Source organism: Nocardia carnea NBRC 14403, from assembly GCF_000308515.1.
GTDB classification, from domain to species: domain Bacteria; phylum Actinomycetota; class Actinomycetes; order Mycobacteriales; family Mycobacteriaceae; genus Nocardia; species Nocardia carnea.
The window spans coordinates 57,672-113,548 of sequence record NZ_BAFV01000057.1 but is presented as its reverse complement, the minus strand read 5'-3'; the positions used below and the strand labels follow the sequence as shown (position 1 = coordinate 113,548).

Below are 55,877 nucleotides of genomic sequence, written 5' to 3'. Positions count from 1 at the left end.
CCGAGGTCTACTGGCCCGAATTCCGGCGCGTGGACTTCCTGCGCGCCCTCCGCGACTACGCGGCCCGCCACCGCCGCTACGGAACATGACGTGAGCTAGAGCTTCCGGAGGCGCAGGCGGTTGATGCTGTGGTCGGAATCCTTGCGCAGGACCAGGGTGGCGCGCGGGCGGGTCGGGAGGATGTTGTCCACGAGGTTCGGGCGGTTGGTCGAATTCCAGATGTCTTTGGCGGCCGCGGTCGCCTCGGAATCGGTGAATTTCGCGTAATGGTGGAAATGGGCCTTGGGATCGGCGAATCCGGTGGCGCGCAAGCTCAGGAATCGGCGTACGTACCAGTTCTCGATATCCTCGATCCGGGCGTCCACGTAGATCGAGAAATCGAACAGATCCGAAACCATGAGGCGCGGACCGGTTTGCAGGACGTTCAAGCCCTCGACGATCAGGATGTCGGGTTGCCGGACACAATGGAATTCGCCGGGAACGATATCGTAGGAAATATGTGAATACACCGGCGCGCACACCTCTTCGGCGCCCGATTTCACCTCGGTGACGAAACGCAGCAGTTTGCGCCGGTCATAGCTTTCCGGGAAACCCTTGCGGTGCATGACGCCGCGGCGGGTGAGTTCGGCCGTGGGGTAGAGGAACCCGTCGGTGGTCACCAGATCGACCCGCGGATGGTGATCCCAGCGGGACAGCAGTGCCTGCAGAACACGAGCGGTGGTGGATTTACCGACGGCGACACTACCGGCGACCCCGATCACGAACGGCACCTGTTTATCGGGATGTGCTTCGCCGAGGAAGGTGGCGGTGGCGGCGAACAGTCGTTGTTTCGCGGCAACCTGCAGGTGGATGAGTCGCGCGAGCGGCAGATAGACCTCCGCGACCTCTTCCAGATCGATCTGCTCGCCCAGGCCCCGCAGCCCGATCAATTCTTCTTCGGTGAGTACCAGCGGAGTCGATTTGCGCAGTTCGCGCCATTGCTTCCGGTCGAATTCCACATAGGGACTGGGCTCGCTCGCCTTGGCCATCTACTCAGCGCTCCACTCTGCCGGACACTCGTATTCACGGTGCCGTACCTGTGAGATGCCGTGCTCTCGGTGACCTCTGGTGCGGTCGGTCCGGCGCTCTGGCTGTGCCCTCATGGCTGAATTCTGCCCCTCGGGTACGAGTGGACCGACGAGGGGGTCCATTACAAGTCGGTATAACTACAGCGCACCCGGGTCATTCGAACAGGTGAGGAGGTATGCGCCGGGCCGGACCGCGCGAGACCGCGTTCGCGGCTATCGTCGGATGGATGCAAGCCCATCCTGTGGTAACGGAATACCTGCGGCTCGGATTGGCATTCGACCGGCTCGAGGAGGGATTCGTCGACGCCTACACCGGCGCTCCGCAGCTGCGGCGCGATGTCGAGAACGCGCCCCGGCCCGAACCCCGTAAGCTGGCCACTACCGCCACGCGGTTGCGCGCCGAACTGCTGGCCGCCGGGCTGGGTCCGCAGCGCACCGCGTTCCTCGACGCGCATCTGCGGGCGCTGGAGTGTTCCGCGCGCAAGTTCGCGGGCGAGGAGATCGGCTTCGTGGACGAGGTCGCCAGGTACTTCGATGTGGATATCGCTCCCGGCGATCCCGCCGAATACCGGGAGGCGCACCAGAAGATCGACGAGGTGCTGGGCGGCGAGGGGCCGCTCGCCGAACGGATGGCCGCGCACCGCAAGGCCGACGAGATCCCACCGGACCGGCTCGAAGACTGTGTGCATGCGTTCTCCGGCGCATTGCGCGAGCTCGTCCGTGCGCGGTACCCGCTGCCCGACCACGAACACGTCACCTATGAGGTGGTGGGGGACAAGCCGTGGTCCGGGTTCAACTACTACCTGGGTAACTACCGTTCGACGGTCGCGATCAACTCCGATCTGCGCCAGCAGATGGCGGTACTGCCCAAGCTCATCGCGCACGAGGCGTACCCGGGGCATCACACCGAGCACTGCCGCAAGGAAGCCGGGCTGGTGGCCGCCGGGCACGGCGAACAGACCATCTTCCTGGTGAACACGCCACAGTGCTTGATGGCCGAGGGGCTCGCCGATCTGGCGCTGCGCTCGATCATCGGTCCCGGCTGGGGGAAGTGGGCGCAGGAGATCTACGCGGATCTGGGCCTGCGGTTCGACGGTGAGCGCGCCGAACGCCTGTCCGAGGCCTCGGCGCAGCTGCTCGGTGTCCGCCAGGACGCGGCACTCATGCTGCACGATCAGGGCAAGGACGCCGACGAAGTGGCCGGCTTTCTGGAACGCTGGTCGTTGACGACACCCGACCGCGCCCGCCAATCGCTGCGCTTCCTGTCGTCCCCGCTGTGGCGCGCCTACATCAGCACGTACGTGGAGGGCTACAAACTGCTCGGCGGCTGGCTGGACCGCGCCACGGACGCCGACGACCGCGCCGACCGGTTCCGCCGCCTACTGGACGAACCCCTCATCCCGTCGTCCTTGCGCTGATCCGGTCTGCGGACAGCATCGCCCGAGAACAGCGCCGACGGCCCCTGGACCCCGCGCCTCCCGAGGCGCCGCCGTGAACATAGACTGGCGCCGTGACGCAGACGACCGCCTCTGTCAATACCCAGTCTCTCGGTGAGCTCGATCCGGAGCTCGCCGCCGCGATGGCGGGTGAACTCGCCCGTGAGCGCGACACCCTGGAGATGATCGCGTCGGAGAATTTCGTGCCGCGCGCGGTGCTGCAGGCGCAGGGAAGTGTGCTCACCAACAAGTACGCCGAGGGGTACCCCGGCCGCCGCTACTACGGCGGTTGTGAGCACGTAGATGTCGTGGAGAACATGGCCCGCGAACGCGCGAAGGCACTGTTCGGTGCGGATTTCGCGAATGTGCAGCCGCATTCGGGCGCGCAGGCCAATGCCGCGGTGCTGATGTCGCTGATGGATCCGGGCGACCGGCTGCTCGGCCTGGACCTCGCGCACGGCGGCCATCTCACCCACGGTATGCGACTGAACTTCTCCGGCAAGCTGTACGAGGTCCACTCCTACGGTGTGTCCAAAGAGGACCACCGCGTGGATATGGACAACGTTGCGGCGATCGCCCGGGAATCGCGGCCGAAGGTGATCGTGGCCGGCTGGTCGGCGTATCCGCGGCATCAGGATTTCGCGGCGTTCCGGGAGATCGCCGACGAGGTCGGCGCCTACCTGTGGGTGGATATGGCGCATTTCGCCGGGCTGGTCGCGGCCGGGCTGCATCCGTCGCCGGTGCCCTACGCCGATGTCGTCTCCTCGACCGTGCACAAGACGCTCGGTGGCCCGCGGTCCGGTCTGATCCTGGCCAAGCAGGATTACGCCAAGAAGCTGAACAGCTCGGTGTTCCCGGGCCAGCAGGGCGGCCCGCTCATGCATGTCATCGCCGCCAAGGCCGTGGCCTTCAAGATCGCGGGCACGCCGGAGTTCGCGGAACGCCAGCAGCGCACGATCTCCGGCGCCAAGATCCTCGCCGAACGCCTCACCGCGGCCGATGTCGCGAAGAACGGGGTCAGCGTGCTGACCGGCGGTACGGATGTGCATCTGGTCCTGGTGGATCTGCGCAATTCCGATATCGACGGCCAGCAGGGTGAGGATCTGCTGCACGAGGTCGGTATCACGGTGAACCGCAACGCGGTCCCGTTCGACCCGCGCCCCCCGATGGTGACCTCCGGTCTGCGTATCGGCACCGCCGCCCTGGCCACCCGCGGTTTCGGCGATACCGAGTTCACCGAGGTCGCCGATATCATCGGCACCGCCCTCGCCGGTGGCGCCGATCTGGACGCACTGCGCGCCCGGGTGACGAAACTGGCCCAGGACTTCCCGCTGTACCAGGACCTGGAGGACTGGAACCTCCTCGGCTGATACCCATGCGACGGAACCGGCTCGGGCGCAACACGTCCGATCCGGCTGTCCGGGCCCTGCTGCCGGTTGTCCGCAGCCGGTCCTCGGGTGCGGCGGTCGGCGACAGGGCCGCACGGAAACCGTTCGCGCGGTAGGTGTGACGGCTACTGTGCTCGTGTGGGGATTACCGAGTACGCACCGGGCGACGTCGTCTACTTTCCCAGCGGGCCGTTCTGGGATGTCTGTGGCGTCGTGCGGGAGGTCGACACCCGTCGCGGCGAATTGCGTGTCGACTTCGACGAAGGGCTGGTCCATCGCGAAGGTGGTGTACTGCGGTCCCGGCGGCACAGTATGACCGTCCGGTTCGACGAGGTCGAGCTGCTCTAGCTCCCCGGACCCGGCACCGGACTTCCGGCGTCGAGCACCGGCGCGCAGCGTGGACCTGCTCTAGGCTCGTGAAATGGAAACCGAGTTGAACCAGGACGCGGTCACCACCGTCCGCGAATTCTTCACCGCGCTGGAGATCGGCGCGATCGGCGAAGCGCTGGAACTGGTGCATCCCGATATCGTCTGGAAGAACACCTCGCTACCGGATGTGCGCGGGGCGCGGCGGGTCGGCAAACTGCTGCGCGGGCTGGACCGGGAGCAGTTCGGGTTCTCCGCGCGAATGCACCATATCGCCGCCGACGGCGCGGTCGTGCTCACCGATCGCACCGATATTCTCCGCTTCGGGCCCGTCGGTATCGAGTTCTGGGTGATGGGCACTTTCGAACTGGTGGACGGCCGGATCATCCTCTGGCACGACCACTTCAGCTGGGAAAACTTCCTCCGCGGTACCGCAGTGGGTCTCGTCAAGGCCGTTCTCGGTCGCTGAGCACCACGTCGTCCTGATCGGCCGACCCGTTGAAAGCGGCCGTTCGAGGGCGCCGTGGCGGCCCTCGAACGGCCTCGCCGGTCGGTTCGAATGCGGCCGGCGCCGTATATCGCGAACCTGTGCGGTCCCGCTATACGGCGCCGACCGGCTATGCGCGCATCAGGCGCTCGGCGCGTACTCCTCCAGCATCTCGGTGACCAGTGCGGCGATGGGCGACCGCTCGCTGCGGGTCAGGGTGATATGCGCGAACAAGGGGTGACCCTTGAGCTTTTCGATCACGGCCGCGACACCGTCGTGCCGGCCCACCCGCAGATTGTCGCGCTGCGCCACATCGTGGGTGAGTACCACGCGGGACCCGCTGCCCAACCGGCTCAGAACGGTGAGCAGCACATTACGTTCCAGCGATTGGGCTTCGTCCACGATCACGAACGAATCGTGCAGTGACCTACCGCGAATATGGGTCAGCGGAAGTACTTCGAGCATATCCCGGCTGAGAACCTCCTCCATCACCTCGCGGCTCGCCAGCCCGTCGAGGGTATCGAAAACGGCCTGCGCCCACGGGCCCATTTTCTCGCTCTCGCTACCGGGGAGATAGCCGAGTTCCTGTCCGCCTACCGCATACAACGGCCGGAACACCACGACCTTGCGCTGCGCGCGCCGCTCCAGTACCGCCTCCAGGCCTGCGGTGAGTGCCAGCGCCGATTTACCGGTACCGGCCCGGCCGCCCAGCGAGACGATCCCGACGCTTTCGTCCAGCAGCAGATCCAGCGCGATCCGCTGTTCCGCGGAGCGGCCGTGCAGGCCGAACGCCTCCCGTTCCCGCACCAGCTGTACGCGTTTGTCCGCGGTGACCCGGCCGAGTGCACTGGAGTTGTTACCCAGCAGCCGGATCCCGGTGTGGCAGGGCAGTTCACGCGCCTCGTCGAGATCGACGACCGATTCGCTGTAGAGCTGGTCGACGATTTCGGAGGCGGTGTCGATTTCGGCCATGCCCGTCCAACCGGAGGTCACCACGTCCTGGGCGTGATATCCCTCCGCGCGCAGACCTACCGCGCTGGCCTTCACCCGCATCGGGATGTCCTTGGACACCAGCACCACCTGGCGGCCGTCCGCGGCGAGATTCAACGCGCAGGCCAGGATGCGCGAATCATTGCTCTCGGTGCGGAAACCGACCGGTAGCACCGTGGGATCGGTGTGGTTCAGTTCCACCTGCAATGTGCCGCCTTCGGTGCCGATCGGCAACGGCTCGTCCAGCCGGTCGTGGGTCACCCGCAGATCGTCGAGCATGCGCAGGGCTTCCCGGGCGAACCAGCCGAGTTCGTGGTGGTGCCGTTTACCTTCGAGTTCACTGATCACGACCAGCGGTAACACCACCTGATGTTCACCGAACCGGGTCACCGCCCAGGGGTCGGACAGCAGCACGGAGGTGTCGATGACGAAGGTCTTCAAACCTTTCTCAATGAAGCGAGAATTCGCCGAGGGGGCGGATACGGAGCGATTATCAGTCACGGTAGGCTCCTAGGTCTGCGCGGCACCCACACAGACAGTCTCGCTGGGCCGGTCGGTCCGGATGGCTGCTGACGGGGTGCGTCAGCGGCCACGAGGGCCGGGTGCCGGCCCCCTCGTACTGAGTTGCTCAGTCACGGTCAGGACCTCCCGAGCGAGCCACAACGCGTGACCCGCCACTCCGAAGCTACCCCGTACCAGCCCCTGTGCGCTCGCAGAAATGCGGGAGGGTTTGATGAATTCGGTGTGAACGGGGCCCCGAATCGGAATATTCGGGCAGGTCAGGCAGGCTATTCGCGACTTCGTCGGGATCTCGTCAGGGTATGGCCGCCACTGGCGGTCCGAGGGCCGGGTTCGCCCCGTATTCGCCCCGGCCGATCCGTCCGGCGCTGTCGCCGGCTATTCGCCCAGGGACTGCATCAGTACGGGAATATGGCTGTTACCCGGATCTTTGACCGCGGTGACGAGAGTGACGGGCGGGTTGGTCCGCGCCAGGCCGCGCAACCGGACGAGAACCTCCCGGGCCGTCCGGTCCGCGAGTTCTTCGCGATACCGGTCCGCGAAATCGTCGCGGCGGCTCTCCGGGTCTTCGTGGAACCAGCGGCGCAGCTCTGTCGAAGGTGTGAGGTCCTTGGCCCATTCGTCGATCCGGGCCGCGGATTTGGTCACCCCGCGCGGCCACAGCCGATCGACCAGCACCCGGTAACCGTCGTCCGGTTCCGGTGCCTCGTAGGCCCGTTTGACCTGGAAGCCGCTGGGGACGGGGTAGGTCTCGTCGGTCATCGTGCCATCGCATCACGCGCGTCGTCCGCTCCGGGAGCGCCACGCGGGTCGAAGCTCGCGGCCGGAAACGCGACCGGACACGACGGGCGGGATTAGAGTCGGCGGTATGGGCACGAACGAGGAGTTGGAAGGCCTGTCGTCGAAGGAACTGCACGATCGGGCGGTCAAGCTCGCGGTGCGGCACGGCGATATCCGTTTCCTCTGGCAGCTGCTCACCCGCATACCTGCCGCGGAAGCCACGGCGGGGCGCGTCGGGGAGAGCGAGGCCGATATCAAATGGGTGGTCCCCATGCTCGACGATTACGTCCATGCCGGTGACGGCGATCTCGCGGAGGCGCTGCGTGGCTTCTACCTGGATTACCTGCGCGAACATTCCTGACCGCGGAATCGGTCGCCGGATCTGCCCGCGTAGGCGTCCTGCATCGCGCGTACATCGATCTCCTTCATCGAGGACATCGCCTTCAGCGACCGCTCGACCGGCGGTCGGGTCGCTTCCGCGCCGAACAGGGCGTCCCACAGCCGGACGACTCATCGCAGTCCGCCGGTGCCTCTCGGACCGTCCGGAACCCGGATTATTTCCGGGCCCGGACGGTCGTAGGGCACGACCCGGGTCAATCGGGGATATCTGCTCCCGTCCGCGGTGGTGGCGCGGATTCCAGTTGGAGGAATTCGTCGTCGGTGAGCAGCCGGGAACGGATCAGGAAGCGCACACCCTCCGGCGCCTCGAGCGAGAACCCGCTGCCGCGGCCGGGCACCACGTCCACTGTCAGATGGGTGTGTTTCCAGTATTCGTACTGGTCGGCGCTCATCCAGAACGGCGTATCCGCGTCGATCTCCCCGAGCAGCACATCCTGCCCGCCGACCCGGAACTCGCCCCGCGGGTAACACATGGGCGAACTGCCGTCGCAGCAGCCGCCGGACTGATGGAACATCACCGGGCCGTGCCGCTCGATCAACTCGTGCAGCAGGCGGGCCGCGGCCGCGGTGAGTTCCACCCGGTTCGGCTCCGGCATCAGAAGAATCCGAGCTTCTGCGGTGCGTAGCTCACCAGCAGGTTCTTGGTCTGCTGGTAGTGATCCAGCATCCGGGCGTGGTTCTCCCGGCCGATCCCGGACTTCTTGTACCCGCCGAACGCCGCGTGCGCCGGATAGGCGTGGTAGCAGTTCGTCCACACCCGGCCCGCCTTGATCCCGCGGCCGAGACGGTAGGCGGTGTTGGCGTCGCGGGTCCACACCCCGGCACCCAGTCCGTACAGGGTGTCGTTGGCCAGTTTCAGGGCTTCCTCGGTGGAATCGAAGGTGGTGACCGAGACGACCGGCCCGAAGATCTCCTCCTGGAAGATCCGCATATCGTTACTGCCCTTGAAGATGGTCGGTTCCACGTAGAAGCCGTTCGGGTAGCCGTCGACCGTGCGCGCGTTCCCGCCGGTCAGAACCTCGGCGCCTTCCTTCCGGCCGATATCGATATAGGACATGATCTTCTCGAACTGATCGTTACTGGCCTGCGCGCCGATCATGGTGGCGTCGTCGAGCGGGTCGCCGCCCACGATGGCCTTCGTCCGTTCCACACACCGGGCCATGAATTCGTCGTAGATCGACGAATGGATGAGCGCACGCGACGGGCAGGTGCACACCTCACCCTGGTTCAGCGCGAACATCACGAACCCCTCGACCGCCTTGTCCAGGAAATCGTCGTCGGCGGCCATCACATCCGGCAGGAAGATATTCGGGCTCTTACCGCCCAGCTCCAGCGTCACCGGGATGATGTTCTCGCTGGCGTACTGCATGATCAACCGCCCGGTGGTGGTCTCCCCGGTGAACGCCACCTTCGCCACCCGCGGGCTCGACGCCAGCGGTTTACCGGTCTCCACCCCGAACCCGTTCACCACGTTCAGCACACCCGGCGGCAGCAGATCGGCGATCAGTTCGACAACCTTCAGAATCGACGCCGGCGTCTGCTCCGCCGGTTTCAGCACCACCGCATTCCCCGCCGCCAACGCGGGCGCCAGCTTCCAGGTGGCCATCAGAATCGGGAAATTCCACGGAATGATCTGCCCGACCACTCCGAGCGGCTCCTGGAAGTGATACGCCACCGTATCGGCATCGATCTCGCTGATCCCGCCCTCCTGGGCCCGGATCACCCCGGCGAAATAGCGGAAATGATCGACCGCCAGCGGCAGATCGGCCGCCTTGGTCTCACGGACCGGTTTCCCGTTCTCCCAGGTCTCCGCGACGGCGAGGGCCTCCAGATTCTCCTCGATCCGATCGGCGATCTTGTTCAGCATATTCGCGCGCTCGGTCGTGGAGGTCGCCCCCCAGCCGTCGGCGGCGGCATGCGCGGCATCCAGCGCCAACTCGACATCGGGCGCGGTGGAACGCGCTACCTCACAAAAGGTTTCACCGTCGACCGGCGACGGATTGTCGAAATACTTCCCTTCGACAGGCGCGGTCCATTCACCACCGATGAAATTGTCGTATCGATTCGCATAGCTGACGATGCTGCCGTCGGCACCGGGCTTGGCGTAGGTCATGAGGAGCTCCTCGTTCGACTCGGACGCAGTGATACGCGCCGGGTTGATGTGGTGATGTAACTCACTATGCCGCGCTTGGGGTCGGGGTGCACGGGGTTCCTGAGGAATGGGAGGTCGGGGGTTCGGGGTTGCGAGTGGCCGCCGGTGGGTGGTCGCATATCGAGACCTCCGGGTACGGCGCACGCAGCCGGATAGGCGCTCTTTGCCGTGCTGTCGGACGCCCGCGGATATCTACTTCGGGATGCGGACGTCGAGATCACCGGTACTACGCTGCGGCGTGGAGGGTGGAAAGATCCAGTGCCGCGGGGCCGGTCGAGTCCTGTAGGGCAAACAGGGGAACCGGTTGAAGTTGGGGTGCGTCCATTAGGGTGAGTGAAGTTTTACGAAGGGTGGGCCGAGCCTATGGATGTCGGGCAGGGGACGGCGAACGCGCTGTACCAGCAGGCGGTGTCCGGGACGTTCCGGATGGAGCGGGGAGTCGCGGAGCGGTGTGCGGCGGTGTACACGCGGCTGGTCGACACCTGCGTGGACCAACAGATCACGAACTCCAAACGCTTGCAGGAGGTATCGGGGTTCGGAGGGTTCAACTCGGCCCAGGAGCTCCAAGGAAAATTCGCGGATAAGGGCGGCTCGACGACAGACGCGCTGAAGGGCATCAAGGAGGCTGCATTGCGTATGGCTGCGGCCTACCTGCACGCCGGAGGAGCTTTCGAGGAGGCAGATGCGATGAATAGTCGGGCACTGACTGTCGCAGGAGAGGCTGTGGAATGAATTCACGGAAGCTACTGGCGATCATTGCCACAGCCGGATCGCTCGCAGGCCTCGTGGCTTGTGCTGGTGTGGATGAACCGGCCGAGACGGTGTCGGGCACGCCCGAGCCCTCTACGAGTTCCTCGGCCGGACCGTCCAGGCCGACCTTGACGGCCTCGCGATTGCAGCCGCCTCCGCTGGACAACGAGTACACGGCAGACGATCGGCCTGAAGTGGTTTTTGATCCGTGTACATGGATGAGTGATGCCGCTGTCAGGAAGGCTGGCCTCGACCCGGCTTCGCGTCGTCGGGGCCAAGATATCGTGGCGGAGTATTCATTTCTTACCTGCGATTTCGATGGTGAACTTCGTGGTCTTTCAGTCAATTCGGGCAACGTGTCCTGGGAAGAAGATCTACAGAAGAATGGTGCACATAGTGAGCCTTTGACCGTGAACGGGCGCGAGGCCCTCTTGGTGAAGTATCCAGATATGGATGATGTTTGCAGTGTTCATGTACGGTCCAAGGCCGGAATCGTCATGTTCAGCTCCACTCGTACCTTCGAAGGTGTTGAGGCAGGACTGCAACTTTGCGATGGCGTTGTGGAGATCGCTACTGCTCTGGAGCCTGAAATAGGTGCGGAGAACTGACCTATGAGCGATGAGAACACCGGTTCGCCACTCGGGCAGTTCGGTCCCGCACTGGGTATCAATCCTGAATCCGTGCAGGAGCGACTATCGGGACAGCAACGCCTGGACGGTGCGCAACATTTCGGTTCCCAGGTCTCTCATGGGGGGCAAGATCCCGCATATATAACGCGGATGGAGTTGTTCGAGGGCCTCTCACATGAAGAGATTCATGCGAAGGTCGAGGAGATGAAGCCCGGCTTGATGCATGCTGTGGCAGAGAATTATCAGTCTATTGCGAACTCACTGGGGGGTGCCCTGTTCGGTTCCCTCCTCTCCATTCAGCGCGAGCTCTCCGACGGTATGGCCGGCGAATTCGCGGATGCGGCGAATCAAGCCTCGCGGACATTCTTCGACCAGGCGACCGACGTCCAAGAGGTCATCAACGCTGTCGGTATGCGAATCGACGCGGCCGCCTACGGTGCAGAAGTGGTGAAGAAATCCGTACCGCCGCCGCCTACCCAGGCGACGCCGGGCGGCACCGCCGTGACCACATCTGTGAACGACCCCTTCGTGGTTGCACAAACCGTGGTCGGCGCGGCTGATCCGGCGGCCCAAGCCGCGTTCGACACTTACAAGGAAGAGCAGCGACTGGCCGCCGTCGAAGTGATGAACATGGCCTACAAGCCCACCTACCAGCCCGCGGGCGAGGGTGTGCCGACCTTCGTCCCGGTGCAGATGCCGGGCGATCAGCCCGGTCCGATAGGACCGAACGGGACATCTACCGGCGGAACCGATGGCACCACCTCCGGACCCGGTTCGCAGGCGCCGAACGGTGAGAATCCGGGGCAGAACGAAACCGGCGAGCAGCCGCAGGAAACTCCCGGTTCGGCGGAAGACCCCCAGGCGACCACGGCGAGCAGCACCGAGAATCCCACCACCACGACGCAACAACCGGGGACCACTCCGGGCACTCCGACCGGTGATCCGCAGCGGACCACGTCCTCGACCACCACGCCCGGTTCGCCCGGCGCACCTACCGGAACTCCCGGTTCGCCCGGGATGCCCGGCGGTGCACCGCCGCAGAATCAGGCACCGGGTAAAACCGTCCCGGGAGCTCCCGGCGGTACGCCGAACGGCCCGGCCGGCGGGCCCGCGGCCGCGGCTGCCGCTGCGGGTGCCAGTCGCGGCATGTCGGGTATGCCCGGGATGATGGGCGGCGGCGCGGGGGCCAGGCGAGGTGAGGACGACGAGGAGCACAAGGTGCCCGACTATCTCGTTCATGATCGCGAGGAAGAGTTGTTCGGTGCCCGGCCCCAACTGCTGGACGGTGTGCTGGGCGGCGACGCCCCTGCCGCGCAACCGGCCGATGATCGTGGAGACCGTCGGTGAAATGGGAATTCACACCGGACGAGTTCATGCACGTCTGGAAGGAGACGGGTAAGGATCGCTACCCGTATCCGCTGGAGTTGCGTTCGTCGGTGCAGTGGGAGGACGAATACCAGCGGCTGGCGGCCCGGATCGAAACCGAGTACCCGCGTGGTGCCGATCCCGATCTCACGGCCGCGTTGCGGGCGGCGGCGGATCCCGAATCCACGCTCACGCTGTCGGGCAGCCGGCGCCGCCGAATCCGCGCCTACGGTGCCTTCGCGGGAACGGCCGGAGTCACCGTGGTGCAGTTCCCGGGCACCGAAACCGATTTCGACGGAAAATTCGTGGTGCAGATCGGGACCACGGCGATCGTCCCGCGAATCTTCCTGCAGATCCTCGGCGAACTGCCCAAAGGTACCCGTCCACCGCTGGTGGAGAGTATCGATCGGCTGCGCGACACCTACGAGATCTGGAACGGTGGAAAACCGCAACCCGCGGACCATATGCGCCGGATGCTGAAAGCGCCCCGGGCGGGATCGGGCTTCCTGCAGGCACGCCACCGGCTCCGCGATCCCGAGCCGCCGGAACCGCGCTACCTCAGCTGGTTCGATATCGCCGACGACGGCCGCTACGTCTACCGGCACCGCTACCGGGACTTCCATATCGACCCGGTCTCGCATGACGAACTGAAACGCGCACTCACACAACTGATCGCCCCGTTCTGAACGATATCCCCCGGCCCCCGCTGTTCCCACGGCAGCGGGCGCCGGCGGGTATGAGCCGCCGCTGGTAGCGGTCAGTGGCGCAGAAGCGCAATCGTCCACCATCTTTCACTCCTCGGGTTAGTCTTGGCCTACGCCCGGCGCAGGATCCGGCGGGGGCACATGGACAGTGCCGGACCCTCCCACAAACTTTCGGTGTTGCAGTGGGGACGTTTCGTGAAGGTAAGTCACGGAACGCCTTGCGTGGGGCGTATCTCCAGTAGATAGGACAGCCACGCAGTTGCGCTGCCTCTGCACTGGGGAAATGTCGTGGTAGAGCGGGATTTCCACCGCGGCGCCTTCCATATCGAGACAATCCAGTTAGCGAGGGTAATCATTGTGGGTAGTGGGTCCATGCTTCCCCGCCGTGCCTTGGGCCGGCAGCTTCGCAAAATGCGCCTGCGGGAAGGGATGACACAGTCCGGCGCCGCACGGGTTGCGGAAGTGTCACCGCAGTCCTACGGACGATTGGAGGATGGCCGGCCGACCAAGGTCACCGATCTGGCCATGAACGCACTGTGTAACGCATTCTCGAGTACGGACGAGGAGCGGCTCATCGTGCTCGACCTCGCGCAGGCTATCAGGAAGTCTGCCGGTTTCGATGGTGCTTGGTGGCTGTCGTACGGGGATGCGGTTCCGGGAAACTTCAGCGATTTCATCAGCTTGGAAGAATCTGCGATACAGATATTTTCGTGGCAAACCTGCCTCGTTCCAGGATTGCTGCAAACCAGGGAGTACCGTCGCGCACTGCTGTGGGCAGAGTTTCCGGATATGCCGTCGAATGAGATCGAGGAGAGTCTCGATGTCGTTCTTCGGCGTCAAGAGCTGTTGGACAAGCAGGATTTTCGATTCGAGGGACTGATTGCTGAGTCGGTCTTGGAAACGGTCATCGGTGGGCCGACCGTACTCGCAGACCAGTTGTCGTACCTGTTGGAGGCCTCTCATCGGCCAAATGTTCACGTGCAGATCGTCGGCAGTAGTGCCAAAGATCCGATCGGTGCGGTCACGGGGCCATTCGTTCTGTTCGATCTCCCACCATTACCGACATCAAGGCTGCGGCAGGCCCCGGTAGCCTATGTGGAAGGACGTTTCGGCAGGATCTACATCGACCACGAGCCAGAGGTTGCCGAGTATGCGCGCGTGAGGGAAAGGCTGCGGCGGACAGCTCACTCGGAACAGGATTCCGGTGAGCTCATGCTAGCGGCATCGAAGGAGTTGAAGCAATGAGGGACCTATCCGCCGCCCAGTGGTTCAAAAGTAGTGCTAGTAGTGGGCAGGGCGATTGTGTAGAGGTTGCGTTTCTGGATGCCGGAACGGTGGCAGTGCGCGACTCCAAGTATCCCACCGGCCCAGCCCTGATCTTCGGTGCGGAGGACTGGGTCGGTTTCCTTACCGGTCTAGCGCGTGCCGGGCACAGTGCAGAATCTGATACCGGCTCGGTCGGATAGTTGCTTCCGTGTGAACTTCGCCGTTGGGCATATCCGGCGACCGTGCGATTCCGGCGATCTGAGCCGGGCATCCCGGGTGACGCCATATGGTAGCGACGGATAAAGAAAATGACCGATTCCCCGACGTGGAATGGCGCGAGCACTGGCCGGTAGACCGCTCTGTCGGCGCTGTTGTAGTCCCGCTGGTCTTCGCGCTGTTGTTTCTTGCGCTGGCGGCACTTCCCTTGGCCATGGTCCCACTCGATGCCGGGTGGATACCGGTTACCGGTGCGTGCGGCGGAGCGCTGATGATGCTCGGTGCAGCATCCGCGTCAATCGGGAAGCTGTCCTGGTTGTTCCCTCGGCGCAATTCGGGCGTCAGGCATCACATCGATAACACGCGCGGGCCCGGAATCCGGCTGGTCATAGGGCATTCCAATCAAATCCTCGGTTTGTGTGCCCTGGCGGGTTGTGCGCTGTACGGGGTATGCGCCTGGCTGGATTGGAAAAACGGCGGCAGCCATTTATTGCCCTTGTCCAAGGCCGATCGGGCCGGTGCCACCTGGATCCTGGTCCTCGGGTCGACGGCGGCAGTAATCGGTATATTTCTGGCCATCGCGTTCAGATGGATGATTACGGTGGAAATCTATCCTGGCGGAGTGGCCAGAAAAACCGCCCTACCGTTCGGGAGGGTCCGCGAGGAGTTCATTCCTTGGGGTAAAATCACCGCGCTCAGAGCGGCATCGATTGCTACGTACAACTCATCGCACCCGATGATCGAAATAGAGTACTCGGGCACCGCGGTAGAGCCGCGGAACAAGCTGTTCGACAAGCCGGGTGTGCTGGGCCTGCCGATTCATCTGGTCCGATGCGACCTCAATTCTTTGTTGTCGATCATGCAATATCTGAAAGAGTATAGTCCGGCGCGTTCGCTTTTGGCCGCGCCGGATCTGCCCCGATGGTTTCTGCAAGTGGAGAAGCGGAACGATCTGCGCCGGTCGTCGCGGCAGCAAGAGAAAGACGAGGCGTTGTGATTCTCGCCGAGTGGCAGCGCGGCAGCCCGGACGGCAAATTTCCCCAGGTGGACTGGATCGAGGGCTGGCCGAGAGATCGATCGAGGTCCGCTGTGATCGTACCGGTTGTTCTTGCGGGCTTCTTTTCGGCGCTGGCTGTCACGCCGGTTCTGGGGGTGTCATGGGATTCCGGACCCGTTGTTGTTCTGGGTTCAAGTGGTGGAGTTCTGGCATTTCTTGGCCTGGCGTACTTCTTCGCTTCTCTGTTGTTCGAATATCTTCCCCGTAGGAATCCGGGAATCACACCGTACAACGATGATGCGTACGGTTCGGGTATTCGATTGGACGTTGACCGCATCGAGTCGACCCGTCTACTTCCGGCCCTGACGGGAATGTCGGTGTACGGGTTCTGTGGATGGTTGGATTGGCGGGTGGGCGGAAGTGCCCTTCTCCCGATATCCAAATCTAATACGGGTGGCGCGACGGTGTCCCTGGTTTTCTCGGTGACTCTGGGGTGTGCGGTACTGTTCTTCGTCGCACTCAGTAAGTGGGGAGTCCAAGTCTGCATCCATCCTTCGGGGATTGTTCGACGCCTTTCGGTACCGTTCGGTAAAGGGAAAGAGGAGTTCGTCTCCTGGCAGGATGTGTCCACACTCGGTGCGGGGATGTTCTCTTCTGGGAAAGCCAAGAATTTGCCATTGCTGGAGTTTCATCTCTCGGATTCGTCTGTACCTGCTCGGGATAAAATGTTCGACCGGCCGGGAATATTCGGAGTTCCCCTGCATGGCCGCAAATGTGATCCGAACTCATTGCTTTCGATAATGGAGTTCCTGCATGAACACCTGGCGAGGAGAGATTTGCTGACCTGTCCTGAAGTTCCGCACTGGTTTCTTCAGGTCGAGCGGTGCGGCAAATAGTTCGGATGAAATGCCCAACTCTGGGGGCGGACCGGCCCCTGCGATGACCTAGACCAGTTGCAGAAGTGGCTGCGGAGGGCTCTCGAAGTTGTCGAGGCAGAGGAACTGCTCGTCTGACGGGCGTGACCCTCCTGAATCTCCCGGTGACCGGACCGCACGCGTGGCGCGCCAACCTCGTGCTGGTCCGGCATAGGGTCGAGCGCGCCTCACTGGAATCGGAGGGGTCGGGGACTGCCTTCCGGGATCACGGTATCGCCCGCTCCGGCCATCGGAACTGCGGTACGAGCAATCGTCACAGCGTCGTTGTAGTTGTGCGAGTCATGTCGGAAACCTCTGTCGCTCAAGAGTTGTCGGTGGCGTCGGCTACGTTGCGTGCTATGCCTTCGACCCCGCACGAAGTGGTGATCGATATGTTCACGGAGCGGCCACAACTGGTCGCTTCGCTGTTGTCCGCGCTCGGTTACGAGCTACCCGACTACGAGACGGTGGAACCCCGCTCCGAACGAGCGGCTGTCGTGGCGCCCACCGAGTACTACGCCGATGCGGTACTGGCGTTCCGCCGTGGCGGCGAAACGGTCCTGGCGGTCGTGGTCGAAATCCAGCTACGCCCGGACCCGGATAAACCATGGGCGTGGCCGGTGTACACCACATCGCTGCGGGCACGGATGAAATGCCCGGTCCTGCTTCTGGTCGTCTGCGCGGATCGGCGGACCGCGAAGTGGGCTGCCAAACCACTCGAAATCGGCTTCGGTAACCCACCCACCACACTGACGCCGCTGGTCCTGGCCCCGTCGACGGTACCGGTGGTCACCGATCCGCAGGTGGCAACGGAACTGCCGGAACTGGCCGTATTGTCTGCCGTCGCCCACCCGCACCACCCCGATCACGCCCGGATCTGGATGGCCCTGGCCACGAGTTTTCGAACACTGGGGGCGGACCCGGCCCTGCGATACCATGACTTCATCCTGACGATGCTGCCGCGTGCTGTTCGTCCTGCTTGGGAGGCTTTTATGTCCACCGGTCTGCGTGATTACAACTTCACCAGCGACTTCGCCCGCAAGTACATCGCCGAGGGCAGGGCCGAGGGTGAGGCAAGGGGTGAGGCAAAGGGTGAGGCGAACTCGATCCTGACTGTCCTCGACGCCCGTGGAATAGATGTGTCCGACCAGGTCCGAGATGTCATCACTTCTTGCGATGACCTCGACCAGCTGCAGAAGTGGCTGCGGAGGGCTCTCGAAGTTGTCGCGGCGGAGGAACTGCTCGCCTGACCATCCGGAGCCGCGCGGTGACTCTGGCACACGTGGGCGGGCGTACGCGGAGCAGAAGCTCGGCCGCCCGCGCGCCCTGTGCTTGCCGTGGTTCCGGCCGTTCCGATAATCGCGCACTTCGGCCACTTGCTGTCCTGGTCGATTCCGGGGCATCCCACAATCCTCGACGCCGACGGCCTGCACTCGCCGAAGGACGGAGTGCGGATCGGCTGGGAAGCGCTGCGCGAGATCAGGATCGTCGCCCTCCGGGCGACAGCCCGCGACCGCAGACAGGTGCTCGCCTTCATACTCCACGACGACCAGATCTACCTGCGCCAACTCCCGCGCTGGCAGGCTCTGCTCGGGAAGTTGAACAAGAAGACCTACCTCTCGCCGCTGGTCCTCATGGACGGCATGTACGACAAGTCGATGGAGGAGGTCGCCGTATCGGCAGCCGCACTGTCGGGTATCCCCGTATCCACGGCGCCGAGACAACGCCAGTAGTTGCAGTCGGATCGTACTATGTGGCGTGATTCGCCAGTGGCAGTGTGGATTGTGCGCTCGAACGAACACGTGGCGGCTGAGGTCGTGTCAGCCGCCATGTGTTTCGTTCAGCGGGCCTTTCGTGCCCGGTCGAGGAGAATGAGGGGGATAGCGGCCGCGGCGAGGGCGGCTCCGATCAGGCACACCGATGTGAGAGCGGCCCCCTGGGTGAGTGGAGCGGCTGCCAGAACGGGCGTGATGCTGATGCCCAGCTGGAATGCCGACACGGTGGTTGCGCCGGCGAGGGTCGGGGCGTCGGCTGCGATCGCGAAGACGCGGCCGTAGACGGCGGGGTTCAGCACGAACGCGACGACGCCCAACAGGAATACCGTAGGTACCACCGCCCAGACTTGCCCGATCGCGACAAGCATGACGACCGACAGGACCACGATCGCCGGTGCGCCGGTGAGCAGTGCGAGGTGAGGGCGCTTATCGGAGATTCGACCGCCGATGGACAGACCGATGAAGGCGCCGACTCCGAACAGGGCGAGGATCGCCGGGATCCATACCTCGGGGACGGCGGTGATGTCGGCGAGCATGGCTGCCAGGTAGTTGAACGTGATCATGTATGCCGCCGTGGTCAGGATCGTGATCGCGTAGATCCCCCAGAGGGCCGGGTTCCGCATCGTGGCGAGCTCCCGCGACACGCTCGGCCCGGAAGCCGAGTCGGTGCCCGAGCCGGCTGTGGGGAGTCCGAGACGACAGCAGATGATCCCGACGACCGTGAGGGCCGCCACGGCCCAGAAGCCGCCGCGCCAGTCGGTGAAATGGCTGAGCAGTGTGCCTGCGGGACCGCCGGCGACCATTGCCACGCTGAGGCCGCTGACCACGACTCCGGAGGCACGGGCATTCCGGTCCGGTGTCACCAAGCTGATCGCCGTCACCGACGCGACAGCGAAGAAGGCCGCGTACGCGATTCCCGAAATCACCCTGGTGAGCAGCAAGACTTCGTAGTTGCCGAACAGTCCGACGACAATGCTGGCTGCGAAGACACACTGGGTTGTTATCAACGCGGTCCGGCGAGGCCAGCGCAGACTGAGCACGGCCAACGGTGGCCCGCCGAGCACGACCCCCAGCGCGAACGCGGTGATCAGAAGCCCGGCCGAGGCGAGCGTGGTGTCCAGATCGGCGGCGACCGCAGGCAGTACACCTGCCAGCAGGAATTCCGCGCTTCCCATGGCAAACAGGCTGAACCCCAGCAGGTAGACACCGGCCGGTAGCCGTTGGGAGCGACTGGTTCGAGAACTCTCTGTATCGGTGCTCACCATCAGCTCGCCCCTCCGACGTCGAGCAGGTCGGCCGAGACGGCAGCAGACAGCTCCTGGTCGAGCAGCCAGCCGGTCATCCCGATGGCCGCAGTCGAGCCCGCGCCCGCGGCGCCGATGACTTGGGCCCGGGGGTTGACCACGTTCCCGGCCGCCCAGAGCCCGGGGCAACTCGTGGTGCCTTGGGAGTCGACGGCAACGAGTCCGGTCACCGGGTCCCTGGTTGCGCCCAGCTCGGTCAGGATCGCATCGTGGGGCGCTGGGCGAGGCGCCACGAAGATGGCTGAACACCCGACTGTCTGGCCGTTGTCGAGCTCGATCGCGACCGGGTTCCCGGCCACGGTGTCGGCGCCCGTCACGACCCGCGTGACGCCCGCATCGATCAGGCGCACGCCGTACGCCGTGAGACGCTGCCGCTCGGTAGCACTGACCTCGATGCCATTGACGCAGAACGTCACCGACGAACTGTAGCGGCGCATCAGCGCGGCAAGATGTTTCGATGCCGCTTCCATCGCGCTGCCGATCACGGCGATGGATTGCCCCCGCACTTCGTAGCCATGGCAGTGGGGGCAGTGATGTACCTGCGACGCCCACCGCTCGGACAGGCCCGGGATGTCCGGTAGCTCGTCGGTCAGCCCGGTGGCGATCAGCAGCGACCGTGCGCGCAGGGCGCGGTCGTCATCGAGTTGCAGCTCGAACGTGGCGTCCGACGCATGCCGCAGGCCGGAAACCGACGCCCGCTCGAGCCTCCCGCCGTAACGGGTCAGCTCGGCTCGCCCGGTCGTGAGGAACTCTCTCGGCACCATGCCATCCCGGGTCAGGTACCCGTGCATGCGGTCGGCGGGCCCGTTCCGGGGTGCACCGCCATCAATGACCAAGGTCGTGAACTGAGCCCTGGCGAGCACGACCCCGGCCGATAATCCGGTGGCTCCACCACCGACGATTACCGCGTCCCAAACCGCCTCTGCAATTGATCCATTGGTTGGATCTGTTGTTGCGTCCATTCGGATCACCTCCCTCCACAGGATCGGGAAATCCATCGATATCGACAAGCATCGTTGCCGATTCCGGGACACATTTGATTGACTGCATCCCATGGATGAGCAACCGACCGTCGGTGCCGTGATCGAACAGATCGCTCCTCGCCTGCGGCGCGCCCGTGAGAAGAAGGGCGTCAGTCTGGCCGATCTCGCACGAGCCACTGGTATCTCGACCAGCACGCTGTCGCGTCTGGAATCAGCTCAGCGCAAGCCGAGTCTGGAACTTCTCCTGCCGATCACCGCAGCGCTCGGCATCCCCTTCGACGAGATAGTCTCCGCGCCCCGGATACTCGATCCGCGCGTGCCGCAGCAGCCCACCACGACAGGCGGCCGAATTTTGATTCCGCTGTCGCGGCATCAGGGAGAACCACGCGCCTACAAGATGACCATTCCCGCGCACGACGAACAGCCCCATCTGCGGACCCACGCAGGCTACGAATGGCTCTACGTTCTCCGGGGACAACTCCGCGTGAAACTGGGCGACCACGACTTCATCATGGGAACAGGTGAAGCAGCCGAATTCGACTGCCAGATCCCGCACTGGTTCGGTGCCGCCGGACGCGGCAGCGTCGAAGTACTCAGTCTCTTCGGAAAACAGGGCGAACGCATCCACCTGCGCACCTCACGGTGATGACGCAGGATGATGTGTGATCCGTGAGCCGCCCCCTGCGCCTCGCACGGCCCAGCGTCAAGAAGGTCCTTCCCTGCGACAACGAGCCCGCCGAGGTAGACGATTTCCCCGCAATATGCGCGGATGCGAGCAGCATGTCGCCATTGCCCTCACTTTTGCGATGACCTCGACCAGTTGTAGAAGCGGCTGCGGAGGGCGCTCGAAGTTGTCGAGGCCGAGGAACTGCTCGTTTGACGGGCGGGCCTTCCCGACTCTCCGGGTGACTCAGAACGCACGCGTGGCACGCCAACTTCGGGCGGGTCCGGCATAGGGTCGGGTTATGAGCGAGGAGACGCAGTATCGCATCGAGCACGACACTATGGGCGAGGTCCGGGTTCCGGTGGATGCGCTGTGGCGGGCGCAGACGCAGCGGGCGGTGGAGAATTTCCCGATCAGCGGGCGCGGGCTGGAGCGGTCGCAGATCCGGGCGCTCGGGCTGCTGAAGGGGGCCTGCGCTGTCGTCAACCGGGAGCTCGGTCTGCTCGACGCGGAGAAGGCCGGCGCTGTGATCGCGGCCGCCGCGGAGATCGCCGAGGGGCGGCACGACGACCAGTTCCCGATCGATGTGTTCCAGACCGGGTCGGGAACCAGTTCGAATATGAACGCCAACGAGGTGATCGCTTCGATCGCGGCGAACAACGGGGTCGCGGTGCATCCGAACGATCACGTGAACATGTCGCAGTCGTCGAATGACACCTTCCCGACTGCCACCCATCTGGCGGCGACCGAGGCCGTGATCAAGGATCTGCTGCCGGCGCTGGAGCATCTGCGGCTCGCGCTGCTGGACAAATCCAGTGAGTGGCGGACGGTGGTGAAATCGGGTCGTACGCATCTGATGGACGCCGTGCCGGTGACGCTGGGCCAGGAGTTCGGGGGATACACGCGGCAGGTCGCGGCGGGGATGGAACGGCTGCTGGCGACGCTGCCGCGGCTGGGAGAGCTGCCGATCGGCGGGACGGCGGTCGGTACCGGTTTGAACGCGCCCGCCGGGTTCGGCACGAAGGTGGTGGCGGAACTGGTGCGCACCACCGGGATCGACGCGTTGAGCGAAGCCGAGGATCATTTCGAGGCGCAGGCCGCGCGGGACGGCCTGGTGGAGGTTTCCGGGGCGCTGCGCACGGTCGCGGTGAGCCTGACGAAGATCGCCAATGATATCCGCTGGATGGGATCCGGGCCGCTGACCGGGCTGGGGGAGCTGCAGTTGCCGGATCTGCAGCCGGGGAGTTCCATTATGCCCGGCAAGGTCAATCCTGTTCTGCCCGAGGCTGTTACGCAGGTGGCGGCGCAGGTTGTCGGTAACGATGCCGCGGTGGCGTTCGCCGGGGCGGGCGGGCATTTCGAACTGAATGTCTACATTCCGGTGATGGCGCGCAATGTGCTCGAATCCATTCGCCTGCTGGCGGCGGTCTCCCGGTTGTTCGCCGACCGGTGTATCCACGGACTCACCGCGAATGCCGAACGGCTTCGCACGCTGGCCGAATCCTCACCTTCGATTGTGACACCGTTGAATTCGGCGATCGGATACGAGGAGGCCGCGGCGGTCGCCAAACAGGCGCTGCGGGAGGAGAAAACGATCCGGCAGACGGTGATCGACCGAGGGCTGGTCGGCGAAAAGCTCAGCGAGGAAGAACTGGACCGGCGCCTGGACGTGCTGTCCATGACCAAAATCGACAAGGACTGAAGCCGGCGGCTTGCGGCTGTCGATTCGAAGTTGCGGGCGGCCGGAATTCACCGCCCGGACTTCGACGGTCGGGCCGGTAGCCGCCGGAGTCGGCAGATTACAGCAATGTGCCGCCCGCGCTGTCCGCAGTCGCTACGAATATCGCACCGCAGATGGCCGCGCGGCGACCGCCTGCAGCGGCAGGGCGCCATGGCAGGCCGTGGCTGCATACCGCAACCCGCCTGGTGTACCGGGGCCGGGGGAGGGCTGGCCCCGGTATCGGTCAGGAGCGGAAGCGGTCGAGCTCGGCTCGCGCCGCCTCGCCGGCTTCACCGAGATCGGTGCGGCCGAAGATATTCCAGCGCTGCAGCAGCGGGGCGAAGACCAGCTCGTCCTGTTTCGCCGGATCGTAGATTCCGGCCTCGGCCAGCACCTCGTCGCTGCTGCGGCCGTCGGGCAGGGTGACCGAAGGGACCCGGAACGCGGCGATCTGGTCGGCGACGGCCCGCACGGCCTGGTCCGGTGCCTGCTCGAATCCGGCCGCCAGCAGATCGGCGAAAACCTCCGCTTGGGTTTCGTCGTCCTGCGCGATCCGCTCGCTGATGGCGGTGACCAGCTCGTTCTCTCCGAGCGCTGCGGTGTTGCGGTGCCGGATGGCGGAGGCCTTCTCTTCGAACGCGCAGGCGGCCAGCACGTCGAGCAGGTGCATCGGTTCCCGGCGGAAACCGTTGGTCATATGACCCATGCGCAACCGTTCCAGTTCCACCGGATCGCAGGCGCGGCTGGTCATCAGGTAGTTGCGGATCAGGACGGAATGCCGGGCTTCTTCGGCGGTCCAGCGGCCCACCCAGCGCCACCATGCACCGGTTCGCAGATATTTGCCGATCTCCCGGTGATAGGAGGGCAGATTATCGGCGATGAGCACGCTCACGGTGAGCGCCGTGCGTGCGGTATCGCTCAGTGTGGACTGGGTGGGGTCCCAGTCCGTGCCGCCGAGGAAGGCGAAGTTGCGTCCGGCGTCCCACGGGACGTAGTCGTGCGGCTGCCATTCATCGGCGGTTTCCGTATGGCGCCGTATGGTCAGTTCCACCTCTACCGCGAGGGATTCCAGCAGGTCGCGGTCGGTCAACAGATTCTGCACGCACACACGGTAGCCGGTCGCCGGGGAGATCGGGTGAGCGCCGGGGCGGGTTGGGAATTATCGGTCACAGGTCCAGCTCCGGTGGTGATCATGAACGGTTTCCGAAGCACTCGAGAAGTGATCGCGGATTCTGGTCGGGGTATGCCGCGGCAACAGTTTTTCGGCCGGATTCCCGCGGACAGTAGAAGGGGCGCCCGCCGCGGCGAGCGCCCCTGTGCCGGAAATCAATTCTGGGTGACGGTGGTGGAGCGGTCGGAGGAGTTCCAGGTGATGGTGCCGCCCTCGAACTCGCTCATCTTGCCCTCCGGGGCATCCTGCTCGTCCGAGACCGGGAACCCGAGTTCGCCCTCGGCGCCGCCATTGGCTTCCCATGCCTCCCGGATATCGCCCCACACGATGTGGGCCCCGGTGTCCTCACTGAAGAAGATGGTGCCGCCGACGAAGTTCTGGTAGCGGCCACCGTCACCGGCGACCTGCTCCTCGCCTTCGGGCATACCGAGCGTGCCGGCCGGGCCGCCCGCCTCGTTGTATTTCTGATAGATGCTGCCGGACACCGTGACCTCGGTGCCGTCCGGTGTCTGCACTGTGGTTTCGCCGGCATCGGCGTTGGGATCCTGGTCCGGGGTGGGCGATCCCTCGGCACCGGTGGTTTCGGTGGGCGACCCCTCCGCTCCCGGCGACCCGGGTGGAGTGTTGCCCTCGCCGGTGTTTTCGCCGGGCATCACCTGTGAGGTGACCGAACCGACAGTGTCCGAGACCGTGGTGTCGTCGTCGCCGCAGCCCGCAACCAGCAGGCCTGCGGCCGCGAGCGCAATCGTGAATCCTGCTGAACGTCGAGCGAAGTGGTGCATGTCCATCCTCTCGCGACAGGCCGGCGTGATTCGCGGCCGCGGCCGCGTGGCTCATCACTCCGGCACATTGAGGTGGCAACGCAACGGCTACCCAGCGCGAAATCCGTGGCGTCACCACCTTCGGTGGTCACGGGGATCGTACCTGTAATCGACAGGCGCAGGATCGTATGCCCGATATTTGCTGTGGTGGGTGTGCCGACGCGCGGATCACGCGCCGGCACCCGCTGTCACGGCAGGGGCGGATTGGCGTGTTCGTCGCCGTGGAAATCGACCGAGGAATACTCGCGCAGCTTGGTGAGCCGGTGGTAGGCGTCGACCATCCGGACCGTGCCCGATTTCGACCGCATGACGATCGACTGGGTGGAGGCACCGCCACCGTAGTAGCGGACGCCGCGCAGCAGGTCGCCGTCGGTGACGCCGGTGGCGCAGAAGAAGACGTTGTCGCCGGACACCAGATCCTCGGTGACCAGGACACGATCCAGATCGTGGCCGGCATCGATCGCCTTCTGGCGCTCGTCGTCGTCCTTGGGGGCGAGTTTGCCCTGCAGCGTGCCGCCCATGCAGCGGATGGCGGCGGCAGCGATGATGCCTTCCGGGGTGCCGCCGATGCCGACGAGGATATCGGTGCCGGAATCGGGGCGGGCCGCGGCGATCGCGCCCGCGACATCACCGTCGGAGATCAACCGGATCCGGGCACCGGCTTCGCGGACCTCCTGGATCAGGCCGGCGTGCCGCGGCCGGTCCAGGATGCAGACGGTGATATCGGACACCGACGCGCTCTTGGCCTTGGCGACCTTCCGGATGTTCTCCGCCATCGGCGCCGAGATATCGATCACATCGGCCGCATCGGGGCCCACGGCGATCTTGTGCATATAGAACACGGCCGACGGATCGAACATGGCGCCGCGTTCGGCGACCGCGAGTACCGAGATGGCGCCCGGCGAACCCTTCGACATCAGGGTGGTGCCGTCGATCGGGTCGACCGCGAAGTCCACTTCGGGGCCGGTGCCGTCGCCGACGTTCTCCCCGTTGTAGAGCATGGGCGCTTCGTCCTTCTCGCCCTCACCGATCACCACGACACCGCTCATCGACACCGAGCTGACCAGCTGCCGCATCGCATCGACGGCCGCTCCGTCGCCGCCTTCCTTGTCGCCGCGTCCCACCCAGCGGCCCGCCGCCATCGCACCGGCCTCGGTGACGCGGACGAGTTCGAGCGCGAGGTTGCGGTCGGGCGCCTCGCGGCGGCTCGAAGGGGTCGCGGATGCCGTCATAGCGGGTGCCTCCTTGGCGTCGGAACTTCGGGGTAATTGTCGCATTGACCCGTTCCGCGGAAATGATCAGCTGGTACGGCAGTACCGGGGGCGGGGCGGGGTGGTGCCTCTACCACGGTGGATACTGGGAGCGTGCCGAACAAGAAGCCACGCATCATGAACGACTACCGGGATCTCGTCTGGTCGCTGATCCCGTTGGTACTGATCGCCGTGGTGTTCGCCGGGCTCACCAGCCAATGCAGTTTCGCGGCCAACGGTCCGACACAGGGCACGATCCCGAGTTTCGATGCCGCCGCGGCCCTGCGCTCCGACGCGCAGAACCTCCGGTTCCCGGTGCGGGAACCGGCGCTGCCGGAGAACTGGAAACCGAATTCGGGCAGCCGCGACACCATCCCCGCCGCCGGGGGCGGCACGGTGAGCACCATCGGTTACATCACCGGCGCCGGCACCTACATGGAACTGAACCAGAGCGACGCCACCGAAGAAGTGCTGATGGACCATGTGGTGGGCACCCGGTACGCCACCGGCACACGGGAAACGGGCGGCCAGAAATGGGTCGTGTACGACGAGCCGGACGCCGAACCCGCATGGGTCGCCGATTTCGGGGACAGCCGGGCGCTGATCCGCGGCGCCGGCGATACCGCGGCCTTCGAGACGCTGGCCGCGGCGGTGACGGCCGCGCAGCCGCTACCGTCCCGGTAACCGGCTATTCCCGCTCGGAGTCGGCGAGCGCCTTCTCCACCCGTTGCCGGGCACCGGCCAGATGCTCCTCACAACGGTTGGCCAGGGCCTCGCCGCGTTCCCACAGGGCCAGAGCATCGTCGAGATCCATACCGCCCTGTTCCAGCATCTTCACCACATTGACCAGTTCGTCACGGGCGCGTTCGTAGCCGAAACCGGCGATCTCGCCCAGTTCGTCGGTGGCGCTGGTATCGGGCACGGTCAGGTCCTCTCGGTGTGGTGCGGTTCAGCGGTATCGTTCGCGCCCGGCTCGGCGCCGCGCCGGGTCGGGGAGCGGCCCTCGCCGAGCGGGATCGTCCCCAGGCCGGCGGCGGAAATCGCGCCGTCACCGACCCGGATCCGTAGCTGACTACCCGCGGGTGCGTCCTCGATACTGCGCACCACATGGCGTTCGGGGCCCGCCACTCGCTGCACGACAGCGTAGCCGCGGGCCAGCGTCGCGGCCGGTCCCACAGCGGTCAGCTGGCGCCGCAGATGCCCGGCGGTGGTGGATTCGGTCCGGAGCAGATCCGTGACGGTGCGGCGGGCGGCGGCGCGCAGGCGTTCGACCTCGTCGTGGCGGTGGCCGAGTTCGCGCAGCGGGTCGGCCAGGACCGGCCGCGAACGCAGTTGCGCCAGCGCCGCGGCCTCCCGCTGGACCCAGCCGCGCAGGGCGGCGGCGGAGCGGGAACGCAGCTCACGGACCAGCGCGGTTTCGGCGGCCGCATCGGGGACGACGCGTTTGGCGGCATCGGTCGGGGTGGCGGCGCGCAGATCGGCGACCAGGTCCGACAGCGGGGAATCGGGTTCGTGACCGATCGCGCTGACGATCGGCGTGGTCGCGGCGACGATCGCGCGGCACAGGGTCTCGTCGGAGAAGGGCAGCAGATCCTCGACGCTGCCGCCGCCGCGCGCCAGCACGATCACCTCGACAGCGGGATCACGATCCAGGTCGGCGAGCGCGTCGAGAATCTGCGATACCGCGGAAGGCCCCTGGACGGCGGTATTGCGCACCTCGAACCGCACCGCGGGCCAGCGGCCGCGGGCCACGGTCAGCACATCGTGTTCGGCCGCGCTACCGCGGCCGGTGATCACACCCACGGTCGCGGGCAGGAACGGGAGAGGTCGTTTGATGCGCTCGTCGAACAACCCTTCCGCGGCCAGCAGCGCCTTGAGCCGTTCGATCCGGGCCAGCAGTTCACCGACGCCCACCGGGCGGATCTCGGTGACCCGCAGCGACAGGGTGCCGCGACCGGTGAAGAACGACAGTTTGCCGTACACCACCACCCGGCTGCCTTCCTGCAGCGGGACCGGGGCGTCGCGCAGCAGCGCCGGATCGCAGGTGACCGATAGCGACATATCGGCGGCGGGGTCGCGCAGGACGAGAAACGCGGTGCGGGTACCGGGCCGCAGATTGATCTGGGTCAGCTGTCCCTCGACCCAGATACTGCCGAGCCGGTCGATCCACTGGGCGACCTTCATCGACACCGAACGCACCGGCCACGGCTGTTCGGCGGAATTGGCGGGGGCGGGCGGCTGCCCGGACCGGCCGGAACCGGCCCGGCCGGCCGCGGACACCGAATCGGCTCCCGTCACTGGGCTCGCACGGTGGCGATCCGGTTGGTCAGCATGGTGACGAATGCCGCGCGGTCCCGGGTGCGCTGCTCGTAGTCCAGCAACGCGACCAGGTCGGCAACGGTCAGCGTGCGCAGACGGCCGCGCAGCTGGGCGAGCGTCATATTCGGGTAGTCGTAGCGGGCGCCGACCTCCGGAAGTTCGGGCTCGGCGGTATCCGCCGGCCCCGAATCGTTCTTCGCCTCGGCTCGGGCGGTATCGCCTGCCTCCGGCTCCGCGGCACTCGTGGCTTCCGGAGCAGGCGCAGTCTCGGGCTCCGGGGCGGAGGTGCCGGTTTCCGGGGCGGGCTCCGTCGCGACCCGCTTCTCCCACGCTTCGGTCTCGAAGGTGGTGGCCTCGGGTACCGCACTACCGTTCTGCATGGCACGCAGCCCGGCCAGAGTTTCCTGCAACGCCAGCTCCACCTCGACCGGATCGGAATCGAAGCGGTCGAACCCGCTGTCCCGCGCCGGTGCAGCCGCACCGGGCCGGCGTACCGGCAGGTCGTCGTCCTCGTCGAAGGTCGCCCATTCCGGCTGCTCCTCCGGACGGTTGACGATCCGGTCGAAAACCGAATCACCTTTGATCGCGAGACTGGTGACGAACTGCTGGGCGTGCATCCCTGCTTGTAGCAGCTGGCTCACCGCGGTTACGGGGAACTTGACCGCTGCGGAAGGCAGCCGTCGCGTCTCTTCCAAGACGTAGACGGCGGCTCCGGCGGCGACACGGGCCAGGAACGGTGGTCGAAACATGGTACTAGCCTGCCCGATATCGCATGGTCCGCAAAAGAGGGTGAGCACACTCGGCCCGGCGCGGCGACAGCGGGCGGGTGTGCCACTGCGCACGGCCGCAGCAGGGGCTCGGGTACGCACGTATCCTGTCGGCATGTCCTCGGCCATACCGTTGAATGTCGGAATCACTCGCTCGGCAGGCGCCGCCACCGTCACCGCCGAGGGGAAACGAGTGCTGCTCGCCGAACCGCGCGGCTACTGCGCGGGCGTGGACCGCGCGGTGGAAACCGTGGAGAAAGCCCTGGAGAAACACGGCGCGCCCATCTACGTCCGTAAGGAGATCGTGCACAACCGCCATGTGGTGGAAACCCTGCGCGAACGGGGCGTGATCTTCGTCGACACCACCGACGAGGTACCCGAGGGCGAACTCGTGGTGTTCTCCGCCCACGGCGTCTCCCCGGCCGTCCACACCACCGCCGCCGAACGCAACCTGCGCACCATCGACGCGACCTGCCCCCTGGTGACCAAGGTGCATCAGGAAGCCAAACGATTCGCCCGCGACGACTACGACATCCTGCTGATCGGTCACGAAGGCCATGAGGAAGTGGAAGGCACCGCCGGCGAGGCGCCCGACCACGTGCAACTGGTCGACGGACCCGGCGCGGTCGACGGGGTGCGGGTGCGCGACGAATCCAAGGTGATCTGGCTGTCGCAGACCACGCTCAGCGTGGACGAGACCATGGAGACCGTTTCCCGGCTGCGCGAGAAGTTCCCGGCGCTGCAGGATCCGCCCAGCGACGATATCTGCTACGCCACCCAGAACCGGCAGGTCGCCGTGAAGGCGATGGCACCGGAATGCGATCTCGTGATCGTCGTCGGATCCCGGAACTCGTCGAACTCGGTGCGCCTGGTGGAGGTGGCGCTGGGCGCCGGCGCGAAGGCGTCATATCTGGTGGACTACGCACGCGAGGTCGATCCGGCCTGGCTGGAAGGCGTGCAGACGGTCGGAATCACCTCCGGAGCCTCGGTCCCGGAGATCCTCGTGCGCGGAGTGCTGGACATGCTGGCCGAATACGGTTTCGGTGAGGTGCAGCCGGTGACCACCGCCAACGAGACCCTCGTCTTCGCTCTACCGCGAGAGTTGCGCGCCGCCCGGCGCTGACCCGGAACCACACCGGCCGCCGGTCATCGGTCCGGGCAGGTTCGCCACCTTCGGCGGCTGCCCGCCGATGGCCGGCGGTTTCGATTACGCCCGATCCGGTACCCGGGTCGATTACGCCGATAGGCGGCCGCGCGAGGATAGGGAGTTCTGCCCGCACTGGGCTGACGGCTGTGGTTCAGCAGCGATAGTGGGTGCCGGGCTGTCGACCCGGCCGTTCACATCCGTTCCGGGCGCCGGCGTTCCGGGATGGGCTCCCGATCGCGGAACCGGGCGACCTGTGGCTGGCGCGGTGGTTCGCCGCCACCGCGCCGGGGGCGCGCTCGGGCAGGTTCTTCCGGCATCGGGGCGCCGGCGCGCGGTGGGCGGGGTGGATGCACCTCCCGGCCCCGCGGCTGGGCCTCTCGGGCGCGCGGGGCGGCCGCTCGCGCCGGTTGTTCGCCGGCCGGCCGGCCGCGCCCACCGCGCCGTGAGGGGTCGGGGGCGGATTCGCGGGTGTAATCCGGTTCGGGGTTCTCCGGACGCTTCGGACGGGGTTTGGCCTTGGTCTTCGTGCTTGCCTTCGATCGTGCGGCCAGTGTTTCGGCGCGTGTCGGTTTGGCCCCGCGTGCCGGTTTTCCCTCGCCCGCCACCGGACGCTTGGATTGTCCACGCCCGGGCCGTTTGGCGGTATCGCGGCGCGGCCGGTCTTCGGTACGGCTCCGCGGCTCCGCGCGGCTCGTGCGCCGTTCGCGCCGCGCCCAGCTGGTACCGCGCCGTGCCTCGACGGTTTCCCGGGCCGTTTTCTCCGACCGGTACTGCGCGATCCGGATCGCGGCCACCAGCAACACCAGCACGGTGGCCAGCATCATCGGCGGAAAGCGGTGAACCAGCGGGATGGCCAGGTTCAGCAGGATGTCCTTGAGCGAGGAGGTACTGCTTCCGGTGAGCTGGCGGTAGGCGATCGGGACCGCGATGAACAGCAGTAGCGGCGGTAACACCATCGTCGTGAACAAGCCACGGAACCGCACGACCGCCACGGCCGCCAGGCAGCCGACGATATAGAAGGTACTGAAGGTGCCGGTGAGGTCCGTGACATCGCCGAGGGCGTCGATGAGGAAGCCCACGAATGTGCACGCCGCCGCGATGAGCACCGCGGCATACGCCGGTACGCCCGGCACCGTCGGCAGTATCGAACGTTGCGGCGCGGGCACCCGGGAATTCACTCGTTGGGAAGCAGCCACGTAATGAACACTATCGCCCGGAAGGGTCGGCCGCGTTACGGCACGGCGGGTCCGGCGCCACGATTGTGCGGAAACCGTGCTCGGCGGGCGTATTCATGACTGTCCAGTCCCGTAGGTGGCGCCCACCACGATGGCTCATTCGAGACACGGGGCCGGAGTGGGACACCGTCGCCGGCGCGCGATACGGCCGGATCGGCGGGCGGAGAACGACGTCGGCGTGTTGCCGGTGTGGCGTCGCCGGGAATCGGATTCGCATTGAAAGGTGTCGGTGGGTTGCCCTAAGTTCGCGGTCATGCGAATCCTGCATACGTCGGACTGGCATATCGGGCGCACCTTCCACGGCGTGGACCTGCTGGCCGACCAGGAGCGGGTCCTGGAGGCGATAGCGGGACTCGTCGCCGTGGAGGGGGTGGACACCGTTGTGCTGCCGGGCGACGTCTACGACCGGTCGATCCCCAGTGCCGACGCTATCGCGGTGTGCAACAGGGGTTTCGAGGCGATTCGTGCTGCCGGGGCGCGGATCGTGGCCACCTCGGGAAACCACGATTCCCCCACCAGGCTCGGCGCCGGGGCCAGTTTCGCCGCCGCCGGTGGGTTGTATCTGCGCACCACCGTGGCCGATTCGCACCGGCCTGTCCTGCTGTCCGATTCGCACGGGGAAGTCGCGTTCTACGGGATCCCCTACCTGGAGCCGGAGATATGCCGGGCCGAACTCGGGGTGCCGCAGGCCCGCTCCCATGCCGAGGTGCTTGCCGCGGTGCTGACCCGTATCCGCGCCGATATCGCGGAGCGCCCGGGAGTTCGGGCGGTACTGCTGGCACACGCCTTCGTGACCGGTGCGACGGCCGGTGGTTCGGAACGTTCCATCTCCGTGGGCGGGGTGGAGACGGTACCGCTACAGCTGTTCGCCGAACTCGCGGCCGACTATGTGGCCCTGGGACACCTGCATTCCCCGCAGACACTGGCCGAAACGGTGCGCTACTCGGGTTCGCCGCTGCCGTACTCGTTCGGCGAGAGCTCACATCGCAAGAAGGTGTGGCTGGTCGATCTCGACGCCGCGGGCCCGGCCCGGGTACGGGAACGCGAGCTGCCGCAGGTGCGCGGTCTGAGCAGACTCACCGGAACCCTGGAGGAACTGCTCGGCGATCCCGCCTGGGAACCGGCCGAACAGCACTACGTCTCGGTCACCCTCACCGATTACGCCCGGCCGGTGGACGCCATGCGCAAACTACGGGAGCGGTTTCCGCACGCGGTACACGTGGAATGGGAGCGCCCACAGGCGAGCACAGCACTGAAATACCGGGAGCGGGTGCGCGGCCGCGACGATACGGATATCGCCCGCACCTTCCTCGGCGATGTCCGCGGCGAACCCAGCGAAACCGAGATGCAGTGGCTGGCCCGGGCAATGGCCGCCGCGGTACGTGAACCCGAATCCGGCGGTAGCGCCACCATGGAACCGGCGGCTGCCGGAACGGAACTCACGGCATGAGATTGCACCGGCTGGAGATAACGGCGTTCGGTCCGTTCGCCGAAACCACGACGATCGATTTCGACGAACTCGGTGCGGACGGGCTGTTCCTGCTACACGGCCGTACCGGAGCGGGAAAGACCACGATCCTCGACGCCATCGCCTACGCGCTCTACGGCCGGGTCCCGGGCGCCCGCGGAGACAAACGCCTGCATTCCGATCATGCGCCCGCACAAACCCGGCCGGAGGTGAAGCTCGAGGCGACCCTGGGGGGCCGCCGGGTCCGGATCATCCGCAGCCCGGAATTCGAACGGCCCAAACTGCGCGGCAGCGGAACCCGGGTGGAGAACGCCAAGGCCACTCTTGCCTGGCTGGACGGCCGCGGTACGAATCTGTCGCGGATCAACGAGATCGGCGACGAGATCATCCGCCTGCTCGGTATGAGCGCCGATCAGTTCTTCCAGGTCGTGCTGCTGCCGCAGGGAGATTTCGCCCGCTTCCTGCGCGCCGAGAACGAGGACCGGGAACGACTGCTGGAGAAGTTGTTCGACACCGGCCGCTTCGGCACGGCCGAACAGTGGCTCGCCGCGCAGCGCAAGAACTCCGGTGAACAGATCGGGGCCCAACAGCGCAATGTCGAGGACCTGATCACCCGGGTCGCGGTCACCGCCGGTATCGACCGCACCGAACGGATCGACATCCTCGACGCGGTCGAATGGTCACAGGATCTGCTGACCACCGCCCGCGGCGACCTGGAAAGGGCACAACGCGAACTGGCGCTGCGCCGGGAGGAATCGGCGGACGCCGACGAACAGGCGGAAAACGAACGGCGTGCGGCCGAACGCCGGCGCCGGCTCACGCTCGCCCGGCAGCAACTCGACGACTACGCGGCCGGCGCCCGGCAGCGCGAAGCCGACCGCGCCGAACTGGAACGCGCCGGGCGCACCGAGCCGGTCGCCGCCGCGCTGGCCGAGGCCGAGGCGGTGGCGGAATCCGCGCGCGATCGCGATGCGGAAGCCGAAGAGGCGGCTCGGCGATTGAGGCGACTTGCCGAGGAGCCCGAAAGCCTGGATGTTCCGGGTATTCATCTGGTGCGTCCGGGGGCGCATATCGATCGGTCCGCCGGGAACAGGCAGAGTGGGACCGCTCCGGGAACATCCGCGGCCGATGAACTCGCCGCCGGGATGGAGCCGAGTAGCGACGAAGACGGCAACGACTTCGCTCTTTTCGCCCTGGATCCGGAGCCGGCACCGGGTGTATCGGCACCGCCCGAAGCCGAAGCCGAAGCCGAAGCCGAAGCCGAAGCCGAAGCCGAAGCCGAAGCCGAAGCCGAAGCCGACAAGGCGACTGGGCCGGGCGCGGGCGTCGATTCCGGAGCGAGCACCGCGACCGGCGCTGGTACGCGGCCCGCTGCGGCGACCCCGGACGAGGATCTCACGCTGGATACCGCGATCCGCGGGTGGAGCGCGCACCTGGGCAAACTCGAAGAGATCCGGTCTGCCGCCGGGGATGCCGAGAAGCTGCGGAGCGAACTCGGCGCACTGCACGAATCCGATGCGCGGCTGCGCGAACGGGCGGCCGAACTCACCGCCCGCCGGGCACAGCTACCGGAGACCCTCGCGACCGCCCAGACCCGGGCGCGAGAGGCCGACGACGCGAAGGCGGCACTGCCCGGGCTGCGGTCCGAACACCAGCGGTTGCAGCAGGCGGCCACTGCCGCGGTCGAACTCGCCGGGGCGCGAACCAGGCTCGATCGGGCGCGTGTCGATTCGGACACGGCGCGGGCCGGCCATCTCGAAGCCCGCGAACGGGTGCTGGACCTGCGTGCGCAGCGTCTGGCCGGGATGGCGGCGGAACTGGCCGGGCACCTCGTCGACGGGCAGGCCTGTGCCGTCTGCGGATCGGCCGACCATCCACAGCCCGCGCGTCCCGGAGCCCTCTCGATCTCCGAAGAAGACGAAGCGGCAGCCGTTGCAGCCGAACACGCCGCTCACCTCACCTCGGAGCGTGCCCAGAGCGCGATGGCCGAGGTGGAACGCGAAATCGAAGCATTCATCGCCCGCGGCGGGGATACCGATCGCGTGGAACTCGCCGCCGCCCTGGACCGGGCGACCGACCGCTGCGGTGACGCGGAAGAACTGGCCGCCACGGCCGATGAATGCGCCGCCGAGATCACGCGTCTGCGTGCGGAGGAGAACCGGCTGCACGACGCCCTCCGCGAGACCGAAACACAGCTCGGTGCGGTGGCCGAGCAGATCAGGGCCGGACAGAACCGGCTCGCCGACACCGAGCGCAAGCTGCGCACCGCGGCCGGCCGCGACGCGACGATCGGCCGCCGTCGCGAACGCCTGTACGCGCTGATCGCCGCCGCCGGGGACCGGCGCGAAGCCCTGGCGGCCGCGCGGGCAGCGTGGGAAAGTGTTGCAGGTGGCGTGGTACGCCTTCACAAGCTCGCGGCCGCCGCAGGGTTCGATTCGGGTACGAACGCGATCGAGAATGTGGACCGTTCAGGTATCGCGGCCGCTGCTCCCGCGACACTACTGGCCGCATTGCGCTGGTACGCGCCCCTGGTCGCCGCCGCGACCCGAACCCGGGAACGGCAGGAAGCCCTCCGTACAGCTCTTTCCGCCGCAGAAGAGTTGCGGGCGGCGGCGCAGGCCGTGGTCGATGAGCCGGAGATCCAGGCGGCGGCTGCTACCGAGCCCCGTGACCAGGAGGGGCTCGCGGAGGCGGTGCACAAGGCCCGGCAGGCGCTGGACGAGGCGGTGGCTGTCCACGGGGCCGCTGTGCAGCGGGTGACCCGGCTGGAAACACTGTGCGGACAGTTGTGGGCGGCCGTGGATCTCATCACCCCGGCCCAGCGGGCGCACCGGGAATTGGCGGAGCTGGCCGAGGTGGTTGCCGGCCGTGGCGAGAACAACCGCCGGATGTCGCTGCGGTCCTATGTGCTCGCGGCCCGGTTGGAGGAGGTCGCGGTGGCGGGGTCGGTGCGGTTGCGCCGGATGTCGGGCGGGCGTTACGAATTCGTGCATACCGACCGCGCCGGTACGCACGGCCGGCGCGGCGGCCTGGGACTGGATATCCACGACGACTACACCGGTGCCGTCCGCCCCGCCCGCACACTCTCCGGCGGGGAGACATTCATGGCATCGCTGTCGCTGGCACTGGGTTTGGCCGATACCGTCGCCGCCGAGGCGGGCGGGATCATCCTGGACACCCTGTTCATCGATGAAGGTTTCGGCAGCCTGGACGCCGATACTCTGGACGCGGTGATGGGCGTGCTCGACGAGCTGCGTGACGGCGGCCGGGTGGTGGGCCTGGTGAGCCATGTCGACGAGATGCGCCAGCGCATCCCCAGCCGCCTGCACGTGATCCGCGGAGCCCACGGTTCCCGGGTGCAGACCACCGTCGTCTGAATCGCGCTGATCCCGGCCCCCAGTTCCCGGCGCCTTGTAGTGGTAGCGCGGAGGGGCCGTTGAGCCAGTGGATCACGACGTCGGTCAGCATCGCGTCACGATCGACTGCGTCCGGGGGTACGTCCGCCGAACCGGTCCGGTCCTCCGCTGGTCCACGATCCAGGCCGGCCGCTCCACCGGTGAATCGGCGCGTGCGGAGGACAGTGTTTGTGGCCGGGTGCCTGCAGCAACGCGTAGGCACCGAGCGCGTCCGCCGGCGAGCTGTTGAACGTGAGCAAACCGGCACTGGGGGTTGCTCACGACCGGGTGTCCGGAGTCGTCAGCCGACGGACTCGTGGTCGAGCAGCCAGCGCTTGGCGGGCAGCCCCCAACGGAAACCGCCCAGGGTTCCATCGGTGCGCAGGATCCGGTGGCACGGTACGAAAAGTGCGGCGGCATTGCGGGCACAGGCGCCGGCGGCGGCGCGGGTGGCGGCCGGACGGCCGGCGCGGGCCGCGAACGCTGTGTAGGAGATCGGGTTTCCGGCGGGCACCGTGCGCAGCACATCCCAGGCGTGTGCGAGGAATTCGCCCGACCGCTGCCGTACCGGGACGGCGTCGATGGCGGTGACGTCGCCGCGGTGGTAGGCGGTAACTGCCGCGGTCACCGAGCCGAGTTCGGTGCGGGCGCGCAGATCGTCCGGCCGCAGCGTGGGGTGGACGAGTACGCGCAGGTCCTCCGGTGCCGCGGTCCAGCCGGCCGCCAGTACCGCCCCGTCCGTGGCGACGATACTGGTGAACGGGCCGAGTGGGGTGTCGACGGTCGCGAAATCGGCGGTGCCGGTACGAGCGGGGGAGATGGTGGGAGCAGACATCACGAGATACTCACTTTCGCTTCGGAATCAGCGGTTTTCGCGGCAGCGGCGCCGGTCGCGGTGCGGGCACGCAGCTCGGATCGCCACAGTTGCATGGACAGGTAGGAGCGCCAGGGGGACCAGCGCGTGGTGTCGGACAGGTCGATCCTGTGCCGGGCTGCGCCGCGGCGGACCACGAGATCGGTGGTGAGCAGGATGTCGGGGTCGGCGAGCAACCGCATGGTCACGTAGTCGGCGGTCCACGGGCCGACGCCCGGAAGCGCCATCAGCTCGCGGCGTAGGTCGGCGGCCGTCCGGCCTTGGTGCAGGACCAGCTCGCCGCTCGCCAGCGCGGCCGCGGCGGCCGTGATCGACCGGATGCGCTGGGCGGGGCCGGCCAGTACTTCCGCGCCGTGCTCGGCGATCGTGGCGGGGGTGGGGAAGAGTCGCGGTATCGGGCCGTCGGTGGGTTCGCCGAGCGCGGCGACCAGGCGGGCGGTATGGGTGTTCGCGGCCGCCACCGAGATCTGCTGCCCGATCATGGTGCGCAACAACAACTCCGCGGGGTCCGCGCAGCCGGGTACTCGGATGCCCGGGGTGAACGGCGCGGCTTCCCCGGGGAGTTGCCCCGAGTGCAGGAGTGCTTCGTCGACGGCGACCGGATCGGCGTCCAGATCCAGTAGATGCCGGATCCGCGCCACCGTGGGTGCGAGATCGCGCATATCGCGCAATGCCAGTTCCGCGCGGACATGGCCCGGCAGCACGCTGAGCCGTATCCCCGCGTAACCGTGCGGGGTGCGGAGATTGCGCAGGTAGGAGCCTTCGCCGGTCGGCCCGGTCTGCCATATTTCCAGGCCGGGGGTCGTATGGGCCGACAGGAACCATTCGAGCCAGTCACGGTCGAGTGGTTCGCGATAGGGCAGGCGCAGGGTGAGGGTGCCGCAGGCAGTGGGGGTCGCCGGGTCGTTCGACCACTGCCCGTCCTCGCGGCTGTGCCGCTGACCTCGCCGCTGTGATTCGGCGCTGCCTTCACACTGTGCCCCGGAGCGACCCTGCCGCTGCGAATCCGTGCGACTCCGCCGCTGGGCCTCCGCACGCATCGTGCTCGGGCTCACCGCGAACACCTCGCGCACGGTGTCGTTGAACTGGCGGATACTCGCGAAACCCGCGGCGAAGGCGATATCGGACATCGGCATATCCGTGGTCTGGATGAGCAGCCGCGCCGTATGTGCCCGATGGGCCCGGGCCAGTGCGAGTGGGCCGGCGCCGAGTTCGCTGGTGAGGACCCGGGTGAGCTGGCGCTGCGAATAGCCCAGCGTCGCCGCCAGCGCCGAGACTCCGCCGCGTTCCACCACGCCGTCGCCGATGAGTCGCATGGCCCGGGCCGCGAGATCCGCGCGGGTGTTCCACAGTGGCGATCCCGGCGCGGCATCGGGCAGGCAACGCCGGCACGCCCGGTAACCGGCCTGCTGCGCGGCGGCCGCCGTCGGCAGGAAGGTCACGTTGGCGGGTTTGGGGGTGATGGCCGGGCAGGAGGGGCGGCAGTAGATCCCGGTGGTGCGGACGGCGGTGTAGAACTGCCCGTCGAACCGGGAGTCGCGCGCGGTGACGGCGCGATAGCAGCGCTCGAAATCCAGGACCGTGATGCTCACCCGATTTACGATGTCATCTCGCGCCGACCATGGCTAGCGGAAAACAGACATCGCAACGGGTGAGTCTCCGAGGTGCCGCGCCGGCTGTTTCCCCAGGTGTCAACGCTGCGGCGAATGGTCACCGGCTGTATCGCCGCGGAGCGAATACCAGGGCCGACACGCTCCGGCCGGCCTCGAAACCGATCGTGCCCGTATCCGAGCAATGCTGTTGTTCCGGCATCGGCCTGCTCGAGCACGGCACCGATGAGGCTTGTTCGGCGTCCCTGGCCGGGGGCTGGGCGGCTACCGGTGCCGGCCGGATCGTGGTACCCGGTGTTTCCGTCAGCAGCAGCGGGCGCCCGGGTTTCGTTCCGCGTCGGCATACCGTTCACGCCAGTACGCGCTTTTGTCGGCGATCGGCTTGTCCGGGTGGACACGGCGCATATGGGCGACGTATCGCTGGTAGTCCTGTCCGCCGACGACGGAGTCCAGATACCAGCCGACCGTCCGCACCGCCCGGATCACCGCGGCGGCCCCCGCACGCCACGGTGTGTGACGTGCGGGGGCCGCCGGGGCGGCGCGGCGAATCAACTGCGGACCTCCGCGTGCGCCGAACCCGGCGCCGCGACCTCACCCTTGGCGATCAGCTCGTCCCACTCCTGCTGCACTTTCTTCTCTGCGGGGGTCGGGAGGAAGCCGCTCGGCGCGAAAATCTTCGACGGCTCCTCCGGCGATTCCGTGGTGGACGTGCCACCGGATTTCCAGGCCCGATAGCACACCCGGGCCCCGGCGAGCACCACGATCAGCACCAGCACAGCGAAGATGATCGACAGCGCCCCTTGGATGAACGTATTGCGGATCACCGCGTCCACATCGCCGGGGGTTTTGGCGGTCAGGCAGAGTTCGCCGGCGTCGCGGGCGGCGCGGCAGATGCTGTTCTGCTTCCAGTAACCCACCTTCGGATCGGCGGAGAAGATCTTCTGCCAGGAGGCGGTCATGGTGACGATCAGGTCCCAGGCCAGTGCGATACCCGGGATCCACGCCCACTTCGTCAGGCCCTTCTTCACCAGGATCGTCACCACCACCACCAGCGCGATCGCCGCCAGTAGCTGGTTGGCGATCCCGAACAGCGGGAACAGGGCGTTGATCCCGCCCAGCGGGTCGGTGACGCCCATGAGCAGGATCGAACCCCAGCCGGCCACCACGATCGCCGAGCACAACCAGGCGCCGATCCGCCAGGACGGGTCGGAGAACTTGCGGGCCGGGCCGCGCAGATTACCGAGCGAATCCGAGAGCATGAACCGTGCCACGCGGGTTCCCGCATCGACCGTGGTGAGGATGAACAGCGCCTCGAACATGATCGCGAAGTGGTACCAGAAAGACTTCATGGCGCCGCCGCCGAGGAAACCGGAGAATACCTCGGAGATGCCGATCGCGAGGGTGGGTGCACCGCCCGTACGCGAGATCACCGATTCCTCGCCGACGTCTACTGCCGCTTGGTCCAGCGCGGCGCCGGTCGTGGGCGGCCCCGAGAGACCGAGGCCGTTTGTATAGGCGGCGGCGGTTTCGGCTGTCCCGCCGGTTGCACCCGCCGGCGCGTTCATCGCAAAGTACAGGTGCTGGTCGATGATCGAGGCCGTGATCAGCGCCATCACCGCCACGAACGACTCCATCAGCATGCCGCCGTAGCCGATCATCTTGATATGGGATTCCTTCTCCACCAGCTTCGGCGTCGTTCCCGACGACACCAGCGCGTGGAACCCGGACAGTGCACCGCAGGCGATGGTGATGAACAGGAACGGGAACAAGCTGCCTGCGAACGCCGGCCCGGTGCCCGAGGTCGCGAACTCCGAAACAGCGGGCGCCTTCAGAACGGGCATCGTGACCAGGATGCCGATCGCGAGCAGGAAGATCGTGCCGATCTTCATGAATGTGGACAGGTAGTCGCGCGGCGCCAGCAACAGCCAGACCGGTAGCACCGAGGCCACGAAGCCGTAGGCGATCAGCATCCAGGAGAGCGTGACCGGCGAGAAGGTGAACCAGCCGGCCCAGGTCTCGTTCTCGTTGACCCAGCCGCCCCCGATGATCGCCAGGATCAGCAGTACGAAGCCGATCGCGGATACCTCGCCGACCGCGCCCGGCCGCAGGTACCTCAGGTAGACACCCATGAACAGGGCGATGGGGATGGTCATCGCGACGGAGAAAACACCCCAGGGGCTCTCCGCGAGCGCATTGACCACGACCAGCGCGAGCACTGCCAGCAGGATCATCATGATCGCCAGTACGCCGATGATCGCGGCGCCGCCGCCGATCACCCCGAGTTCGTCACGCGCCATCTGGCCGAGACTGCGGCCGCGCCGCTTCGTCGACACCCACAGCACCAGGTAGTCCTGGACAGCGCCGGCGAATACGACACCGACGATGATCCAGATCGTCCCCGGCAGATACCCCATCTGCGCCGCCAGCACCGGACCGACCAGCGGACCGGCACCCGCGATGGCCGCGAAATGGTGCCCGAACAGCACCCGCCGGTCCATCGGCATGAAGTCTTTGCCGTTGTCCAGGATCTCGGCGGGCGTCGCGAGGTCGTCGCGGGGTTTGACCACCTTGTATTCGATCAGCCGGGCGTAGAACCGGTACGCGATGATGTAAGTACAGACCGCGGCGATCACGATCCAAATGGCATTGACCGACTCACCGCGCGAGATCGCGAGGATTGTCCAGGCCACCGCCCCGAGCACCGCGATGGCCGCGAAGATCGCCTTCTTCGCGGGGGTGATCGGGGAGCGGTCGACCACACCGACCGGTGGCCGATCGGGGTCGGTCTTGAGGTATTCGATTGTCCCCATCGGGCAACTCCTGTACAGCGAGCGGACATGCCTGTCACATGAAGTTAACCGATGGGTACCGGGCGGTCGGACGATTGCGCCGAACGGTCGCTGTGGCGCGGCGAGCGGACGACGCCGGGTTCCCGCACCGCCGCCGAAGTGAGCAATTTCGGTCAACCGTTGCGGGCCCGGGCGCGCTTACGGTGGGGCGATGCGCGAAACTCCGGAAGAACTGACCGAACTGCAGGCCCTGCTCGACTCGTCCCTCGCGGGTTCCACGAACCACCTGCGCTCGATCATCGCCGCCGACCGCACCTTGACCGCGGAACAGCTCACCGCGGTCCTCACCGGTATGCGCACGCTGGCGTTGTCCACCGTGACCGCCAAAGGAGAACCGCGGATCAGCGGCGTGGACGGGCACTTCCTGCACGGCCGCTGGTACTTCGGCACCGCGCGTGACGCCGCCAAGGCCCGGCATCTCGCCGCGCGTCCGGGTGCCAGCGTCGCGCATATGGACGGTGAGGACCTGGGCGTGTTCACGCACGGCACCGCGGAGATCCTGAACCCGGCGGGCGGCGAGCCCGACGCCGAATGGCCCGAACTGCTCGCCTACCTGAAAGACCAGTACGGCGACGACGGTTTCGACTGGGACAACGAGGTTGTCTTCTACCGGTTGCGCCCGCACTGGATGACCGTCTACGCCCCTGATTTCGCCAAGCTCACTGCGTCCTGACAGTGGCCGCGGCGAACTGTCCTTCGGGGACATAGGACCAGGTGACGCCCCGGAACTAGGATGGCACCGCCGTTTCCGTCGCGAGAGAAGGTGCCCATGGCAGTCGATCCCGGTAGAGCCGACCTGCAACGCCTGATCAGTGAGGACCCGGGTGGTCCGGTGGTTATGCTCAACCTGCTCCGTTTCGCGCCGGACGGCGCGACGAGCTACCAGGAATATGCCCGCGCTGCCGCCCCTTTCCTGAAGAAGTACGGCGCCGAGCTGATCTATTCGGGACAGGGCTCCACCGCATTGGTCGCCGAGGACGGCCAAGCATGGGATGCGGTACTGCTGGTGCGTTACCCGAGCCGGGAGACGTTCCTGCAGATGGTCCGCGATCCCGGCTATCAAGGGGTGACGACTCTGCGGACCAGCGCGTTGTCGGAGGCGGTATTGCAGGCGACCATTCCCGGATTCGCCGGATAGTCGCGGAGTGCCCTGTGCGTTGGTTCGGAAAGGATCTATTGACGATCCAGTGAACGCGTTGGCGGGGCCGTCTGCCCGGCACCGGATCGCCGTGAATTCCGGACGCCGCGGATCACCGGCAACCACAGCACGGCGATGACCGCCAGCGCGAGCGCATGCCAGGGTGAGCGCCACCACCAGGCGGTTACCGGCGGAAAAGGTAGCTCGCCGGTGGCGGTCGGCGCGGCGAAGGACCAGGCCAGAAAGGCGTCGCCGATGGGGAGGACGCCGAAGGCGTAGCGCTTGGACGCTCCGAGAGTGACCGGTACGCCCAGGCTTTCGCCGAGGCCGGTGAGTGCCCCGGCCAGCGGGCGATCGCCGTGTACGCGGGCCGCGCCGAGAGCAACCACGGTGGCCGAGGCGCTGACACCGAGAATCAGTGGCCCGGAATCCACATCGCCCGTACCGTCGCGGCCGTGTGGGTACTCCCGCACTCCTGGCAGGCCGAGCGGGGTATCGACGAAAACGCGGCGAAACGTGCCGTACTGCTCATCCGCCCAGTCCTTGTCGATTTCCGGCAGGAACCGCTGGATGAGCGCTTGGGATGAGCCGCGCGCGCCCTCGGTCACGGGGGCCGCCAGATGTGGAAGCAACCCGGTCGCCGGGTCCAGCCGGCTGCGGGCCGATACCAGCCATTCGGATATCACCGGTTCGAACCGAGGTTCGGCCACCCGGTCGTGTAATCGCAGGGTCGCGACGGCAACCACACTGTCGACCGGCCAGGCCTGTCCCGGATATGCCTCGAGGAACGGCCCGTCCGCCTCGAAAGCTGCCGCGAGTGCCGTGCAATCGGCGGCGAACTGCGCTGTCTCCGGTGCACCGGGGCCGGCGAGTTCGATCACCGCTCCGCGTAACCGACTGGACCAGCCGGTGTAGAAAACCCCGTGCGCCGGAAGCAGGCCGGCATCGAAACCTTCTCGCCCCGCGGATGTGTCGAGCCGGGCCAGCGCCCATCGGGACTCCCGCAGGGCCTCTTCCCGGTACGACGGATCCAGGCGCGCGATATCGGTCCACGCCAGTCCGTACAGAACATGGGAGAAGAAATATCCTTCGGGAAACAGCTCCTGCATCTGCTGCCCGAGCCCGGATTCCAGTTCGGGCCGGAGAAAGTGCAGTTGCGCCACAATATCCGTGGGCGGCTGTTCCTCCCGGTACAGCCGTACCTGCGGGACGAGGACCGAGACGGTGAGCACGGCCGCGACGCCGATATACAGTGCCCGCACGACGGTGCGGTAGGAACTCATTCACCGACCCTAGACAGCCGCCGATCGCTGGGCTCCCGAACTCGGCACAGCAGTCGCGGCACCGCGTGACCGAATATCGCCGACGAAGATCTGCGGCCGGTGACCGGCATGTTTCCGCTGCCCACCGAGAGCGCTGTGGGGAAATCGCTTCGTGCCGGAGCGGAGGGACCCACGTATGGCGGTGCCGATCCGTTCAGGATTGCGGCCCGGGAGCGCTCGGGCGGCGTTCGGTGGATCGCTGCGTTGTCGCCGCTGCGACTTCGTCCAGTGCCGTCCGGATCATCTCTCCGTAGGCGTCGTCCGGGAGCGCGTTCAGATGTGCCCGGGCGGCGGAGAGCTGTTCGGTGGCCGCCTCCCACGACCCCAGCCGCCGGTAGTTGTCGGCAAGGTTGAGGTGTAACGACGGGTAGAAGCCGGCTACCTGCAGACTTGCGTGGTACCGCTGGGCGCGGTCGTCGCTGAGGGTGTCGGCGGCGTCGAGTGCCCGGATATCCCAGGCCAGTGCCCGGGCGGGATCGTCGTAGAGGTCGGCCAGATAGTGGGCGAGGCTGCAGCGGTGCAGAGGGTCGCCGGCGGCGCCGAGCTCGGACCAGATATCGAGCAGCCGGGTGCGGGCGGTTTCGGTATCGCCGGTTCGGCCGAGCGTGACAGCCTCGGTGATGGCGATCATGGTGGTATCGGGGGACAGCTGGTCGGTGGTCAATTCAGGGCTCCGTCTTCTGTGTCGACAACTGTGGGGTCGGCCGGCATGGCCAGGGTGGTGAGGTCGCCGTTGTCTGCGGACCGGACGACCATCGGGTCCCGCGGGCCGCCGATATCGAGGCGCACATCGGGTCCGATGGCGGTCGCGGCGGCCGGGTGCAGGATGGTGAAACCGAAGACGAGGTCGGCGGGTGGGCCGGTGACCACCGCGGGTAGTTCGATTCCGGCTTCGTCCTCGGTATCCGAGAGTTTCAGTGAGCCCGGCGAAACCGTGAGCCGGAGATAGCGCGCCCGCTGCTGTTCAAGCGCGCGGATGAGCTCGTGTTTCGACACCATCACGTGGGTCCGGGCCGTGGGGAGCGCGGCCAGCAGTGCGCGGTGATCGGGGAACGCTTCGGTCAAGGTCCGGCAGGCGCGCACGACCCCGTCGGCCGAACGGAACCGCATGCTGTGCTCACCGGCCTCCAGATCCACCAGGTGAGCCCGGCGGATCTCCTGCAATGCCGCGCGCAGATCGGCGCCGTCCACGGTCGCCGCCCAGTCGGCGGATCCCGCCTGTTCGGGGACAACGGTGCGGGTGGACAGCCGGTACCGATCGGTGGCGGTGAGGGTCAGCGATTCAGCGGTCGCCTCCAGTCGCACGCCGGCCAGTACGGGCAGGTCGGGGTCGGTGCCGGTGGCGGCGAGGATCTGCTCGACAGCGGCCGCGAGTACCGGCCCGCGCACCGTCGCCACCGGCCATCCGGCGGGTTCGCCCAGCGCGGCCTTCACGATCTCCGCGGTCCGCCGCGCCTGCCGGGTGCGCTCGACCAGCCGCGCCATATGGTCGTCGATCAGCCGGGCCGCATCGTGCGCGCCGGCCGCGAGCACCCGGGCGATACCGTCCAGCGGCATATCGATATCCCGTAACCGGCGGATGGTCACCGCCCGAGCCACCTGCTCGGGGGCGTAATAGCGGTAGCCGGTGCTCTCGTCGACCCCGGCCGGCGCGAGCAGACCGGAATCGTCGTAGAACCGCAGCGCGCTGGCGGTGATACCGCAGGAGCGGGCGAACATACCGATGGTGATCAGGTCGGATTCGGGCACCGGCCCATCATCGGGCTTCGAGCAACCTGAAGGTCAAGACGGGACGCGGCGACTATCCCAGCGCATCCAGCTGCTGCATCAGGGACAGATCGGCGCCGTGCGGCCAGTACTCGGCGAGCCGGTCGTCCGCGACGCGGAACAGGTCCATACCGGGGTAGCGCACCCGGGTGCCGGCCGCGGCCCGGATACCGGCAATTCCTCCCGTATATCGTCCGGCGAACTCCCATCGGGCCGTGATCCACTCGCCATCCACGATGGGGCCCGTGAGCAGCGTGACCGAGACGTCGTCGAACACGGTGTAGGTCTGTTGTACCCGGGCGGCGATGGCTTTCGGGCCCACCGGATCCTCGCCACTACCCCAGTGGCCCACCGCGTCCGCAGCGAAGATCTCCTCGGCGATGACCGGCATCGTCTCGGGATCGGAATTCCACAGTCCGGGTAGCCATTTGCGGTACAGGGTCCGCATAGCGTCGTTGTCCATCGGCAGTATCTCCCCATCGGTAAATGTCCGGACGAAGTCGTAACGGCACGTCGCGGCCGGTCACTGGCCCCGGTAGGTTCCGAAGCTCCAATAGTTGCCCTCCGGGTCGGCGACGGTGAACCCGCGCGACCCGTAATCCTCGTCCTTCATTCCCCTGATCGTCTCCGCGCCCGCGGCGGTGGCGCGCTCGTAGAGGCCGTCCGGGTCGCTGCACACCACGTACACGGACTCGGTACCCGGCGTGCGCCGCTCCGGCAGGCCGCCGTCTTTGTCCACGGTGCCGAACATGATCCCGCCACCCTCGGGCCGGCGCAGTTCGGCGTGTTCGATCACCGATGGATCGTCGTCGCGCGCATACATCGCGGTCAGTTCGAATCCGAAGGCTTTGACCAGGAAGTCAGCGGTGCCGCGGGCATCCCGGAATGCCAGGCACGGCCAGACGGTCGGCGCAGGTGTGGTTGTCGTGGTGGTTTTCGCTGTTGCTGTCATGGTCTCAGCCTGGCTCGCCGGCGAGCTCCGGGTCTTGGACGGATGGAATCTCCTCGGCCAGCCACTGGGTGGGGCTGCAACCGGCCAGACGCGCGAACTCGCGGTTGAGATGCGGTTGGTCGTAGTACCCGCAGGCGGCGGCGACCTGCGCGATCGAAACGAACGATGGAGTGCTCAGCAGCATCTGCTCGGCTCGCTCGAACCGTGCGATCCGCCCGGCCACCTTGGGGCTCAACCCGAACTCGCTGCTGAACCGTTTGGTGAGGTACTGCCGGCTCCACCCGATCCGTTCGGCGAGCGGTTCGACGCCCATCGTCCCGTGCGACCGCGCCACCGCCCGCCACGCCCAGGACAGTTCCGGGCCGACGGCCCGTTCCGGGATCAGCAGCCGGGTGAGCACCCGATCACACGCCGCGAACCGCTGTGGCCAGCCGGAATGCTCCTGCAGTTCCTCCCACAGTTGCCGCCCGGGCGCACCGATCAGATCGGCGAATTCGAGCGACATACTCCACAGCTCCGCCGCCGGCAGCCCGAACAGCGCCCGGCATCCCATCGGGGTGAGCTTCACGGCGACCCCCTCCTGGTTGCCGTCGTGCGCGATCATCGCCGGCGTGTCCTGGAGGCCGCCGAGCACGCAGCGGTAGTTGTCCGGGGACTGGCGGGCGTCGGTCTGGGTGATCACGTCGATGGCGGGCCCGATGGCGACGATGAACGTCATATGCCGCGACGGCAGCCCGCGATGCAGGCCCGCTTCGAACCCGGTCATCCGATACCCGATGTATCCGTCGATGAAAGCCGCCAGCGCCGGGGCCGGGTGGGCCGTCACCACCTGAGAGGTCGGCTCCATAGTTGTCACGCTACGCCGGTGCGGAGCCCGTCGCGCCCCGGTTTCCGTCTCCACCCACGGCCGACCGCCGGCCCGGCCGTCGTCCCGCGTAGACTCCAGTCCTCGTGAGTCTCACCCTCGGAATCGTCGGCCTGCCCAACGTCGGAAAATCGACGCTGTTCAACGCGCTGACCCGCAACGACGTGCTCGCCGCGAACTACCCGTTCGCGACCATCGAGCCCAACGTCGGCGTGGTTCCGCTGCCCGACCCCCGCCTGGACGAACTCGCGAAAATCTTCGGCTCGGCCCGCATCATGCCCGCCACGGTGTCCTTCGTCGATATCGCCGGCATCGTGAAGGGCGCCTCCGAGGGGGCCGGCCTGGGCAACAGGTTCCTCGCCAACATCCGCGAAGCCGACGCCATCTGCCAGGTGGTCCGCGTTTTCGCCGACGACGATGTGGTGCACGTGGACGGCCAGGTGAACCCGGCCTCCGATATCGAGGTCATCGAAACCGAGCTGATCCTCGCCGACCTGCAGACCCTCGAGAAGGCGGTCGTCCGCCTGGAGAAGGAAGCCAAGGTCAAGAAGGACCGCAAACCGTACGCGGACGCCGCGAAGCAGGCGCAGGAAATCCTCAACGGCGGCCGGACCCTGTTCCACGCCGCGAAGGAGATCGACGGGGAACTGCTGAAGGAACTGTCGCTGCTCACCACCAAGCCGTTCCTCTACGTCTTCAACGCCGACGAGTCGGTGCTCAGCGATGAGGCCAAGGTTGCGGAGCTGAAAGCTTCTGTGGCCCCGGCTGATTCGGTGTTCCTGGACGCAAAGGTCGAATCCGAACTCCTCGAACTCGACGACGAATCCGCCGCCGAACTCCTCGAATCCATCGGCCAGACCGAGCCCGGGCTGCACGCCCTGGCGCGCGCCGGTTTCCACACCCTCGGATTGCAGACCTACCTCACCGCCGGTCCGAAAGAAGCCCGCGCGTGGACCATCCACCAGGGCGATACTGCCCCGAAGGCCGCCGGTGTCATCCACACCGACTTCGAACGCGGCTTCATCAAAGCCGAAGTTGTCGCGTTCGACGACCTGGTCGAGGCCGGGTCGATGGCCGCGGCGAAGGCGGCGGGCAAGGTCCGGATGGAAGGCAAGGATTACGTCATGTCCGACGGCGACGTCGTCGAGTTCAGGTTCAACGTCTAGCTGTATGATGGCTGCCCGTTGGTGACACCTGTCCGAAGGCGCGAGGCGGCGCCAGCGTTCTGTGTACGCGAGTCGGGGGAAGCCGTCAATCGCCGAGTGCGTAGACGGCCCCAGACCCCATGCAGGTCATCGAGCAGGTGAGTCTTGGTCGGGTGGGGTCCGCGGTCCTCGTCAGTTGAACTCGGCCGCATGGTCGACTGCCCACCTCGCGAAGGTACCGGCCGGGTGGCCGGCGAGGCGCTCGACATGATCGGTGACGCGATGGGACTCCTGTCGCCACACCGAGGCAGCAATCAGGGCCTCCACGAGTGGCTCGGGGCGACCGTCTGCGAGCATCCGTGATCGCGCGAGACCGGCGGGAAGCACCTGGAATCGCAGATCGCGCCGGAGCGCTGCACTGAGGTGAGCAACCTGGTCGGCGCGGCTGAGCACCTCGGGACCGGTCAACACATGGGGGCCGTGGTCCAGTTGATCGTGAGGTGCGAGCAATACGGCTACGGCCGCATCAGCGACATCGCGCTCGTCGACGACGGCTGTGCGCACCGCCTCTGGGCCCGAGACGACATCGCCCGCCCGCACCTGTTTCACCCAACCGCGGGTGTTGGAAGCCAGCGTGTCGCTTCGCAGCACTACGGGTCGCAAACCGGCCTCATGAAGCAGGGCTTCCATGTCCGCGTGCACTTGAACGATGGGATCACTCTGACGAGCGGCTTCGTCGTCTATCGCGGTAGAGGACAGGTAGACGACACGCGGCGCCGCCGTGGTGAGTTCTCCGATCAGGTCGTGGGCAGCGGCCGAATCGAGCAGCGGCCAGATCAGAAAGACTGCGTCGATGCCCACGAGCGCCTCGCGCACGGCACCGGGGTCTGTGAGGTCGCCGACCACCCACTCGACTCCTGGTCGCGGGCCACCCTGATCGCGCACAAGGCATCGTATGCGCGCGCCGTGGACTGGGAGGCGGTCGACGATCTCTCGGCCGAGGTTGCCAGTCGCGCCGGTGACCAGGATCGATGGACGGTACGGGGAACTCGTGGGGTTGGTGGTATCAGGCATGATCGTGACGCTATGGGTTCAGGTCGACATGAAGGCAAGATGCGTGTGGTGATGAAGATCGGGGAAGTAGCGGCAGAGCTCGGCGTTGAGGCTCACGTGCTGCGGCACTGGGAAGACGTTGGCGCCCTCACCGTGCGTCGCGATGGCAACGGCTACCGCATCTATGACGACAGTGCGCTGGAACAGGCACATACCGTGCTGAAACTGCGACGCGTCGGGCTCTCATTGCCCGAGGTCGCTGCCGCGATGTCACCGACGAAGTCGGCGGCACAGGCCGTTGTGAAGGCGAAGATCGCAGCACTCGAAAATGAAGTCGTCCACAGACAGCGGGCAATCACCTTCTTGCAGCACACCGTCGAGTGTCGCCACAGATACCTCGATGAATGTCCGGACTGCTCGACCTTCGTCCGCGGCGCTTGAGCGCATTCCCGCTGGGATCGACAGCCCCGACGGCGCCTGCGCCACCGTCATGAACGTCACGTCCCGCAACATCTGGCGGTACGCGTTCCTGATGTGGTCGGTCGACGGCGGGCGTGGTGCCCGGATGGCTCGTTCTGCTCCGGCTCGGTTCCTGCGGCGCGGTGGCGACCGCGCTGCTCGCTGTATCGATTCCTTTGGTCGTAGTCGGTATCCTCAGTCTGGTATATAATCAGCTATATAACCAGAGGAGGGGGTTGTTATGACAGTCACCAGCGTCGACCTGGATCCGCAGCTCATCGAGCGTGCCAGGGAGCTTACGGGCGAGCGATCGAACCGAGCTGTGCTAGACCTTGCGTTGCGCCGGCTCATCGCCTCGAAGCAGAAAGGCGCGATGATCCGCGGCATCGCGGGACTGACCGACCTCGAGAACGAACTCGGCGCGCCGGTGGTCTCTCCGGACGAGTCGCAGTCCGCGTGACCGACTACCTGGTCGACAACTCGGTGTGGGCAAGGCTGGCCACTGGAGACCCGGGGATCACTGCGCGGCTGCGGCGCATCGAGCGAGCACCGGCCGACCTTTTCGTCACCTGCCCGCCGCAGGTGCTCGAGTTCTGCCACAGCGCCCGGACACCCGAAGAACATACGAACTACCGAGAGCAGATCTCGCTCGGATTCCCGCTCGAGCATGCACCCGATGAATCGCTGGTGCTCGATCTCCAGGCAGCGCTGTGGAACGAGGGGCTTGTCCGGGCGGCCGGCTCGCACGACATCCTTATCGCCGGCTATGCCATCGTGAACGATGCGACCGTGCTTGCCGCGGACCACGACTTCGAGCACATCGCGAAGGTGTCCGACCTGCAGTGTGAATACATCGCGCCTTCGCCGTGACGTTGGTTGGCGGCGGAACGTGGTCGAGTTCCGGTTTAATGTATAGAAGTCCAGGTCAGAGATTTGTGATCGTCTGATCCAGAGTGGTCCGGTGGGGACCGATGCGCGATGAGGTGTCAGCTGGGGTTGGCCGCCGGGCTGACGGGCGCGGCCATTGTTCGGTGATGTCGGTGAGCCAGAGTTCGTTGGCGTCCTCGGCCGAGAAGCGGTAGCCGAACTCCGGATCGGCGCGTGCCGGCCGCGGTCGCCTGGCCGGAGGGCTCGTTCACTGCCTGGGAGTGGTGCGGACGCGGACATGTGCGCGCTCGCCCTGCCGACCGATGAGGCAGAGGTACTCCACGGGCCGGGTGGTTGCGGCGCCGAACCAGTGTGGTGTGCGGGTGTCTAACTCGGCGGCTTCACCGGGCGAGAGGACCATATCGCGTTCACCGAGCACGAGCCGTAACTGTCCGTTGAGGACGTAAGCCCATTCGTACCCCTCGTGGGTCTGGAGGACGGGCTGATCCGAGCCGCGGCTTCCGGGGAGGATGAACTTGTAGGCCTGGATACCGCCGGGGCGCCGGGTCAACGGCAGGACCGTCTGCCCTCCCTTGCCGTGGATAGGGCGCAGGTGAACACGTGGGTCACCGGTGGCTGGAGCATCGACCAGTTCGTCGAGCGTGACGCCGTGCGCTCTGGCCAGCGGTAGTAGCTGTTCCAAGGTCGGCCGCCGAGAGCCGGACTCCAGCCGGGACAGCGTGCTGATGGAGATGCCGGTAGCGGTCGACATCTCGGCCAGCGTGGTCTCACGTTCTCGGCGCAGGTGGCGCAGCCGGGGTCCGACGGCGTCGAGGCCCTCGCCCTTCTCGGTGTCCATGGCAGCCAGTTTGCCAGAGCGGCAAAAGTGTTTGCAAGGATTTGTGCTGCCGTTGCAGTGTGGCACCTGAAGGGCGCTCGTTTCGGGCGTCGACCGGAACAGGAGGATCTATGTCTACTGAGGACTCCGGCCACCCGGGTGTGCCGGTGGAGTACGCGACCTGGCGGAAGAACCGTTGGGAGGAGGTTGCCGGCCCGGGCGGCAAGGCGGGCACCGTCCAGCTGGCCATGGTCTCGCATCCCGAACCGGGGGTGCCGGGTTTGCCCGGTCGGTGGGAGGTGAGTGCCTCGGGGGTCTTGACCCTCACCGTCACTGCCGCGGACGGAGCGTCGATCGGCGGACGGCCGGTGACAGGTGCGGTGGAAGTCGAATCCGGAAGCCAGGTGGAGCTTGCTGACGGGCGGGTATGTTTCGTACAGGGACGGGGCGGAACCTACGGCATGGTCGTCTGGGACCCTTCCGCACCTGTTCTCACGAGGCTGCGCGATATCGCGAGCTATCCCTACGATCCGAACTGGGTCGTCGACGCCGAGTACCGGCCGGCGCCAGGACGTACCGTCGAAGTAGGGCGTCTGACCAGCCCTCGGAGCAAGGAGACCGTCTCCGCCCCGGGAGACCTGGTCGTCGAGCTCGGCGGCCAGGAGTACACCCTGGTGGTGCTGGAAACCGTCCCGGGCCTGCGTCTGGCGGTCTTCACCGATCCCGGCAGCGGCACCGACACACCCGAGATCGGTCGATGGCTGATCCTCCCCCCGGACGAGGGCACCAACCTGCGGGTCGACTTCAACAAGGTGACCCTGCCCCACCATGTGTTCTCCACGGCGTTTCCGTGCCCGATCCCGCTTGAAGCGAACCATCTTCCGGTCGTCGTCGACGCCGGAGAACGTGCACTCGTTCTCGACGGAACGAGCCCGAGCACGGTGACAGAGCCCGACGATAGAGGACAGGACGAAATCATGGAACCGGAATTGAGCGAGAAGGCGGTCCAGTACCTGCGGCATCTGGAGCACTTCGACTTCGCGAGCATGCGAGCGATGTGCACGGACACGGCCACTGTCTGGCACAACGACGGCAAGGGCGAGCAGACGATCGCGGAGAACCTCGAGCAGCTCGCGCAGATGTCGAGCGGCGGGGGTGTCGTCGCGTTGCGGTACGAGATCACCCGCCAGTTCCAGAAGTCCGACGAGGTGCTCCAGCAGCACGTGCTGCATGTCGACATGCCCGGCGGGGCCGGCACCGAGTTGCCCGTGGCGATGTACTTCGGTTTCCAGGACGGTCTCATCGACCGCATCGAGGAGTACGCGAACATGACGCCGCCCAACGAAGGCAGCGCGAGCTGATCCGACGCTGCGCGATCTTCGGCACCTGGGCACAACCGTCGCCCAGGTGCCGAATCTCTGTCAGCCCCTGTCCTCGCCTGATCCGGTTTGCCGATCATCAGCCACGCACGGCTTACGTCCTGCCAGTGGTGACCTGCCCGTGGCGGTGCAATCTTCTTGGGCAGGAAGAGGGCTGAGTCTTCTCGCGCAGCTTTATCAGGATTACCGGCTTCTAGTGCCATGGCCACTGAGTGAATACCTACGTTCGCGGGGCCGAAAAGAGTGCCGTACAAGTCGGATTCACCAGGCATCGCCGGGGCCAGATGACGTGCGTGTTCGATATGCTCGGCTGCGGTGTCGGGATGAAAGCCACGCGCGGCCACAATCGCACCGCACAAGTGCGCGTATCCACGCCGGTGCAGACGAAGGCCGCGTGTGCTTTCGCATACGGGACTCGCAGACGGTGAACGCGAACACCCCCAGCACTGCCGTGCCCACAGTCGCCGTCAGCGCGACGCCGGGCCGGAACCATGCGGGAAGGTCGGTGAACAGCTCGCCGGCAGTGAACACCACGCCGATGAGTATCACGACGGTCAGCAGGATCCCGCCCACCGCTACCGCCGCACTGCACCCAGCCAGGAATCTCCACGCTCGTGCTCGCAGCGCTCCGGGGCCATGAGGACGGAATGGTTCCAGCGCTCTGCTGACCTCGGCGGGCCACCGGACGACGAGTACGTCGTCCGGGTCGTCGGAGTCGAGCCTGTTGTGGCGGAACCCGATGGTCTGTCCGACGAGTCGGCGACCGCTTCCGGGCATCGACAGCGGACAGGTGATCTCGCGGTGGAGGATCCCGTGCCCCGGCACCTGGGCGCTGATGATGAGCGTATCGGGCCCCTGGACCTCGCCGGGAGCATCCTCGATCGCGTCGTCGATCACGCCGGCGGCGAGGTGCCCCTCGGCGAACCGCGCCTCGACCGACCGCTTGTCAGGGTGACTGTGGCTCATCGCGGGCCATCCTTCGCGTGGGCGGGCCATCCGTCGAACAGGACGTCGTGTAGGACGTCGGGGTCGAGGGTGTTGTGCCGGAAGCGGATGGGCCTTCCGATCCGCCGGCTCGGGTCGTTACCGTCCCGGTAGACCTTCCGGTGAAGCACCTCGCCGTCAGGCATCACGGCGCTGACTCCGAGTTCATACCAGGCCTGGTCGTCGCCGACGGTCCGCTGCTCGATCACTCGGTCGACACGGCCTGTGGAGACGTACCCGTCCGCAAAGCAGGCTGCGCGGCGCCGGCTGCTGCCGACGGTCATGAGGATGCCTCCGACGAGCGGCACCCCGATGGCGACACTCCACAGCAACCAGTACACGTCGATGCGGTCGATGCCGGAGACATAGAACCAGATGATCAGCGCCACCGTTGCGATCGGTGCGGTAACGAGCACTACAAGGCCGGCCAGCGCTGCCATGACGCCGATGGCCTCCAGCCGAGACCAGCGCCGGATGCGTGCGCAGGTTTCGGGCGTGCGGGCCTTCGCCATCCAGTCTGCGGTCTGATCATCAGCGTTGTGAAGCTGGATCCGCTGGTCGAGCCATTTCATCGTGTGCTCCTCCGTGCGGCCGTCCGACGGAGTTTCGCGTGGATGCGTAGCGGCGGCGAGGAACCAGCATCCTCTCACAGGCGCTGCTCCCGATCACCGAAGCTGAGGAAGTAGCTCGCCATCGATTCGGCCGTCGTATGCCTGGACGGCTCCACCTGTGCGATATCATTTGATGGAAAGAATTGATATCGTGCGTGATCGGGGTGGGTCGAGGAGGGATGAGCGATGGCCAGGACCGTCATTGATCTGGACGAGGAGATCGTCGAGCAGGCGATGCGGGTATACGGGGTGACGACCAAGGCCGCAGCAGTACGGGCAGCAATGGAAGAGGGAGTGAAGCTACGGCTACGCCGGGAGCTGTTCGACGCCATCGACGAGGGTGAGTTCGAGGACGCGTTCGCGGAGATCCGGTCACAGACCGGGCCGCGGAAGCCGGACGGTTCGCTCGAGCGTGGAAATGGAGCTTCGGTGGCGTGAAGGGGCGCTATCTGATCGACAAGTCCGCGCTGGCCCGCCGGAGCACGCCTGCAGTGCGGCAGCGACTGGATGCGCTGGACCACGCGGGGCTCCTTGCGGTGTGTGCACCGACCGAGTATGAGGTGCTGTTCTCGGCGCGCGGCAAGCCCGAGGCGCTGCGCCTGCGTACTCTGCTCCGCGGCTTCGACTACCTGCCCTGCAATGACGAGGAATTCGAACGCGCGCTCGAGATCCAAGAGCTGGCACTGAACGCCGGCTTTCACCGGGCACTGTCGCTGGCCG

The 55,877-nt window shown here is 66.4% G+C and carries 59 protein-coding genes (2 of these 59 cut by a window edge); 31 read left to right on the top strand and 28 right to left on the bottom strand.

Annotated features, from left to right (window positions below; translation table 11 throughout):
• Positions 1-89, top strand: the final stretch of a protein-coding gene (locus tag ON22_RS21510) for an isoprenyl transferase (protein ID WP_033243396.1). The gene continues 691 nt to the left of window position 1, outside the view; the window shows 89 of its 780 coding nt (coding positions 692-780); the start codon falls outside the window, past its left edge; its stop codon occupies positions 87-89.
• Between the two features lie 6 nt (positions 90-95).
• Here ON22_RS21510 and coaA read toward each other — a convergent pair whose 3' ends face one another.
• The gene (coaA, locus tag ON22_RS21505) at positions 96-1,028 is read right to left on the bottom strand and encodes a type I pantothenate kinase (protein ID WP_033243395.1); all 933 of its coding nucleotides are present in this window, start codon (positions 1,026-1,028) and stop codon (positions 96-98) included.
• A gap of 266 nt (positions 1,029-1,294) precedes the next feature.
• Between coaA and ON22_RS21500 the strand changes: the two genes are divergently transcribed.
• The 4 genes from ON22_RS21500 to ON22_RS21485 all read left to right on the top strand — a co-directional run bounded on the left by ON22_RS21500 (position 1,295) and on the right by ON22_RS21485 (position 4,726).
• The gene (locus ON22_RS21500; RefSeq protein WP_033243682.1) at positions 1,295-2,485 is read left to right on the top strand and encodes a hypothetical protein; all 1,191 of its coding nucleotides are present in this window, start codon (positions 1,295-1,297) and stop codon (positions 2,483-2,485) included.
• Between the two features lie 92 nt (positions 2,486-2,577).
• Positions 2,578-3,873, top strand: coding sequence for a serine hydroxymethyltransferase (gene glyA, locus ON22_RS21495; RefSeq protein WP_033243394.1), 1,296 nt, complete (start codon positions 2,578-2,580; stop codon positions 3,871-3,873).
• A gap of 156 nt (positions 3,874-4,029) precedes the next feature.
• The gene (locus ON22_RS21490; RefSeq protein ID WP_033243393.1) at positions 4,030-4,239 is read left to right on the top strand and encodes a hypothetical protein; all 210 of its coding nucleotides are present in this window, start codon (positions 4,030-4,032) and stop codon (positions 4,237-4,239) included.
• A 73-nt stretch (positions 4,240-4,312) separates the two neighbouring features.
• Positions 4,313-4,726: a limonene-1,2-epoxide hydrolase family protein gene (locus tag ON22_RS21485; RefSeq protein WP_033243392.1), complete on the top strand. Its 414-nt coding sequence runs from the start codon at positions 4,313-4,315 to the stop codon at positions 4,724-4,726.
• 159 nt (positions 4,727-4,885) lie between these two features.
• Here the strand turns inward: ON22_RS21485 and phoH2 are convergent, their stop codons facing one another.
• Both phoH2 and ON22_RS21475 read right to left on the bottom strand, forming a co-directional pair.
• Entirely contained in the window at positions 4,886-6,235 is a 1,350-nt protein-coding gene (phoH2, locus tag ON22_RS21480; RefSeq protein WP_051157909.1) for an RNA 5'-3' helicase PhoH2, read from the bottom strand.
• A gap of 396 nt (positions 6,236-6,631) precedes the next feature.
• Positions 6,632-7,015, bottom strand: a complete 384-nt coding sequence (locus tag ON22_RS21475; protein WP_033243390.1) for a DUF488 domain-containing protein — start codon at positions 7,013-7,015, stop codon at positions 6,632-6,634.
• Positions 7,016-7,121: 106 nt separating this feature from the next.
• Here ON22_RS21475 and ON22_RS21470 point away from each other — a divergent pair, with 106 nt between their 5' ends.
• Positions 7,122-7,394 (top strand): hypothetical protein, encoded by a 273-nt coding sequence (locus ON22_RS21470; RefSeq protein ID WP_033243389.1) that lies wholly within the window; start codon positions 7,122-7,124, stop codon positions 7,392-7,394.
• A 232-nt stretch (positions 7,395-7,626) separates the two neighbouring features.
• Here the strand turns inward: ON22_RS21470 and ON22_RS21465 are convergent, their stop codons facing one another.
• On the bottom strand, positions 7,627-8,028 hold the full coding sequence (locus tag ON22_RS21465) for a DUF779 domain-containing protein (RefSeq protein ID WP_033243388.1): 402 nt from the start codon (positions 8,026-8,028) through the stop codon (positions 7,627-7,629).
• Entirely contained in the window at positions 8,028-9,545 is a 1,518-nt protein-coding gene (gene adh / locus ON22_RS21460) for an aldehyde dehydrogenase (protein ID WP_033243387.1), read from the bottom strand. The genes ON22_RS21465 and adh overlap by 1 nt, the downstream gene beginning before the upstream one ends.
• A 372-nt stretch (positions 9,546-9,917) precedes the next feature.
• Between adh and ON22_RS21455 the strand changes: the two genes are divergently transcribed.
• From ON22_RS21455 to ON22_RS21425, 10 genes are all read left to right on the top strand, one after another.
• Positions 9,918-10,316: a hypothetical protein gene (locus tag ON22_RS21455; RefSeq protein WP_051157908.1), complete on the top strand. Its 399-nt coding sequence runs from the start codon at positions 9,918-9,920 to the stop codon at positions 10,314-10,316.
• The gene (locus tag ON22_RS35875) at positions 10,313-10,942 is read left to right on the top strand and encodes a DUF3558 domain-containing protein (RefSeq protein WP_081595738.1); all 630 of its coding nucleotides are present in this window, start codon (positions 10,313-10,315) and stop codon (positions 10,940-10,942) included. The genes ON22_RS21455 and ON22_RS35875 overlap by 4 nt, the downstream gene beginning before the upstream one ends.
• A 3-nt stretch (positions 10,943-10,945) precedes the next feature.
• On the top strand, positions 10,946-12,310 hold the full coding sequence (locus tag ON22_RS34805; protein ID WP_051157907.1) for a hypothetical protein: 1,365 nt from the start codon (positions 10,946-10,948) through the stop codon (positions 12,308-12,310).
• Positions 12,307-13,014 carry an ESX secretion-associated protein EspG gene (locus ON22_RS21445; protein WP_033243386.1) on the top strand — a complete coding sequence of 236 codons (708 nt, stop codon included), beginning with the start codon at positions 12,307-12,309 and terminating at the stop codon, positions 13,012-13,014. Before ON22_RS34805 ends, ON22_RS21445 begins: the two co-directional genes overlap by 4 nt.
• Positions 13,015-13,404: 390 nt before the next feature.
• Entirely contained in the window at positions 13,405-14,277 is an 873-nt protein-coding gene (locus ON22_RS21440; RefSeq protein ID WP_255218545.1) for a helix-turn-helix domain-containing protein, read from the top strand.
• A complete protein-coding gene (locus tag ON22_RS35870) occupies positions 14,274-14,498 on the top strand; it encodes a DUF397 domain-containing protein (protein ID WP_081595737.1) in 225 nt (74 codons plus the stop codon). Before ON22_RS21440 ends, ON22_RS35870 begins: the two co-directional genes overlap by 4 nt.
• 86 nt (positions 14,499-14,584) lie before the next feature.
• Positions 14,585-15,511, top strand: a complete 927-nt coding sequence (locus ON22_RS21435) for a hypothetical protein (RefSeq protein WP_033243384.1) — start codon at positions 14,585-14,587, stop codon at positions 15,509-15,511.
• The gene (locus tag ON22_RS36800) at positions 15,508-16,407 is read left to right on the top strand and encodes a hypothetical protein (protein WP_156052252.1); all 900 of its coding nucleotides are present in this window, start codon (positions 15,508-15,510) and stop codon (positions 16,405-16,407) included. Before ON22_RS21435 ends, ON22_RS36800 begins: the two co-directional genes overlap by 4 nt.
• Positions 16,408-16,784: 377 nt before the next feature.
• Complete coding sequence (locus ON22_RS21430) at positions 16,785-17,675, top strand: hypothetical protein (protein ID WP_033243383.1); 891 nt, start codon at positions 16,785-16,787, stop codon at positions 17,673-17,675.
• An 87-nt stretch (positions 17,676-17,762) separates the two neighbouring features.
• The gene (locus tag ON22_RS21425; RefSeq protein WP_156052251.1) at positions 17,763-18,158 is read left to right on the top strand and encodes a hypothetical protein; all 396 of its coding nucleotides are present in this window, start codon (positions 17,763-17,765) and stop codon (positions 18,156-18,158) included.
• Positions 18,159-18,265: 107 nt separating this feature from the next.
• Here ON22_RS21425 and ON22_RS21420 read toward each other — a convergent pair whose 3' ends face one another.
• Together ON22_RS21420 and ON22_RS21415 are read right to left on the bottom strand one after the other, a co-directional pair.
• Positions 18,266-19,465 (bottom strand): MFS transporter, encoded by a 1,200-nt coding sequence (locus ON22_RS21420; protein ID WP_033243381.1) that lies wholly within the window; start codon positions 19,463-19,465, stop codon positions 18,266-18,268.
• Positions 19,465-20,466: an NAD(P)/FAD-dependent oxidoreductase gene (locus tag ON22_RS21415; RefSeq protein ID WP_051157922.1), complete on the bottom strand. Its 1,002-nt coding sequence runs from the start codon at positions 20,464-20,466 to the stop codon at positions 19,465-19,467. Before ON22_RS21415 ends, ON22_RS21420 begins: the two co-directional genes overlap by 1 nt.
• A gap of 91 nt (positions 20,467-20,557) precedes the next feature.
• Here ON22_RS21415 and ON22_RS21410 point away from each other — a divergent pair, with 91 nt between their 5' ends.
• Entirely contained in the window at positions 20,558-21,133 is a 576-nt protein-coding gene (locus ON22_RS21410; RefSeq protein WP_033243380.1) for a helix-turn-helix domain-containing protein, read from the top strand.
• Positions 21,134-21,452: 319 nt separating this feature from the next.
• On the top strand, positions 21,453-22,853 hold the full coding sequence (locus ON22_RS21405) for a class II fumarate hydratase (protein WP_033243379.1): 1,401 nt from the start codon (positions 21,453-21,455) through the stop codon (positions 22,851-22,853).
• Positions 22,854-23,115: 262 nt separating this feature from the next.
• On the opposite strand, the gene ON22_RS21400 is transcribed toward ON22_RS21405, so the two are convergent.
• The 3 genes from ON22_RS21400 to glpX all read right to left on the bottom strand — a co-directional run bounded on the left by ON22_RS21400 (position 23,116) and on the right by glpX (position 26,095).
• Positions 23,116-23,973: an acyl-ACP desaturase gene (locus ON22_RS21400; protein WP_033243678.1), complete on the bottom strand. Its 858-nt coding sequence runs from the start codon at positions 23,971-23,973 to the stop codon at positions 23,116-23,118.
• A gap of 224 nt (positions 23,974-24,197) precedes the next feature.
• Complete coding sequence (locus ON22_RS21395; RefSeq protein WP_051157921.1) at positions 24,198-24,824, bottom strand: LGFP repeat-containing protein; 627 nt, start codon at positions 24,822-24,824, stop codon at positions 24,198-24,200.
• Positions 24,825-25,051: 227 nt separating this feature from the next.
• Positions 25,052-26,095, bottom strand: a complete 1,044-nt coding sequence (gene glpX, locus ON22_RS21390; protein ID WP_033243378.1) for a class II fructose-bisphosphatase — start codon at positions 26,093-26,095, stop codon at positions 25,052-25,054.
• Between the two features lie 132 nt (positions 26,096-26,227).
• Here glpX and ON22_RS21385 point away from each other — a divergent pair, with 132 nt between their 5' ends.
• On the top strand, positions 26,228-26,797 hold the full coding sequence (locus ON22_RS21385; protein ID WP_033243377.1) for a DUF4245 domain-containing protein: 570 nt from the start codon (positions 26,228-26,230) through the stop codon (positions 26,795-26,797).
• Between the two features lie 4 nt (positions 26,798-26,801).
• On the opposite strand, the gene ON22_RS21380 is transcribed toward ON22_RS21385, so the two are convergent.
• From ON22_RS21380 to ON22_RS21370, 3 genes are read right to left on the bottom strand one after another with little or no spacing between them, the layout of a single operon-like run.
• The gene (locus ON22_RS21380; protein ID WP_051157906.1) at positions 26,802-27,041 is read right to left on the bottom strand and encodes an exodeoxyribonuclease VII small subunit; all 240 of its coding nucleotides are present in this window, start codon (positions 27,039-27,041) and stop codon (positions 26,802-26,804) included.
• On the bottom strand, positions 27,038-28,393 hold the full coding sequence (xseA, locus tag ON22_RS21375) for an exodeoxyribonuclease VII large subunit (RefSeq protein ID WP_051157920.1): 1,356 nt from the start codon (positions 28,391-28,393) through the stop codon (positions 27,038-27,040). Before xseA ends, ON22_RS21380 begins: the two co-directional genes overlap by 4 nt.
• A gap of 14 nt (positions 28,394-28,407) precedes the next feature.
• A complete protein-coding gene (locus ON22_RS21370; RefSeq protein WP_033243375.1) occupies positions 28,408-29,181 on the bottom strand; it encodes a lipid droplet-associated protein in 774 nt (257 codons plus the stop codon).
• 133 nt (positions 29,182-29,314) lie between these two features.
• Between ON22_RS21370 and ON22_RS21365 the strand changes: the two genes are divergently transcribed.
• A complete protein-coding gene (locus ON22_RS21365) occupies positions 29,315-30,322 on the top strand; it encodes a 4-hydroxy-3-methylbut-2-enyl diphosphate reductase (protein WP_033243374.1) in 1,008 nt (335 codons plus the stop codon).
• Positions 30,323-30,537: 215 nt separating this feature from the next.
• Here the strand turns inward: ON22_RS21365 and ON22_RS21360 are convergent, their stop codons facing one another.
• Positions 30,538-31,542, bottom strand: coding sequence for a DUF6542 domain-containing protein (locus tag ON22_RS21360; protein WP_197039648.1), 1,005 nt, complete (start codon positions 31,540-31,542; stop codon positions 30,538-30,540).
• Positions 31,543-31,834: 292 nt separating this feature from the next.
• On the opposite strand from ON22_RS21360, the gene ON22_RS21355 reads away from it, so the two are divergent.
• Positions 31,835-33,031 (top strand): exonuclease SbcCD subunit D, encoded by a 1,197-nt coding sequence (locus tag ON22_RS21355; RefSeq protein ID WP_033243373.1) that lies wholly within the window; start codon positions 31,835-31,837, stop codon positions 33,029-33,031.
• Complete coding sequence (locus ON22_RS21350; protein WP_033243372.1) at positions 33,028-36,426, top strand: AAA family ATPase; 3,399 nt, start codon at positions 33,028-33,030, stop codon at positions 36,424-36,426. The genes ON22_RS21355 and ON22_RS21350 overlap by 4 nt, the downstream gene beginning before the upstream one ends.
• Before the next feature lie 319 nt (positions 36,427-36,745).
• Here the strand turns inward: ON22_RS21350 and ON22_RS21345 are convergent, their stop codons facing one another.
• The 4 genes from ON22_RS21345 to ON22_RS21330 all read right to left on the bottom strand — a co-directional run bounded on the left by ON22_RS21345 (position 36,746) and on the right by ON22_RS21330 (position 41,738).
• Complete coding sequence (locus ON22_RS21345) at positions 36,746-37,279, bottom strand: methylated-DNA--[protein]-cysteine S-methyltransferase (protein ID WP_051157905.1); 534 nt, start codon at positions 37,277-37,279, stop codon at positions 36,746-36,748.
• Positions 37,279-38,910 carry an Ada metal-binding domain-containing protein gene (locus ON22_RS21340; RefSeq protein WP_063820625.1) on the bottom strand — a complete coding sequence of 544 codons (1,632 nt, stop codon included), beginning with the start codon at positions 38,908-38,910 and terminating at the stop codon, positions 37,279-37,281. Before ON22_RS21340 ends, ON22_RS21345 begins: the two co-directional genes overlap by 1 nt.
• 321 nt (positions 38,911-39,231) lie before the next feature.
• Entirely contained in the window at positions 39,232-39,480 is a 249-nt protein-coding gene (locus ON22_RS21335; RefSeq protein WP_306306613.1) for a YbdD/YjiX family protein, read from the bottom strand.
• Positions 39,477-41,738, bottom strand: a complete 2,262-nt coding sequence (locus tag ON22_RS21330; protein ID WP_033243370.1) for a carbon starvation CstA family protein — start codon at positions 41,736-41,738, stop codon at positions 39,477-39,479. Before ON22_RS21330 ends, ON22_RS21335 begins: the two co-directional genes overlap by 4 nt.
• Positions 41,739-41,928: 190 nt before the next feature.
• Here ON22_RS21330 and ON22_RS21325 point away from each other — a divergent pair, with 190 nt between their 5' ends.
• Complete coding sequence (locus ON22_RS21325) at positions 41,929-42,450, top strand: pyridoxamine 5'-phosphate oxidase family protein (protein WP_033243369.1); 522 nt, start codon at positions 41,929-41,931, stop codon at positions 42,448-42,450.
• 96 nt (positions 42,451-42,546) lie between these two features.
• Positions 42,547-42,915: a DUF1330 domain-containing protein gene (locus ON22_RS21320; protein ID WP_033243368.1), complete on the top strand. Its 369-nt coding sequence runs from the start codon at positions 42,547-42,549 to the stop codon at positions 42,913-42,915.
• Positions 42,916-42,950: 35 nt separating this feature from the next.
• On the opposite strand, the gene ON22_RS21315 is transcribed toward ON22_RS21320, so the two are convergent.
• The 6 genes from ON22_RS21315 to ON22_RS21290 form a co-directional block, all read right to left on the bottom strand.
• Positions 42,951-44,198 carry a hypothetical protein gene (locus ON22_RS21315; protein ID WP_051157904.1) on the bottom strand — a complete coding sequence of 416 codons (1,248 nt, stop codon included), beginning with the start codon at positions 44,196-44,198 and terminating at the stop codon, positions 42,951-42,953.
• A gap of 193 nt (positions 44,199-44,391) precedes the next feature.
• Entirely contained in the window at positions 44,392-44,868 is a 477-nt protein-coding gene (locus tag ON22_RS21310) for a hypothetical protein (RefSeq protein WP_033243671.1), read from the bottom strand.
• 29 nt (positions 44,869-44,897) lie between these two features.
• The gene (locus ON22_RS21305; RefSeq protein ID WP_051157903.1) at positions 44,898-45,986 is read right to left on the bottom strand and encodes a DNA polymerase III subunit beta family protein; all 1,089 of its coding nucleotides are present in this window, start codon (positions 45,984-45,986) and stop codon (positions 44,898-44,900) included.
• Positions 45,987-46,038: 52 nt separating this feature from the next.
• Positions 46,039-46,467: an ester cyclase gene (locus ON22_RS21300; RefSeq protein WP_033243367.1), complete on the bottom strand. Its 429-nt coding sequence runs from the start codon at positions 46,465-46,467 to the stop codon at positions 46,039-46,041.
• A gap of 60 nt (positions 46,468-46,527) precedes the next feature.
• Positions 46,528-46,956, bottom strand: coding sequence for a VOC family protein (locus ON22_RS21295; RefSeq protein ID WP_033243366.1), 429 nt, complete (start codon positions 46,954-46,956; stop codon positions 46,528-46,530).
• Between the two features lie 4 nt (positions 46,957-46,960).
• Positions 46,961-47,803: a helix-turn-helix domain-containing protein gene (locus tag ON22_RS21290; RefSeq protein ID WP_033243365.1), complete on the bottom strand. Its 843-nt coding sequence runs from the start codon at positions 47,801-47,803 to the stop codon at positions 46,961-46,963.
• Positions 47,804-47,907: 104 nt separating this feature from the next.
• On the opposite strand from ON22_RS21290, the gene ychF reads away from it, so the two are divergent.
• Entirely contained in the window at positions 47,908-48,987 is a 1,080-nt protein-coding gene (ychF, locus tag ON22_RS21285) for a redox-regulated ATPase YchF (RefSeq protein WP_033243364.1), read from the top strand.
• Between the two features lie 171 nt (positions 48,988-49,158).
• On the opposite strand, the gene ON22_RS21280 is transcribed toward ychF, so the two are convergent.
• Positions 49,159-50,040, bottom strand: a complete 882-nt coding sequence (locus tag ON22_RS21280) for an SDR family oxidoreductase (protein WP_033243363.1) — start codon at positions 50,038-50,040, stop codon at positions 49,159-49,161.
• On the opposite strand from ON22_RS21280, the gene ON22_RS21275 reads away from it, so the two are divergent.
• From ON22_RS21275 to ON22_RS21265, 3 genes are all read left to right on the top strand, one after another.
• On the top strand, positions 49,933-50,460 hold the full coding sequence (locus tag ON22_RS21275) for a MerR family transcriptional regulator (RefSeq protein ID WP_231508501.1): 528 nt from the start codon (positions 49,933-49,935) through the stop codon (positions 50,458-50,460). The two genes, ON22_RS21280 and ON22_RS21275, sit on opposite strands and share 108 nt — an antisense overlap.
• 259 nt (positions 50,461-50,719) lie before the next feature.
• A complete protein-coding gene (locus tag ON22_RS21270) occupies positions 50,720-50,938 on the top strand; it encodes a type II toxin-antitoxin system VapB family antitoxin (protein ID WP_033243362.1) in 219 nt (72 codons plus the stop codon).
• The gene (locus tag ON22_RS21265; protein WP_033243361.1) at positions 50,935-51,348 is read left to right on the top strand and encodes a PIN domain-containing protein; all 414 of its coding nucleotides are present in this window, start codon (positions 50,935-50,937) and stop codon (positions 51,346-51,348) included. Before ON22_RS21270 ends, ON22_RS21265 begins: the two co-directional genes overlap by 4 nt.
• A 265-nt stretch (positions 51,349-51,613) precedes the next feature.
• On the opposite strand, the gene ON22_RS21260 is transcribed toward ON22_RS21265, so the two are convergent.
• The gene (locus tag ON22_RS21260) at positions 51,614-52,204 is read right to left on the bottom strand and encodes a helix-turn-helix domain-containing protein (protein ID WP_033243360.1); all 591 of its coding nucleotides are present in this window, start codon (positions 52,202-52,204) and stop codon (positions 51,614-51,616) included.
• A gap of 110 nt (positions 52,205-52,314) precedes the next feature.
• On the opposite strand from ON22_RS21260, the gene ON22_RS35865 reads away from it, so the two are divergent.
• A complete protein-coding gene (locus ON22_RS35865; protein WP_081595736.1) occupies positions 52,315-53,544 on the top strand; it encodes a DUF1684 domain-containing protein in 1,230 nt (409 codons plus the stop codon).
• Positions 53,545-53,823: 279 nt separating this feature from the next.
• Here ON22_RS35865 and ON22_RS21250 read toward each other — a convergent pair whose 3' ends face one another.
• Positions 53,824-54,528 (bottom strand): hypothetical protein, encoded by a 705-nt coding sequence (locus tag ON22_RS21250; protein ID WP_063820624.1) that lies wholly within the window; start codon positions 54,526-54,528, stop codon positions 53,824-53,826.
• Complete coding sequence (locus tag ON22_RS21245; protein WP_051157902.1) at positions 54,525-55,118, bottom strand: hypothetical protein; 594 nt, start codon at positions 55,116-55,118, stop codon at positions 54,525-54,527. Before ON22_RS21245 ends, ON22_RS21250 begins: the two co-directional genes overlap by 4 nt.
• A 225-nt stretch (positions 55,119-55,343) precedes the next feature.
• Between ON22_RS21245 and ON22_RS21240 the strand changes: the two genes are divergently transcribed.
• Both ON22_RS21240 and ON22_RS21235 read left to right on the top strand, forming a co-directional pair.
• A complete protein-coding gene (locus ON22_RS21240; RefSeq protein ID WP_033243359.1) occupies positions 55,344-55,595 on the top strand; it encodes a type II toxin-antitoxin system VapB family antitoxin in 252 nt (83 codons plus the stop codon).
• Positions 55,592-55,877, top strand: the 5' portion of a protein-coding gene (locus ON22_RS21235) for a PIN domain nuclease (protein WP_033243358.1). It continues 131 nt past the right edge of the window; the window shows 286 of its 417 coding nt (coding positions 1-286); its start codon is at positions 55,592-55,594; the stop codon falls past the right edge of the window. The genes ON22_RS21240 and ON22_RS21235 overlap by 4 nt, the downstream gene beginning before the upstream one ends.

Bases quoted from the DNA above. Each gene is read 5' to 3' on its own strand.
- coaA (WP_033243395.1), bottom strand. From the start codon at position 1,028: ATGGCCAAGGCGAGCGAGCCCAGTCCCTATGTGGAATTCGACCGGAAG.
- ON22_RS21500 (WP_033243682.1), top strand. From the start codon at position 1,295: ATGCAAGCCCATCCTGTGGTAACGGAATACCTGCGGCTCGGATTGGCA.
- ON22_RS21485 (WP_033243392.1), top strand. From the start codon at position 4,313: ATGGAAACCGAGTTGAACCAGGACGCGGTCACCACCGTCCGCGAATTC.
- ON22_RS21475 (WP_033243390.1), bottom strand. From the start codon at position 7,015: ATGACCGACGAGACCTACCCCGTCCCCAGCGGCTTCCAGGTCAAACGG.
- ON22_RS21470 (WP_033243389.1), top strand. From the start codon at position 7,122: ATGGGCACGAACGAGGAGTTGGAAGGCCTGTCGTCGAAGGAACTGCAC.
- ON22_RS21465 (WP_033243388.1), bottom strand. From the start codon at position 8,028: ATGCCGGAGCCGAACCGGGTGGAACTCACCGCGGCCGCGGCCCGCCTG.
- adh (WP_033243387.1), bottom strand. From the start codon at position 9,545: ATGACCTACGCCAAGCCCGGTGCCGACGGCAGCATCGTCAGCTATGCG.
- ON22_RS35875 (WP_081595738.1), top strand. From the start codon at position 10,313: ATGAATTCACGGAAGCTACTGGCGATCATTGCCACAGCCGGATCGCTC.
- ON22_RS34805 (WP_051157907.1), top strand. From the start codon at position 10,946: ATGAGCGATGAGAACACCGGTTCGCCACTCGGGCAGTTCGGTCCCGCA.
- ON22_RS21440 (WP_255218545.1), top strand. From the start codon at position 13,405: ATGCTTCCCCGCCGTGCCTTGGGCCGGCAGCTTCGCAAAATGCGCCTG.
- ON22_RS35870 (WP_081595737.1), top strand. From the start codon at position 14,274: ATGAGGGACCTATCCGCCGCCCAGTGGTTCAAAAGTAGTGCTAGTAGT.
- ON22_RS21435 (WP_033243384.1), top strand. From the start codon at position 14,585: ATGGTAGCGACGGATAAAGAAAATGACCGATTCCCCGACGTGGAATGG.
- ON22_RS21430 (WP_033243383.1), top strand. From the start codon at position 16,785: ATGCCTTCGACCCCGCACGAAGTGGTGATCGATATGTTCACGGAGCGG.
- ON22_RS21420 (WP_033243381.1), bottom strand. From the start codon at position 19,465: ATGGTGAGCACCGATACAGAGAGTTCTCGAACCAGTCGCTCCCAACGG.
- ON22_RS21415 (WP_051157922.1), bottom strand. From the start codon at position 20,466: ATGGACGCAACAACAGATCCAACCAATGGATCAATTGCAGAGGCGGTT.
- ON22_RS21410 (WP_033243380.1), top strand. From the start codon at position 20,558: ATGGATGAGCAACCGACCGTCGGTGCCGTGATCGAACAGATCGCTCCT.
- ON22_RS21405 (WP_033243379.1), top strand. From the start codon at position 21,453: ATGAGCGAGGAGACGCAGTATCGCATCGAGCACGACACTATGGGCGAG.
- ON22_RS21395 (WP_051157921.1), bottom strand. From the start codon at position 24,824: ATGCACCACTTCGCTCGACGTTCAGCAGGATTCACGATTGCGCTCGCG.
- glpX (WP_033243378.1), bottom strand. From the start codon at position 26,095: ATGACGGCATCCGCGACCCCTTCGAGCCGCCGCGAGGCGCCCGACCGC.
- ON22_RS21370 (WP_033243375.1), bottom strand. From the start codon at position 29,181: ATGTTTCGACCACCGTTCCTGGCCCGTGTCGCCGCCGGAGCCGCCGTC.
- ON22_RS21365 (WP_033243374.1), top strand. From the start codon at position 29,315: ATGTCCTCGGCCATACCGTTGAATGTCGGAATCACTCGCTCGGCAGGC.
- ON22_RS21355 (WP_033243373.1), top strand. From the start codon at position 31,835: ATGCGAATCCTGCATACGTCGGACTGGCATATCGGGCGCACCTTCCAC.
- ON22_RS21350 (WP_033243372.1), top strand. From the start codon at position 33,028: ATGAGATTGCACCGGCTGGAGATAACGGCGTTCGGTCCGTTCGCCGAA.
- ON22_RS21345 (WP_051157905.1), bottom strand. From the start codon at position 37,279: ATGTCTGCTCCCACCATCTCCCCCGCTCGTACCGGCACCGCCGATTTC.
- ON22_RS21330 (WP_033243370.1), bottom strand. From the start codon at position 41,738: ATGGGGACAATCGAATACCTCAAGACCGACCCCGATCGGCCACCGGTC.
- ON22_RS21325 (WP_033243369.1), top strand. From the start codon at position 41,929: ATGCGCGAAACTCCGGAAGAACTGACCGAACTGCAGGCCCTGCTCGAC.
- ON22_RS21320 (WP_033243368.1), top strand. From the start codon at position 42,547: ATGGCAGTCGATCCCGGTAGAGCCGACCTGCAACGCCTGATCAGTGAG.
- ON22_RS21315 (WP_051157904.1), bottom strand. From the start codon at position 44,198: ATGAGTTCCTACCGCACCGTCGTGCGGGCACTGTATATCGGCGTCGCG.
- ON22_RS21310 (WP_033243671.1), bottom strand. From the start codon at position 44,868: ATGATCGCCATCACCGAGGCTGTCACGCTCGGCCGAACCGGCGATACC.
- ON22_RS21300 (WP_033243367.1), bottom strand. From the start codon at position 46,467: ATGGACAACGACGCTATGCGGACCCTGTACCGCAAATGGCTACCCGGA.
- ON22_RS21295 (WP_033243366.1), bottom strand. From the start codon at position 46,956: ATGACAGCAACAGCGAAAACCACCACGACAACCACACCTGCGCCGACC.
- ON22_RS21290 (WP_033243365.1), bottom strand. From the start codon at position 47,803: ATGGAGCCGACCTCTCAGGTGGTGACGGCCCACCCGGCCCCGGCGCTG.
- ON22_RS21280 (WP_033243363.1), bottom strand. From the start codon at position 50,040: ATGCCTGATACCACCAACCCCACGAGTTCCCCGTACCGTCCATCGATC.
- ON22_RS21270 (WP_033243362.1), top strand. From the start codon at position 50,720: ATGACAGTCACCAGCGTCGACCTGGATCCGCAGCTCATCGAGCGTGCC.
- ON22_RS21260 (WP_033243360.1), bottom strand. From the start codon at position 52,204: ATGGACACCGAGAAGGGCGAGGGCCTCGACGCCGTCGGACCCCGGCTG.
- ON22_RS35865 (WP_081595736.1), top strand. From the start codon at position 52,315: ATGTCTACTGAGGACTCCGGCCACCCGGGTGTGCCGGTGGAGTACGCG.
- ON22_RS21250 (WP_063820624.1), bottom strand. From the start codon at position 54,528: ATGAGCCACAGTCACCCTGACAAGCGGTCGGTCGAGGCGCGGTTCGCC.
- ON22_RS21245 (WP_051157902.1), bottom strand. From the start codon at position 55,118: ATGAAATGGCTCGACCAGCGGATCCAGCTTCACAACGCTGATGATCAG.
- ON22_RS21240 (WP_033243359.1), top strand. From the start codon at position 55,344: ATGGCCAGGACCGTCATTGATCTGGACGAGGAGATCGTCGAGCAGGCG.